Raw genomic sequence first — 41,238 nt, forward strand, 5'->3', positions numbered from 1 at the left:
GAAAGCTGGGGTTCAGTCTGGAGGATGAAGCCGCGGTGGTTTTCTGTGGTTCGAAGAAGAGCCTGGCATCTGGCTTGCCGATGGCCAAAGTGCTGTTCTCTGGCCATCCGGGGTTTGGCATGATCGTGTTGCCGATTATGTGCTACAACCAGATCCAGGTGATTGTCGGGGCCATTCTTGCGCAGAAGTATCGTGAGAAAATTCAAAAGGCAAAATCAGCCCCCGCCCATGCCTCCGAAAATGGTTGCCAGAATCGCTAAACCCACAATCCAGCCAATAACCGCCGGCCAGAAATTGACCATCTGTGGAGGCTGGTCGGCGGAATCGCTTTCCCCTTCCCCCATGCCTCGGCCAGATAGCATATCCGACTCCGGGTAAGTCCGTGGATCCGGTTCTTCAACAACATCTTTCAGGCTGAACCACTCGAACCAGTCCCCCAGAAAGCGCGCGACCGGAGCCGGAAGCGCGCCGTTTTCTGCCAGAGGGCGAACCTGGGGCTCCAACTGGCGACCAATCTCCCGGCGAACATCAACACGATCTGCCGGGGGTTCACACAGGATGGCCTTCCAGATAGCAACGTCCTGCTGGCGGTAATTATCGTTCATCAACGCCCTGATCTGGATAATGACTTCCCGGGTAACCTGGGCCTCTTCGGACGTCAGCGCCCGGGAATCAGCGTCTTCATAGCGGAGCTGTCCGGAATCATTGTCTGTCGGGCTTGATGACGGGACTCCGTCCGGCGCATTGGCCGTCGATTGGGGCTCCGCGCCACCGGTCGCTTCACGGTAGGCCCGCTCCAGGGCCTGGGCCTCATCGCCTGACGCAAACTTCAACTGACGCTCGTAGGCCTGGCGTATCCGATCCTGGTCGCCAGTCGGCTCGATTCCGAGAAGATCCCAACAGTTCATACAACAGCAACTCCGATAATGGAAAATCTGTATTCTTTATGGAGACAAACGGGGCTCTCTCACTTAGGATTAGTTGAGAACCATAACAATATTTTCATCTCGGCAAATTATAGAACGACACACATGGCCATTACGAATTACCGGTTTGCAAAGCAACGCTCTCTTCATCGCTTGCAAGGACGCATATGGCTGTCGGTTTCCCTCTCTGCAGCGCTGAGCGGGACGGCATTACCCGGCACCGCACAAACTCTCGATTCCGGTTTCGAGGACAGCATTCCCGGCTTGAACGCCACGATACCGGAAGTGCTGACCACCACCAGACTGCGGCAGCCCAAAACCCGAGTACCCGGCAGTACGACGGTGATTGCCGGAGACCTGATTCGGGATCTGGGTATCAGAAGCCTGTATGAAGTCTTCCGCCTGGTGCCAGGCATGGTGGTGAACTTTGTTGGCAGCCATCAACCCGTAGTTACCTACCACGGCACAGTCCACTACGAACAGCGGAGAATGCAGGTTCTGGTAGACGGCCGGACGGCTCACCGGGCCACTCTGTCCGACATGGACTGGGAAACCATGCCTGTGCCCCTCGAGCTGATCGAGCGCATTGAGGTAGCCAGAGGACCGAATTCGGCCGCCTATGGTATCAACGCATTTCTGGGCACCATCAACATCATTACTCGGGATCCTGCGGACAGCGCCAACCTGGAAACGACGGTCACCAGTGGCTCCAGAGGCTACCTGCGCACGTTTGCCTCCACCGGCAATGCGGATTCGAGTTACGACTGGCGCCTGAGTTTCGAGAGACGCAAGTTCGACGGATTTGATTATCAGGTCGATGACGATGAACGCTTCCCGTTCAATGATGGCCACGATATCAACTCTTTTATCTACGATTCTCGACTGACATTTACGCCGGGGACTAACCTGGAACTTCAGGGCGGCGTGGTCGATGGCACCAAATACCAGGACAAGGACAAAAGCGGCGAACTCAATCCGCTGGACCATCCGGACATCGACGTGCGGGACTACTATCTGCAAAGCAAGCTCAACCATAGTTTCTCAAGCGAGCATTTCATCCACTTGCAGGCCAGCGTTGAGAACTTTGACCGGCGCCAGGAATATGCCATCAGTTTCCCGGACAGCACGGTGGAATGCCTCCGAAACAACACTCCATTGTACGAGTACACGTACACGGCCGGCGGGCGGGAACGGCGCTGTTTCATATCCCAGGGCGGTCCCGACGCTTTTGCAGTAGTGGATGCAGATTCCGAAGATACCCGGATTGAACTGGAAGCTCAGGATACGCTGATTGTCAGCGACAGCCTGAAACTGGTTTCCGGCGCGGGTTTCCGTAAAGATATCTTCCGTTCAGAAACCTACTTCAACGGGCGCGGAAACAACTATCAGTCCCGCTTGTTCGGCAACCTGGAATACAGTCCCTGGCAATGGGTCACCTTTAATGCCGGCGGCAACTGGGAGCGAACCAGCACCACAGGCGACAGCTATTTCTCTCCCCGCGCAGCCGCAAACTTCGTGGTGAACAATAACCACGCCCTGAGGTTTGTGTTCTCCCAGGCTGTCAGAACTCCTGATGGCTTTGAACAAAGCCCTGACTGGGGATACACCCTGCGTAATGTCAGACCGGCAATCTATTCTGACCTTGATGGTCGCCGCGTCACGATTGAGGACGCCGCCCAGGAAACAGGTATCCTCACACTGGGTAACGATCTTGAGGAGGAGACCATAACCTCTCACGAAATCAGCTACTTCGGGCAGTTTCCTCTGGATCAAGCGTTGTTCTCGCTTGAAGTCAGAGGCTTTCGCGATGAGCTCAGAGACATGATCAGTGGCGTTATCCAGCTCAAGGAGTGGACGCTGGAAAACAACGTGGCCGTTGACCAGAAGGGCTTTGAGGTTGAAGCCAGCCTCGATTTTCCCGGCACCCTGCTTCGAGCAAGCTACGGTTATCTTGATCAGGAGACCTGGTATACCGGCGCGCCGATTCTGGAATCTGACGGCACGGTAAACGAAAACGAGCAGCGCTACATGACCGAACTGCTGGAGCGGATGTCTGTCCGGCACTCGGGTAGCCTGGCGATTATTCAGGATCTTCCCGCAGGCTTTAAGTGGTCTGGTGCATTTTACTGGGCCGACGAATTCAACACCCGGTTTGAACGCTTTGATACCCGGTTGGTGAAACAGATATTCCAGCCCCGTTATACGGCTGAAATCGCGCTATCCATGCAACATTACCTGAACCGGGAACCTGAGCTAAGCTCAGACAACAACATCGAAGATCATAACCAGTTTTTTGTTGAAGCCGGTATTCGCTTTTGACGGTGTGCAGGGCAGGAAACTAAACAGTCAATGGAATGGGCCAGCTGTCAGACGATGCTCAACCCTAACGGTAACGTTACAACGGGCCGTACACTCAAACTTGCCAGATTCACCTCTATGTTGGTCTGGCTGATGGCTTTGCTGTTCGTGAATTCTGGTCTCGCGCTAGGCCAGGAATCGGGGACCGGATCAGCCTATATTGCTGGATCTGGAAACGCGGCTCTGGATGACCACGTTGCTCGCCTGCTGACAGAACAGCTTGGCGACCAGGTCACACTGGAGCCACTGACTGAAAGCCAGCTCGCCGTTCTCGAGAATGAACCAGTGATCGCAATAGGGCCTGCCGCATTCTCACGGGTGCGCCAGGCCAACAGAGATCTTCCGGTTTTGGCATTACTGGTTGATAAGGATTTCATCGAGGGGTATACCACACGATTTTCCGGCCAGGTTTCTGCCGTCTATTACGATGCGCCCTTATTACGGCAAGCCTTGACCGGCAAGGTCATCCTGCCCCAGGCAACCCGCGTCGCCTTGCTTGCCACGACCGAAAGCGTAGAACTTTACGAACCCCTCATCGATCAACTGGCACCCTACGGCCTGGAGGCCAAGGTCTTTATTGCCGATACCGAGGATCAACTTATCCCAAGCCTGATTCGTGCCCTCAGCTTCGGTGATTTTCTGCTTGCCGGACAGGATGATGCCATTTACAACCCACGCAATATCAAACACATTCTGCTAACCGCCTATCGCAGGAACAAGATCCTGATCGGCCCGAGCCAGGCCTACGTCAAGGCCGGCGCCCTCGCCTCCAGCTACGCGCCGTTCATTGAGATGGCTGAGCTTGCAGCCGGTCACCTGATAGCCTATTTCGACTCCGGTACCTTCCCGGCGCCAACCTACCCGGACGAATACCGGGTTGAGGTAAACCAGCAGGTTGCGCGATCCCTGAACATCCCGATGCCAGAACGGGAGTGGATTGCCCAGGCGGTACAAAACATGATTAGCGAGAACAACCAGGAGGCCGGCCAATGAGCAACACAGCCAACACTCCCGGCATGTCGCTCTCGCGGCGCCTTCTCCTGCTTGGCGCCCTGCCCGCGGTCGTGATTTTTGTGGCGTTGATGGTTTTCTTTACCTCAGCCCGTCTCGAAGATGCCCGTCTGGATCTGGCCCAAAGCAGTCAGATGCTCGCAGACAGCCTCGCCCCAGCACTTGAGTATGCCGTGGTCTCCGGTAACTCAACGGCTCTGGAGCAGGTCCTCGGGCAGTCCCTGAAACGCAGCAAAGCAGACTGGATTCGCGTGACCGACGTCGTTGGCGAAGAGCTCGGTTTTGTCAGCCGAGGTATCGAATCGGAACATACAGCAGACGGAATCTTCGACATCTATGACGCCGAGATTCTGCAGGAACCACTGGAGATCGGTTCTGGTGGAGCGGGTGACTGGTTTACCGGCGGCTGGAACTTCAATTCCGGATCGCTTCGGGTGGGACTGGTGCAAGTCGGGGTGAACCCCGACGTTCTGGAAACCCGAAGGCAGGATATTCTCTGGAGCTCCCTGACCGTGGGCTTTGCCTTGCTGGTGTTCAGCCTGCTGCTGGCAAACCATTTCCTGAACAATATCCTTCAGCCCATGCGACAACTGTCCAGCCGCGTTGGCAAGCTGATTGTTGGTGACTACACCACGCAACCGGTCTCCAGCAAGGGCAGTGCCCGGGAAATTGCGGAGATACAGCAACAGTTGAACGAACTCGCAGTTCATCTGGAACAACTTCGGTCTGCCCGGGACCAGACACTGGCGATTTCTGAAAGTGCCCGGGAGAAAGCGGAACACGCCAGCCAGGCCAAGTCAGAGTTTCTTGCCACCATGAGCCACGAACTTCGGACTCCCCTGAACGGCGTGCTCGGCATGGTTGACCTGATTCATGAAGAGCCGTTGACCAAGCGCCAGAGCGACTACCTGACCACGGCCCGGCAATCCACGGAAGACCTGCTGACCGTGATCTCCGATATCCTGGACTACGCCAGAATGGACAATGGCAATCTGGTATTGGACCAACAGGCCTTCGATCTTCAGAGCCTGTTCACCAATTGCGTCGCCTCCTACCGTCACGCCGCAGAAAAGCAGGGGCTGAGCCTGGATCTCCAGTTCCTCGGTGAATGGCCACGGCATCCTGCCGTGCTTGGAGATGCGCCGCGGGTGAGGCAGATTCTTGCCGGGCTGATCGACAACTCACTGAAGTTCACCAGCGAAGGATTCGTCGGCATCCGGGTGAACTGGCTTGAGCTTGAAAACCACTGCGTACTCGTCCAATGCTCGGTTAAGGATTCAGGCTCTGGTATTCCTGCGGAACGACTGCAAAGTGTCTTCAACAGCTTTGAGCAGCTGGACGCCGGCGATAACCGGGCTCACGGTGGCACAGGGCTTGGGCTGTCGCTGGTTCAGCGCCTGGTCGAATTGATGGGTGGGCATGTGCAGGTGGAGTCCGACATCGGCCAGGGATCCTCATTCCGGTTCGAGCTGCCTTTCGAGCTAGCCTATCAGAATCCTCCAACCGATGAGCCACGGGAACAGGTGACCGGTACCGCCCGGGCCCTGGTGGTCGAGGATAACCTGGTGAACCAGAAAGTAACGGAAGCGCTGTTGCGGAAGTTCGGATTCCAGACCGAATGCGTGACCAATGGTACCGATGCTGTTAGACGAATCAAAAATGACCACGAAGGTTATGATGTCATTCTGATGGACTGCCAGATGCCAGTAATGGATGGCTATGATGCCACCCGTATGATCCGCGACTGGGAACAGGGAAATGGTCAGAGCGGCGTACCCATTATCGCACTGACCGCCGATGTGTCTGAGGATACTGAGAAAGCCTGCAAAGAAGCAGGTATGAACGACTATCTGACCAAGCCCGTGCGAAGGGATACGTTGCGGGAGGTACTCTCTCGCTGGATTCGCGTGTAATAACGAGCGCCGGAGCTGGCAGGCTTTGCACTCCGGCGCTATCCACCCTGTCAGGCCACCGGCTCTCGCATGGTGACAAACTCTTCAGCGGATGTCGGGTGAATGCCCATCGTAGCGTCAAACTGGGCCTTGGTGGCACCGGCTTTAATAGCCACCGCCAGTCCCTGGATGATTTCACCGGCATCCGGCCCAACCATATGGGCGCCCAGTACCTTGTCTGAACTATCATCCACAATCAGCTTCATCAGACAGCGCTCATCACGGCCGCTCAGGGTGTACTTCATGGGGCGAAACTCGGAACGGTAAATCCGCAGCGAATGCCCCGCGTCCCGCGCTTCTTTCTCGGTCAACCCGACCGTTCCGATATTAGGCTGACAGAAGACAGCGGTCGGTATTGCGCTGTAGTCCATATCACCCTGGCCATCACCAAACAGCCGCCGGGACAGCACCATGGCCTGCGCCAGCGCAACCGGCGTTAGCTGCGGCGTTCCGATGACATCACCAAGGGCGGAGATGGACGGTACCGCCGTCTGGAAATGATCGTTCACCTCAACATGACCCGAAGCATTGAGTTCCACTCCCAGATCGGTCAGCCCGAGTCCGTCTACGAGCGCGCGGCGACCTGTCGCAGCCATAACCAGCCCGGTCTCCATGCTGCTGCCATCGCTCAGATTCACCTGGTAGTGAGCATTCAACTGCTCGACAGATTCAATCGTGACATTGAACCGGAGATCCACGCCTTTCTTGCGCATCTCCTGTTCCGTGAACTTGCGGATATCCTCGTCAAACCCTCGCAGGAACAGCTCGCCCCGGTACAGCAGCGTGGTCTCCACACCAAGACCCGCGAGAATGCCGGCGAACTCGACGGCAATGTAACCACCGCCCCAGACCACGGCGTGGCGAGGTAACTGTGGCAGGTAAAACATCTCATTGGAGGTGAGCAGAAATTCCTTGCCGGGAACATCCGGAACCACTGGCCAGCTGCCCGTGGCAACTGTGATGTGCGCTGCCGAAAAAGCTCTATCACCAACGATCACCGTGTGAGGGTCGCGGAGACTGGCCGTACCCTCAATGATGGTGACGCCGGCATTCTCGAGCAATCGGCCATAAATGCCATTCAAGCGCTCTATCTCGGCATTCTTGTTGGCGACCAGCGTTGGCCAGTCAAACGAGACATCGTCTGTTGGCACAGACCAGCCATATCCATTTGCATCTTCGAGCTCTTCCCTGACGTGCGCTCCATAGACAAAGAGTTTTTTCGGAACACAACCCACGTTAACGCAGGTTCCTCCCAGATAACGGGATTCAACCACCGCCACCCGCGCACCGCGCTGGGCCGACATGCGGGCGAGCCGGACACCGCCGGAACCGGCCCCGATAACGATCAGATCAAAATCATGGCTCTCAGACACTGTTTCTCCTGTTTACTTCAAGATTGCTGCTGCCGGGGCTCACTCGACTGATCTTCGTCTGCGAGCACTTCCCGGAACAACACGTGGTCTTCAAAATCACCAAGCCGGATCTTGCCCAGGCTTCGGAACCCCTCGGATTCATAAAACGGCAGGTAACGGCTGTTCCCGGTATCGAGCACCAATCCACTGCCCCGGGGGGTTTCCTCACACAGGCGCTCCACTGCCTGCAGCAACATCCGACCATACCCCTTGTGCTGGTATTTTGGGTTGACTCCCATCAACGGCAACTGATGCGCCTGCCTCTGCGGCAAAAGGTCGCGAATCCTGCGATGATACTCCAGATACCGGCGCGTAGATGAAAAGCCCGCCGTCAGAACCATACGCACCCGCCAGCCAAGCTGGTCTGCCAGATTCAGCCTGAGTTCCGGCTCACCTACAAACGCAACCGCGACCAGTGTTTCGTCCACCATCACACCGATGGCATCCTGATTCAGCTCCAGATAAAGGTCGATCAGTTCCCGGATGGTCGCCCTCACCCTCTGGCTGTAACCGGGTTTCCGGTGATCGAACAGGTACTGGAATGTCGGCTCCTCCCGATAGGCATGAAAAAGCACCGACTGGGCCTCGTTTCGTGCCGTCTCGTCCAGGCGAACCAGAACAGCTTCAGCATTATTGTTGTTGTCTGCCATCGTGTTGCTCCCTCGCTAGTGTGGGGTCACGCTTGCCGGTCAGATCGCCAGCGTAAGCCTCACGGATACCTGCCCGGGCCCATTGCCCCGATCAAGTGCGGCCTGGTCAATCACCACGCCATGATTACTGTGCAAACGCTCAAGCCAGGCTGCCACATCCGCATAGGCGGCGTTTTCAAGCCAGACCCGGATGGCACCCTCACCGCTGGGCTCGAAGCGTTGCAAAGAAAGCCCCGCCTCTCCGGCTGAACGAGTCACCAGGGCCATCAATGCCCGCCCGTCTTCCGGCTTGTCAGCCCCTGCCGCAGTTGTCGCTGCGCCACCAGCCGAGCCCAGGCGCTGAATGGTCGTCTCGTTAGCCCGCATCCAGGCCAGGAGTTCTGCGGCATTCTCACGACTCGAGGCAGCCCGGTCATGAAACTGAGTCACCGGCTGCCAGATCAGCAGATAAATCAATGCCAGCAACAGGGCTATACCCAGAGCAGTCAATGCCTGACGGTCGCGGGTGGGTAACTGATCATAGCGAGCAATCAGTTTGCCCACGGCTGGTTGATCCTTGATGCGTGACCACATGGGCTTATCCTCCTGAGACCGTGAGGCGGCCTCGGGCGCCGCTGGATTCGTTGACCACGGAACCGATCTGGGCCTGCAGCCCTTCGCTGGCCAGTCCGTTACGCAGACGGCTTAACCGATCATAACTGTCGGCCCGGATATCCACCACGAGTTCGCCCCGGCTCCGGCTGTAGTTGATCGAGTTAAAGGTAACAGCTCCGGGATTCTGCAGCCGGCCGTACTGATCGCCGGTGTATTTCATCAGGGTGATAAAATCGACGTCAGAGCCCTGGGAGCCAGCAACCCGTAACTGGCCTTCGATCACACGTCGTACGTTTCCGGCATGGGTTCGGCGGTCCGAGGGAAAGGCATTCCGGTAAACTGCCATGGCCTGGCTTTCAAGCTGCTCCGCTTGCTGCTGCTGGTAGATTCCCATACCGATCTCCAGCCCCATCTGGATCACGAACCAGAGTGATGCTACGGCGATAAGCGGCTTCCAGGGTTTCAGGGGGCTGCTGCCCTCCGCCTTGAACGCGAACGCCCCCTGGCACAGATTAATGGGCTGGCTCAGGTGATGGTGGTACGACCACGCCAGGAACTCGGTTACTGAAAACTCCAACGGCTTCTTTTCGATACGAAGAAGCCCGGTGGTTCCCGAAAGCTCGCTCACCAGGGCCTGGCTCGCGTCCAGATCTGCCTCGGTGCCATATAGCTGCACCGGAATTTCGGCCACCACTTCGTCAGACGAAGGCGCAGCAAGTGTCACTGCAAGCAGCGGAAGATTATCTGCCTGCATGCGCAGCCACTCTCCCCGCTGGCTCTGCAGAAGTGCCGACTCTGCATCCAGGCAGATGACCCATCCGGATTCCGCCGCTGGCAACAGTGAAGCGTCTGGATAGACGGCCTCCAGACGGGCGTGGTACCAGCCAGAAAACAGTTGGCGCCAGCGAGCCATCTGCTCGCGATCGATGGCAGCAACCCGGTAGCCCTCAGGCGTGTGCGGCCCCAGCGCGAGATGAACCGAGTCAATGTCCTGGGCTATCTGCTCCTCAACGGCATACGGCAAGGCCTGCTGAATAAAACGGGTCTGTTTCGCCGGTATATCCGCCAGACAGAAAACTGCCTCATCACCGGGAATCAGTCCGATCAGCAGCACTTTCTCCAGCGCATTCTGTGCCAGCGTTTGCTCGATATGCTCCCGTGTATCAGCCGTGCCTCTGGCCTGAGCATCGCCACTGGCATCCTGGAGCACCCAGCTGAACAGCTGGGCATCGGGGCTCTGGTCCGGGTCCGCATACGGAGGCACCGGCCGGACAAAAAGGCGGTAAGACATGGTTATCCTTCTGAGAAAGTGTAAGGTTCCTTGGTAATGCGATTCTTCTGCCCGGTATCCCTGTGAACCGTCCGGACTTCGCCCTCCGGGTTTCTATACACGGTGCTGACCATATTGACGACACGATTATCGTAGGTAATCCGTGAGACAACTTCAAAAAAACGGGTCTGAAGCGTTAACCCGTTGGCTTTCAGCCCCATCCCCGAGAACTCCGGCAGTGCCAGGAAATCCTGAAGGTTTTCGAATCGTTCTTCTTCGCGCTTGGCAATAATCGATTCCGCCTGAGCCTCATTCATATCCTCGTGCAGACTCATCAGAACCTGGGCCGTCGCGGTATTCACGTTAATGCCGACGCCGGAGACTGGCAGCGCCACCAGATGAGGCCGCAGCGCAGCATAGATTTCCTCGGTCATGCCCTCAATCAGACGCAACTCGGTAATGGAAACAAAGGGCTGGTTGCCAGTGCGATACGGAGGGTCTGCCATCAGATACTGGCCGTCTTCGGCGCCATAAGCACTGATGGCCTGGTCGTCGGCGTCCATCCAGTCAATGAGCGGGTCTACGGTGAGGCCGGTGATACCCAGAGCACGAAATAACCGGGTGAGCCGGTCTTTGGTGATGGGGTCCACTTCTCCGCTCGCGGTAACCAGATTATTCAGGTTGATTCTTCCTCCAAGATCATCGATCTGGACCTCGGCAACACCACTGTCGTCCAGAGGCAGAATGGCAGCGTGCATGGCCCAGAACTCATCCGGGCTGTCGACCATCACACTGTTTTCCTTATCCTCTTCGTAGTCCCGAACCAGAATACGCTTGGCAAATTCCTCGGCACCCAGAGCAATACTCTGGCCTTGTTGCTGGGCCAGGTAATGGCCAGCCTTGAACACCCGCAGGCTTTGCTGGCGGGTCATGCCCGATGCCATCAATACCACCAGAGCCATCGCCAACAGCACCATGATCAGGGCGACGCCCTGCTGCCTGCTCCCGGCAAACTTAATCATTGCCGGTCACCCCGCCCGCGGCCTGGCCAGATCCGTCTTCAGTCGCGTCATCTTCCGACTCGGCCTGGGTCTCCTGTTGCTGATTGATCACCGCCTGAGCCTGCGACGGTTCAAAATCCGGCAAACTGAACGTGCGGACCAACTCACCAAAGCGTTCATGTTCCAGTGTAATCTCAATCCCGCGAGGCAATGAGATGTCGGGTCGGGTTCCCGGCGTCATCTGCGCCAGAGCATCATCTTCCGGCCATTGCTCCTGCCAGTTACCGTTCTCATCCAGAAACCGGATTTCAAACTCCAGAACCCCGTCCAGCATCAGAATGTCCAGGCTTTCGTCTTCCTGCCCCTGATCCACCACAGGCCAATACCGACGGCGCAGTTCAGTTCCGGTATATTCCCAGCCGACGCGCTGCAGACCGCTACGCCGGAGACCAAGCGGATTGCGCCAACCCTGGCGGGTCAGCATCAACGCAAACGCATCATCCCTTGAGGTTAAGGACGGTGAATAATCACCATAAACATCCCGGGCGGGCCGGTTGATGATCTGGGTGATGTCACGTTCCAGCAGCAACATGGTTTTCTGCAAACCGTCGAACGCCTGGGCAACCTCATCCACCCGGTCCCGGGAGTTCATTACACTGCTCACCACCTGCCAAACACCCAGCCCGATCACGGCTGTGATAGTGACGGCAATCAGCACCTCCATCAGCGTAAAACCGGACTCCCCGGCTAACCTGACCTGGCGCGCGGGCATGCTCATCAGGTTTCTCCCAGGAAGGCAGCCAGGGTATGGACGGCAAACGGTTCTGATTGCGCCCCGGAGTATTTGGCTACGGTTACCTCAATCCGCCGCATCGTGGGCTCTGCCGTAGCCTCAACAACGGTGGTGACCCGCCAGCGGAAATTTCCGAAGTCGGTATCTTCCGAATTCTCCGAAATCCCTGGCAGCTCATCCTGAAGCCGTAGTTCGTTAATCCGGTTTTCCGCCACCCAGCCTGCCAGCGTCTTGTCACGTATGCGCTCGAAACTGGTGATGTAATTCCCGCCCACTTCGGCGGCGGCCGTTGCAATCAGACCGAACACGAGCAATGCGACGAGGACTTCAATCAGGGTGAAACCACGCTGAGGCCGACTCATGACTCATCCCCGGAACCAGGTTTGCGCCATTCCAACGGCGAGACGCCAACTGAAGCAACCACGTGCATCAGGTCAGTGTCCCGGCCCAGGGTGAATTCGATTTCAAACGGTGTGGTTTCACCACTGGAGAAGAACACCACGTCTGGCCTGAGCCGATCCTCGGCCGAGGCCAGTCGCGGAGCGTCACTTTCGATATACTGGGTAACGGTCAACCATTCCGGGAGGGTTCGCTTGTGGAATATGCGCTCACCTGAGGATTTCCACTCGCCTGTCTTATCCTGAAACGCCACGAACCGATAACCGTCTTCTTCCAGCAGCAAGCCCATTTCCAGGTTATTGAGAACCGCCTGTTCCTGTGCCGTTTGCATCAGGAGGTAGAGCTCCCGAACCTGGCTTTCCAGCTCGCGCTGCTGGGAGCTGCCGGCCATATTGAACACCGCCAGTGCCGCCAGCAGTCCGACGATGATCAGGACTACCAGAATCTCGATCAGCGTAAAGCCGTTTTGGTCAGCCCTGCGGCCCACAATCAATCAGTTCCCGCTGTCCCAGACGCTGATATCAGCGGCATCGCCATCCCCGCCTTCCTGGCCGTCAGAACCATAGGAATACAGATCGTACGGCCCGTCTACACCAGGGCTGACATACTGGTAGTTGTTACCCCAGGGGTCTTCGGGAACATTTTTCAGGTAGCCATCCGGGTTCCAGTTCTTCGGCTCAGGGCTGCCGCTGGGCTTGTTGACCAGTGCTTCAAGGCCCTGCTGGGTAGAGGGATAATGGCTGTTGTCCAGGCGATACAGGTCCAGTGCGTTGGCGATGTTACTGATCTGGGTTTCGGCCACCGTTACTTTGGCCTGATCACTGCGCCCCATGATGTTGGGCGCCACAATTGCCACCAACAGGCCGAGAATGACCATCACTACCATGATTTCGATCAGGGTGAAGCCCTTGGTCCGGGCCAGCGCTTTCGGTTGGTTCATGCTCATAGTTTCACTCATCTTGGGTCCGTTGTTTCTCGTCGCTTTCAGAAAAGTTTTCTGGCTTCCTTGCTGGCCCGACGGCGGGCCATCATCCCACCAGGTTGCTCATGTTCAGAATCGGCAGCATGATCGCCAGAACAATAATCAGCACCACCGCCCCCATGAACAGCAGCATCATGGGTTCAAACAATCCCACAATAGCGGCGATCTTGGATTGCAGGGTGTTTTCCTGCATGCGGGCCGTGCGTTCAAGCATACTGTCCAGCTCGCCACTGGCCTCGCCACTGGCAATCATATGCAGCATCATTGGCGGGAAGTAACCGGTCTGGTCCAGTGAACGGTGCAACGATCCCCCTTCACTGACCTTCCGGGCAGCCTCCCGCAGTTCCTGCCGGAGATAATCGTTGGAAAGCACCTCCCCGGCAATGCGCATCGCTTCAACCAGTGGTACACCACTGGTGGTCAGAATGCTCAGGGTACTGGCGTAGCGGGCCGTATTCACGCCTCGTACCATGCCTGCAAACAGCGGCAGGTGAAGTAGCCGCTTGTGAAACTTCAGGCGCACCGCCGGTTTCGTCAACGCGAAACGGAAGCCGATGATCGCCACCACCAGCAAGACTAGAAGGTAGACTCCGAAACTGCCGAGAAATTCCGACACCGAGAGCATAGCCACCGTCAGCCCGGGCAGCTCCTGTCCCTGCTTGAGAAAGACCTCGATAATGTCGGGCACCACATAGGTGAGCAGGAACACCACAATGGCAATAGCTACGACACTCAGGATAATCGGGTAAATCGCAGCCAACTGAATCTTCTGGCGGGCTTCCTGGCGACTTTCCGTGTAGTCCGCCAGCCGGTTCAGCACCAGGTCCAGATGCCCGGCATGTTCACCGGCCGCGACCGTGGAGCGGTAGAGCCGGGGAAAGGCCTTGGGGAATTCACCGAAGCTGTCCGCCAGTGTGTAGCCTTCCATCACCTTGGCGCGGATAGCAATCAGCATGCTGCGAATCCGCGGCTTGGTGGATTGCTGGGCGGCCGCACTCAGTGCCTGCTCGACCGGAATCCCGGACTGGATGAGCGTGGCCAGCTGCCGGGTGACCAGGGCGAGATCGGCTGCGCTCAGAGAACCGCGGCTGCTCAGTGGGTTGCTACGGGCCTGTTTTTCTACGGCCGCTTCCACTGCCAGCGGGGTCAGCCCCTTTTCCCGGAGTTGCTGGCGCACCGCTCTGGGCGCGTCGGCTTCCAGCACGCCCTGTTTCTGCTTGCCTCTGGCATCCAGAGCTTTGTATTCGTAGGCCGGCATGGATTACTGGCTCCGGTGGGTCACACGCAGTACTTCTTCCACCGTGGTTACGCCATCCAGAATCTTCTGAACGCCATCGGCATGAATACTCGGGCTGTGCAGGCGGGCCTCCCGTTCCAGATCCAGCTCCCCTGCGCGTTTATGAATAAGGGTGCTGATTTCTTCCGTGATCTCGACCACCTCGTAGATACCAATCCGGCCTCGATAGCCCAACTGGTTACAATGCTCACAGCCTTTGGCGCGGAAGATGGTGGGCGGATTGGCCGGGTCCTGCTGCAGGAACTCACAATGCTCTTCGGTAGGCATATAGGGCTCGCGACAGTGGGTACAGAGCACCCGCACCAGCCGTTGCGCAACGATACCGACAAGACTGGAGGAGATCAGGAAAGGCTCGATGCCCATGTCCATCAAACGGGTAATGGCACCCACGGCGGTATTGGTGTGCAGGGTGGACAGCACCAGGTGCCCGGTCAGACTCGCCTGAACGGCAATCTCCGCAGTTTCCAGATCCCGGATTTCCCCGATCATCACCACATCCGGATCCTGGCGCAGAATGGCTCGCAGGCCCCGAGCAAAGGTCATATCCACTTTCGGGTTCACCTGGGTCTGACCAATGCCCGGCAGGTTGTACTCGATCGGATCCTCGACCGTCAGTATGTTGCGGCTGCGATCATTGATTTCCTGCAGCGAGGCGTAAAGCGTGGTGGATTTACCGGAACCTGTGGGACCGGTCACCAGCAGAATACCGTACGGACGATAGATCAGCTTGCGCAGGGTTTTCAGATCCTGCCCGGCCATGCCGAGTGACTCCAGCCGAATGGTGCCCGCCTGTTTGTCGAGCAGGCGCAGTACCACCCGTTCACCACTGGACGAAGGCATGGTCGACACCCGGATATCAACTTCCCGGCCGGCCACCCTCAAAGCAATGCGGCCGTCCTGGGGTACCCGCTTTTCTGCAATATCGAGTTTTGCCATAACCTTGATCCGCGAGACCAATAATGGTGCCAGCGCCCGCTTGGGCTGGACCACTTCCCGCAACACGCCGTCAATCCGGAACCGGACAATCAGCTGTTTCTCATAGGTTTCGATGTGAACGTCCGAGGCGTTGGTTTTGACCGCCTCGGTAAGAATGGCGTTAATGAGGCGGATAATGGGAGCGTCGTCCTCCTGCTCCAGCAGATCCTCCGTTTCCGGAACCGAATCGGCCAGAGAGGCCAGATCCATGTCGTCACCGATCCCCTCCACCATTTGCATGGCTTCCGCCGAATCGTTCTGATAGGCGGCATTCAGGGCCTGGTCGAAGCGGTCCGGCTCAACGGTAGAGAACTTCGCCCGGCCACCGCTCACGCGGTTTGCCTCGGCCAGTGCGGTGTGGGAAGCCCCCGGGCGCACGAGAATGACCGGCTCGCCCTCTTCGTTGCGGGTAAGGATGACTCCGTTACGCTTGGCGAAGGTAAAGGGAAGTCTGCCCAGCGGCGCATCCTGCGGCTGAATGTCGGTTTGGGTGGTCAAGCTCGTCCTCGTTAAATCCGTCTGGTCACTGATTGTTCTTATGGGGCCACCCGTTGCGACGGCCCTCCACGTTGTCAGCGTAAGCAAAAAGGCTACCACAGGAATGGGAACCACTGAACAACTCTATACACTATACTGCCACTAATTCATTGCAGTCTGATAACCTGTGAGCTTTTTACGATTTCCCAATGCATTCAGGAACGACAATGCTTGCAATTGATCGAAGGACTCCGCTGCTTCTGGCCATAGCAGCAGCAACGGCCATGCTGGCGCTGACCGGCTGGCAAGGCTATCAGTTCTGGCAGAATGAAACCCAACGTACCCTGCCGCAACCGACCCGGGAAGCTTCAACAGGTGCAGATCAGGCCAGAACCGTGCCTGATGTTCAGTTGTCGGATCTGGAAGTGTTCGGCTCGGCGACTGCCACCCCGCAAAATGAAGACACCAACACAGAGAACCTGCCGGAAACCAATCTTCGCCTGTCCCTGCGAGGTGTGCTGGCAGCAGACGGCGACTTCCCCGGCAGCGCCCTGATCGAAGATGACAAAGGCAAAACCGAGGCCTTTCTGGTAGGTGATGAACTGCCCGGAAATGCCAGGCTTCGGACTGTGTTTGCCAATCGGGTCATCATTGAACGATCCGGCAAACTGGAAAACCTCTACTTCCCGGAGACCGAAGATCGCTCCGGGGTCGATTTCGCAAGCAATGACGAGCCTGCTTACGAAGCTCCCCCACAGCAAGAGGTTCAGGTGCAGAGAGCACGCCCCCAGACCAGCGCCTCGTCGGCCGACCAGCAACAGCGGCGAGAGGAAATTCGTCAACGGCTGGAACAGTTACGCCAGCGGCTTCAGAACAACAACTGAGGCCCGCCATGGAAGCGGCAAGCAGACTCATACGTTGCCAGTCCCTGTTGCTTCCCCTCATCCTTACCGTGTCTGTTGTCAGCGCTCTTGAACTAAGCAGTCGCCTGATGACTTATGTGCTGGAAGAGTTCGGCGAAGCCGCGCACCAGCGGCTTGAGAACTGGCAACGCCTGCACGCAATGGCTGCCAACGCTCCGAGAGATCGCCAGCTTCGGCTGGTTAATTCCTTCTTCAACCGGGTGACGTTTGTCAGCGACATCCGCCACTGGGGCCAGGAAGATTACTGGGCTACCCCCGTTGAGTTGCTCACCACCAACGGCGGTGACTGTGAAGACTTCTCCATCGCCAAGTACCTCACCTTGAGGGCCATGGGCGTCCCGGATGACCAACTCCGGATTATCTACGTCAAAGCACTGGAGCTGAACCAGGCCCATATGGTCCTGGCCTGGTATGAAACGCCGGGCTCCGACCCGTTGATTCTCGACAACCTGATCAATGACATCAAACCGGCATCCCAGAGAAACGATCTGGAACCGGTTTACAGCTTCAACGGTGAAGGCCTGTGGCTGAACCGCACATCCGGCGACAATGCCAGAATTGGCGATGCCCGGAAGCTGGAGCATTGGCGGGATCTTAACGACAGGCTGACCGAAGCCCTCCGCCCTTAAAAAAAACGCGCTGTGAATACCGATTGTCGGTAAATGACAGCGAGCTTGTCGCTCTCTGACACTGGTAACGGCCGGCCAGCCGTTAGAATGCCCGCAATTCGATAAACGATGGAGCAGCACAGAATGCGACGCTGGAATGGATGGGGTGACGAACAGTTCTCACTGGAATTACCGGAGCAAGGTCAGGCCTTTCTCACAGATCGTGTGGGAGGCGGCTCCCCGCTGGCGGATATCACCCTGCATGCAGCCTGTGAGCAGGTTCCGGAATCCCGGTTGCCCTCAGACCCACAGGTTGATGACCTGATCGACCGAAGCCCGGAAACCCGGGTCCGACACGCCCGGGGCCAAAGCCTGCCAGACTGGCTGGCCATGCGCAGCGGTGATATTGGCGAGTTCCCGGACGGCGTGGCCTTCCCGAACACCAGTACCGATGTACGCGCCCTGCTCCATTACGCCAACGACAAGGATATCCAACTGATCCCCTACGGGGGTGGCACCAGCGTAGCTGGGCACATCAACCCGGTAGACCAGGGCAAACCGGTTCTGACCGTCAGCCTTGCGAATCTTAACCGCCTGATGGATCTGGATCGGGAGAGCCAGATCGCCACCTTCGGAGCAGGCACCCCCGGCCCGCTGGTGGAATCCCAGTTAAGAGCCCATGGCTATACCCTGGGACACTTCCCTCAGTCGTTCGAGCTCTCCACGATTGGCGGCTGGGTGGCATCCCGCTCCAGTGGCCAGCAGTCACTGCGGTACGGCCGTATAGAACAGCTGTTTGCCGGCGGCCGGATTGAAACCCTGCAAGGCACCCTGACAATCCCCACCATTCCGGCCTCCAGCGCCGGCCCGGATGTCAGGGAAATGATCCTCGGTTCCGAGGGCCGGCTGGGCCTGATTACCGAGGTCAAAGCCCGGATCAGCCGTCTGCCTGAACAGGAAAGCTTTCATGTGGTGTTCTTCCCGGACTGGGACAAGGCCCGAACCGCCGCTCGCAAGCTGGTTCAGAACCGGGTTCAGCTTTCCATGCTACGACTGAGCAACGCCATTGAAACCGAAACCCAGCTGGCACTGGCCGGGCATCCGAAACTGATCGGGCTACTGGAACGTTTTCTGGCGTTTCGCGGTGCGGAAGACGGCAAATGCATGATGACCTTTGGCGTAACCGGCAGCAAAGCCCAGTGCCGGGGAGCACTTGCGGAGGCCCGCAAACTCTGCAGTGACTACAAAGGGGTCTATACCGGCACAAAACTTGGCGCCAAGTGGGCGGAGAAACGCTTCACCATGCCCTACCTGCGCGAAGCCCTGTGGCAAATGGGCTACGCCGTGGACACCCTGGAAACCGCCACCGACTGGGACAACGTTGATACCCTGATGAACCGGATTGAAACCAACCTCAGGGAAGGTCTGACAGACAGGAACGAGCGAACCCACGTATTTACCCACCTGTCTCACTTTTACGGCCAGGGTTGTTCCATCTACACAACCTATGTTTTCCGGGTTGCGGATAGCTATAACGAGACCCTGAGCCGCTGGCAACATCTGAAAAACACCACCTCAGACCTGATCGTGCGGAACCGGGGCACCATCAGCCATCAGCATGGCGTAGGCAAGGACCATGCCCCCTTCCTCCCTGTCGAAAAGGGAGAGCTGGGTATGCGTGCAATTCGTTCGCTGACCCAGAGCTTTGATCCGGACCAGCGCCTGAATCCCAAAACTCTGCTGGATTGAAGTGATCATGGATCGACAACAGATACTGGAAAACCTGAAGGGCGAAACGCAGACCTTCGATGTGGTAGTGGTCGGCGGCGGCATTACCGGCGCCGGCGTTGCCCGCGAAGCCGCGGGCAGCGGCTTGAAGACGTTGCTGGTGGAGCAGAAAGATTTCGCCTGGGGCACCTCCAGCCGCTCTTCCAAGATGGTCCATGGCGGACTTCGCTATCTGGCCAGCGGACACATCGGGTTAACCCGCGATGCCGTCCGGGAACGCGAACGCATGTTGCAGGAAGCGCCTGGACTGGTCGATCCACTGCCTTTCCTGATGCCCCACTACAAAGGCAGCTTCCCGGGCCCCGGGCTGTTCCAGATGCTGCTGGCCATGTACGACCGCCTGGCCGGCACCCGCAGCCATCAGAAATATACGCCAGCGGAAACCCTGAACTGGGCCCCGGGGCTCGATACTACCAACCTGCGCGCCACCAGTCGTTTTACCGATGCGGTGACAGACGATGCCCGCCTGGTCCAAAGGCTGATTGCCGAAGCCTCCCACGACGGCGCCATGTGCCTGAACTACGTCGCCGCGACCGCCGTCGACCGGGATGATAACGGAACTGTCTGCGGATTAAGACTGACTGCCGAAGAGAATGCAGAGCAGAGCGCCATCACGGTCAATACCCGATGCGTTATTAACGCTACCGGCGCCTGGGCCGATCGGTTGCAGAAACAATCAGCGACGGATCACCCGCTCACCATCCGACCGCTGAGAGGCAGTCACCTGGTCATTCCGTGGCACAAGCTGCCGGTGACCTGCGCTGTATCCCTGATCCACCCGGATGACCGAAGGCCTGTATTTGCCTTCCCCTGGGCAGGTGCCACGGTTCTGGGAACAACCGATCTCGAACACGCCAAAGATCTGAACGAGGAGCCGGCCATCACCGGTGGGGAAGTAAATTATCTGCTGCAAATTGCCACCCGTTTATTCCCCGGTGCGACCATTGATCGGGCCGACGTGCTGTCCACCTGGGCGGGCGTTCGACCTGTGGTCACCGACGGCGGAGGTAAAGCTCCGTCCCGGGAGAATCGGGAACACGCCATTCGGCACGACAAGGGCCTGATCAGCATCGCCGGCGGGAAGCTCACCACCTTCCGCCAGATGGCACGACAGGCGTTGGCCATGGCCCTGGGTGATCAGCATGAAGACCGGCTTCGTAGCGACGAGCAACGGGTATTCACGGCCACGCCAAACGACCGTAAACCCGATGATATTACGGCGCTGGCCTGGCATCGACTGGGCGGCTATTACGGCCCGCACCGCCAGTCTATCCTGAACAACGGTGACGCCACCGAAATCCCGGACACCGGTGTGCTCTGGGCCGAACTGGAATGGGCCTGTCGCCATGAACAGGTTCAGCATCTGGATGATCTGATGCTGCGGCGTACCCGCCTGGGGCTGATCCTGCCTGACGGGGCGGCCAGTTTGCTTCCTGAAATCCGTAACCGATGCCAGAGCCTGCTTGGCTGGGATGATGCCCGCTGGCATCAGGAGCAAGAGCGATATCTGGCAACCTACCGTAAGGGCTATCAACTGCCGATGGGCGAGGATGCCCGGGATGCCTGAGACCCCACTGATACTGGCGATCGACAACGGCACCCAGAGCATCCGCGCCCTGCTGTTTGACACCCGGGGTAACTTGTTGGGCAAGGGCAAGCAGGAAATCGAGCCTTACTTTTCCGAGCAACCCGGCTGGGCAGAACAGCACCCGGAGTACTTCTGGGACAACCTTGGCATTGCTTGCCAGCAACTCTGGCAAACCACCAGCGCCCGCCCGCAGCAGGTGGTGGGCGTGACCGTTACCACGCAACGCGGCACGGTGGTCAACCTCGATCGTGAGGGCAAGCCCCTGCGGCCCGCCATCATTTGGCTGGATCAGCGCCATGCACGGGTAGACGGGGCGGTGAAAGGCCCCTGGGGCTGGCTGTTCAAGCTTGCCCGCCTGGAGGAGACCATTGGCCGCTTCCGGGAAAAAACCCAGGCGAACTGGATCGCGCAGAATCAGACGGACATCTGGGCGAAAACCCACAAGTACCTGCTGTTATCAGGCTATCTGAATTACCGATTGACCGGTGAATACCGCGATTCCACCGGCAGTCAGGTGGGCTACCTGCCCTTTGATTATAAACGCCAGCGTTGGGCGGGGCCCCGGGATTTCAAATGGCAGGTGATGCCGGTGACCCCGGGTATGCTGCCTGAACTGATACCGCCTGGTGAACAGATCGGAACCCTGCTGCCTGAGGCGGCGGCGCACCTTGGCCTGCCGGGTGGACTGCCCGTCATCGCCGCGGCATCAGACAAAGCCTGCGAAATTCTCGGCTCCGGCGGTCTGTCTCCGGAGACCGGCTGCATGAGCTATGGAACCACGGCCACCATCAACACCACCAATGCCCGCTATGTGGAACCCACCCGGTTCATGCCGCCGTATCCGTCTGCCCTGCCCGGCCACTACTCCACCGAAGTCATGATCTATCGGGGTTTCTGGATGGTGAGCTGGTTCAAGCGGGAATTCGGGCTGCGTGAGCAAAAGCTGGCAGAACAGAAAGGCATTGAACCCGAAGCCCTGTTTGACGAACTGGTGAATGCGGTGCCGCCAGGCTCCATGGGTTTGATGCTACAGCCCTACTGGAGCCCCGGCGTGCGCCAACCTGGCCCGGAAGCCAAGGGGTCCATTATCGGCTTTGGCGACGTGCACACACGAGCTCACGTCTATCGGGCCATACTGGAAGGGCTGGCCTACGCCTTGAAGGAAGGCAAGGAACGCATCGAGAAACGCAGCGGCCAGGCTATCAAGCGGCTTCGAGTGGCAGGCGGCGGGTCCCAGAGTGATGCGGCCATGCAATTGACGGCGGATATATTTGGCCTGCCGGCGGAACGCCCGCATACCTATGAAACCTCCGGACTGGGAGCGGCTATTGATGCCGCCGTGGGGCTGGGATTACACCCGGATTTCGACACGGCGGTCACGGCTATGACCAGAACCGGCCGGGTATTCGAGCCCAACCCCGAAGCGTCTGCGCTCTATCAACGCCTCTACCGGGAGGTATATCAGGATATGTACCCCCGCCTGCAGCCACTGTACAAAAAGATCAGGGAAATTACTGGCTATCCGCGCTAGCTCTATTGGTGACTTTTTATTCACCCGCGCCTATAATGATGAAAATTCATCAAAGGAGGCCAGAGCATGCCAGAAGCGGTTAGCGTAGCACCGGAAACCAGCGATAAAGCTCTGCTGTCCAAAGCCCTGCTGAACGCAGCGAAAGCCTTTGGTCTGCCACAAGCGGAAATCGCAGCCGTGGTTGGCCGAAACCGCACAGGTCTGACCCGCGACGGCATCGATCCGGCCAGCAAGTCCGGTGAACTGGCATTGTTGTTTATCCGGCTTTACCGCAGCGTCTATGCATTGACCGGCGGTGAAAGGGAGGCCATGACCCATTGGCTGAACACGCCCAACCACTATTTTGAGGATACACCCAGAGAGATGATCCAGAGTACGGAAGGCCTGGTTCGGGTGGTTCACTACCTGGACGCCATGCGGGGGCGGATTTGAATTATCGGGAACGGATTGCCCAGTCCATCGCACCGCTGCAAGGCAGCCTGTTCCGGGTAGTGGAAAGCCAGGAAGACATCGCGACGGCGCGCATTGTCGACAGTATGCAGGAACAGAATCGACTGGAGGAACTGCTGGAAAGCAACAAGCCACCGGTACCCGGCACGGCACGAAAACGCCATTACCTGCTGACCACACCGTTCCGCTACCCGCCCCTGAAATACGGCTCACGTTTTGGCCGCAATTTCGAGCCAAGCCTGTTCTACGGAGCCATGGCCATTCCCGCTGCCCTGGCGGAAACCGCGTTTTACCGGTTTGTGTTCATGAGCCACCTGAAAACCCCGTTCAAGCGCCCGTTAACCACCTTGCACACGGTGTTCAGCGCGCGATTCCGAACGGAACGAGGTGTTCGGCTGCAGTCTGAACGCTGGCAGGATCTTCATCATACGCTGACAGATCCAGTCAGCTACCGGGAAAGCCAGGCTGTGGGTACCGACATGCGTAGCCTGCAAGTGGGCGCCTTCCAGTTTCTCTCAGCCCGCGCCCTGCAAGCCGGCCTTTACGCTCTTCCGTACCATCCAGACAACGGCGTTGAGGGCGTCAATGTGGCCTTGTTTAACGTCAGCGTGTTCCGGGACGCCGCACCCAGGAGTTATCAAAAACTGATTGCCGTGACGTCGCCCAGCCAGGTGTCCATGAGCCTGTCGGAACCGGATGGCAGTAAACAGGTTTACGAATTCAGCCTGGATCAGTTTCTGATCGAAGGCGAACTGCCTCAGCCGGCGCCGTAGCTTCTGCCGTTTCTCTCTTCTGATGATCGGCCTGCCAGCCGCCTCCCAGCGCCTTGTACAGATCCACCGCTGCAATCAGCCGATTCAACCGCACCTGGCTCAGCTGCTGGCGAGCATCAAACACGGTCCGCTGGCTTTCCAGCAAGGTGAGCAAGTCATCTGCCCCTTCCCGGTAACGCACCTCGGTCAACCGCAAGGCCTCTTCCGCCTGAGTCAGAATACTCTGTAACCGCTGCTCCTGGTCCAGGTACAGCGCTTCTCTGTCGAGTGCATCCCCTACTTCCTGGAATGCCGAGAGCAGGCTGGCACGGTAACTCGCCAACAACGCCACCCGCCGAGATTCCGAAATGGCAACATTGTTGCGACGCTGGCCTCCATCAAACAGAGTCTGGCTGAGGGCAATCAGGCCATTGGCGGTTTGCAGTGGGTCCGCCAGGCTTACAAAACTATTGGTGGAGAAGCGAACCGCGCCGCTGAGCGACACCGATGGCATCAAGGCCGCCCTGGCCTGCTCGACGTCCGCACTGGCGGCCATCAGCCGAGCCTCCTCAGCCGCCAGGTCCGGTCTTCGGGTAACCAGGCTGGCCGGCGTTTCCGGGTTGATCTCCGGCACTTGAACCGCAAGTAGCCCAGCCTCCGGAATCTCTTCCGTAAACGGATAATCCCCGGTCAGTAGCCGCAAGGCCGCTAACCGTTGCCGGGCCTGATACTCCAGTGGCGGCACCGCATTCTTCAGGTTCAGTACGGAGGTTTGCTGGCGGGACAATTCCGAGCGATCGGCCACACCGTTACGATACCGGGCCTCGACGAGGGCCAGTGTTTTTTCACCCAGTTCCAGATTCCGACGCGCAATATCCACGCGCTGCTGCAACTCCTGCCATTCGAACCAGGTACTGGCTACCGAGGCCACCAGCGTCATTCGGGCGGCGTCATAGTCATACTCCGAGCCCTGGAAACCCGCGAGAGCCCCGGCTTCCGCGGCGGACAGGCGACCCCAGAGATCCAGCTCGTAGTCAACCGACAGCCCGAGGCTACTCGAACCACTGGTGACACGATCCTGGCCGGAGGCCTCGCTTGCCTGTTTACCCGTGCTTCCCGACGCACCAAGGGTCGGCAGCAAGGCAGCTCCGGCGTTGCGCAACTGCAAGTCTGCCTGAATCACTGCCTGAGCGGTGGCGGCCAGGTCCGGATTATTCGAGAGTGCCCGGTCGACCAAACGGTTGAGCTCTTCGTCACCGAAGGCATACCACCAACGCGAACCAACCGCTTCACCGGCGCCAGCCCCGATGTGCCAATGGGCTGGCGGATTCAACGGCAGCTCAATGGGTTGTGGCGGAAAGCTCGCGCACCCGGTCAACAACACCGACAACAGTGCAATATGGCGAAGGCTCATAACATTACTCCGAGGCCAGGGCATGAACAGGGTCCAGATGGGCGGCCTTACGGGCGGGCAGAAACCCGAACAGCAGGCCTGTGGCAAAAGCGCAACCAAAGGCCAGAGCCATGGGTAGCAGCGTCATGTGAATGGGTGTGCCCAGAGAGCCAATAATCCGGGTTGCGGCAATGCCGATGACAACACCAATCAACCCGCCTATGGCCGATACCAGCCAGGCCTCGGTCAGAAACTGCTGCAGGATATTCCACGCCCGGGCACCGGTGGCCATGCGAATACCGATTTCGCGGGTACGTTCAGTGACGCTCACCAGCATGATATTCATCACCCCGATGCCACCCACAAGGAGGGAAATTGCTGCAATAGAGCCCAGCAGCCAGGTGAGTGTATTCTGGGTTTCCGAAATGGTTTCAATCAATGAAGCCATGTTGCGGATAGTAAAGTCCTCAATGCCATGGCGGGCCATCAGAGTGTCGTGAATGAGGGCTTCGATCTCATCCATACGGTCGATGTCGGCCACAGCCACGGTGATGTTGCGCAGGTGCGTTTGCCCGAAAATGCGCAGGCTGCCCGTGGTGTAGGGAACAAACACCACATCGTCCTGGTCCTGTCCCATGGGAGAGGCGCCTTTTTCATCCATCACGCCAATCACCTGAAACAGCACGTTGTTAACCATCAGGTGTTTACCAAGGGGGCTTTCGTCAGGAAACAGAGCGTTGGCGGTGGTTTTGCCCAATACTGCTACGGCTGCGTAACTGGCTTCATCCTGGGCGCTGAAGAAGGTGCCCTCAACAACAGGCCACTGGCGGGCCACCGGGAACCGGAAGGAGGTGGCATTGATCTCAGCCGAGTGATCCCGGTTGGAATAGCGCAGCGTCTGGCCGCCAGTAAGCTCAGGTATTGCTGCAAGAACACCCTCTATCTCATTGATTGCTTTGAAGTCAGATGGCACCAGTGTGGTCACGCTCCAGCGCCCACCCCGCTGATCGGGACCACCCGGGCGCACCAGCAGCAGATCACTGCCCATGGTGCTGATTCGGTCGACGACATCCTTTCGGGCCCCCTCCCCGATCGCCAGCATGGTGATCACCGAGGCAACCCCGATCACGATGCCAAGCAGTGTCAACGCCGTCCGAAACAGGTTGCTGTGCAGGGAACGCACAGCGCTTTTCAGGGCCTCCTGCCAATCCCCAAGACGAGAGTGGCGACGGCCATTCTGGTCAGTTTCTGGTATTTGCGCGGATGGCATTTCGGCGCCGGTGTCCTCAACAAGCTCACCATCGGCAATGCGGATTTGACGGCGGGCCACTTTTGCCACGTCGGGATCGTGGGTAATCAAGATGATGGTATGGCCTTGTCTGGAAAGATCGGTTAACAGCCGGATCACTTCCTGGCTGCTTTTGCTGTCCAAAGCACCAGTCGGTTCGTCTGCGAAGATTAACTGGCCGCCGTTCATCAGGGCCCGGGCAATTGACACTCGCTGTTGCTGACCACCCGATAACTGTGCCGGCCTGTGCGACAGACGCTCGCCCAGCCCAAGCCCGGTGAGTAACCGTTCTGCCCTTGCGTGCCGCTCGGCCGGCGCCATTCCGGCGTAAATGGCGGGGATCTCCACATTCTCACGGGCAGTCATCCCGCGCAGCAGGTTGTAACTCTGGAATACAAAACCAAAGGCGTCACGCCGAAGCAGTGCCAGTTCGTCCCGGTTCAGGGCGGATACGTCCCTGCCATTGAATCGGTACTGGCCAGCGCTGGGCTGATCCAGACAGCCGAGGATGTTCATCAGGGTAGACTTGCCGGAGCCCGATGGCCCCATGATGGCCACAAACTCACCGGGCCAGACCTTCAGATCAATGCCCTTGAGTACCGGAACCGCCAGTTCACCCTCACCAAAGGAACGGGTAATGCCTTGAAGCTCAATCAACGGCCGCGGACTCATCTCAGCATACCCCGAAAGGCAGATCTGCCCTCACCCTGAGCGGCCCGTGGATCACGGTTTGCGAGCACCACCTGATCGCCCTCGCTCACCCCGGACCGCACCTCCACGTATACCCGGTTGCTGATGCCGGTTTCGATGTCCCGAATCTGTGGCTGCCCCTTTGCATCCAGGACCTTGACCTGGTTTCTCGCCACCGCACTGACTGGCACCCGCAATACATTCAGTGCCTCCTCCTGAATAAAGAACACCTGGGCGGTCATCTGGGGCAGCAACCGCCCCTCCTGGTTATCGACCGTAAACAGGGCGTTGTAGAGCACCACGTTGTTGGTTACTTCGGGAGTTGGCTCAATGTACTGCAACTCTCCATAGAGCTTATGCTCGGCATCACCGAGTGTGGTGAAGTACACCCGCATGCCCGGTTGCAGCTTGCCGACGTCGGCCTCGGACACCTGGGCACGCACCCGCATGGTGCTCAGGTTGGCAATGCGCATAAGCAACGGCGCGGTCTGACTGGCGTTCAGGGTTTGTCCCTGGCGGGCTTCAATGGACACCACGGTCCCGTCCATCGGCGCATAGATTCGCGCATAACCCAGGTTGGCTTCTTCGGCCCGCAGTGTGGAGGAGGTCTGTTCAATCTGGGCTTCAAGCATGGCCAACTGCGCCCGGGCGGACGCTAACGATGCTTCGGCAGTCTGCAGGGATTCCCGTGTGGTCGCGTCTTCGCGCCACAGGTTCTGCTGGCGCTGGAACTGGGTCTCCGCCAGCCGCAGCTGGGCCTTGCGATCGGCTAACTGGGCCTGCTGGTTCTTCAGCTGGGCGCGGGTGGCATCCACTTTCGCCACATAGACGGTAGGGTCGATTTCCGCCAGCAGATCGCCGGTGCTAACGGGTTGGCCTACTCGTACGTGAATCAGCTCCAGCTGGCCGGAAACCTGTGCACCCACATCGACATAATTGCTCGGTTCAAGCACGCCGGTGGCCGAAACCAGATTCTGGATGTCGCCTCGGCTCACCGCCACGGTATTCAACGCCGGCTCATTGCCGTTACCGTTGCGGGCGTACCAAAAGGCAGCGAAAGCCAAAGCGCACAGTACAATCAGAAATCCAACCCACTTCAGCCAGCGATGCCCGGCACGGGTAGCAGAGGCCATTCAGATATCTCCATGAGTTCAAATCAGACCGAACCATAGAGAACTGATACGTGAAAAAGAAGTCGGGGATCAGGGTTTTGCGAAACCTTTACACGAACGATCTCAGGCGCAAAGAGGATATAGGGTTACAGCCCTCCTGCAGCGAGCTGAATAGCAATCGCAGCCATCATCAGGCCGATAACACCGTCAATCACACGCCACGCCGCAGGCCTGGCTAGCCATGGCGCCAGTCGGGAACCGGCCCAGGCCAGCGCACCAAACCAAAGCACGGACGCGCTGCTGGCACCTGCCACAAACGTGGCCGGATCCTGCTGCTGAGCACCCACGGCCGGAATCAGCAGTAACGTGTCCAGATAAACCTGGGGGTTCAGCAAGGTGACAGCCAATGTTGTAAGGATCACACCTTTGACGGTGCTGCGCCGAGCTTCCCCGGCCTCCAGCGACGCGCGCCCCCTCAAAACCCGATAGAACGCCTGGCCTGCGAGCAGCCCCAGGAACGCCACGCCCAACCACCTGAGCACATCCAGCGCCTCGGGCATGGCCATCAGTGCTGCACTCACGCCAAACATGCCCAGGGTGAACAGCAGGATATCCGAAGTCATACACAAACCTGCTGACCACCAATGGTGTTCACGACGAATGGCCTGGCTGAGAACGTAGGCATTCTGGGCACCAATAGCCACGATGATACCGCCACACACAACCAGGCCTGTCAGATAACTCTCAAACACCACTGCACTCCTTATGATTAATGACGAAAGCCTACCCCGTTACCGCTATACTTGAAATTCATCCTGTTAATACCTGATAAGTTTTTCTTATGCTTGACTACAAATTGCTGGAAGCCCTTGCGGCCGTGGTCGACGCCGGCGGTTTTGACAAAGCCGGCGACATGCTGGGCATTAGCCAGTCCGCCATTTCTCAGCGAATTCGTACACTTGAAGTCAGGCTTGGCCAACCTGTGCTGGTGCGAAGCCAGACTCCGAGAGCAACGCCCGCAGGCCAGAGATTACTCAATCATGTTCATCAGGTGCGCCTGCTGGAACGCGACCTGACCAGTTCCATTCCCTCCCTGGCCGAACCAGCCACTCGATTTCGCGTCGCGCTCAATGCCGACAGCCTCGCAACCTGGTGGGCCTCTGCCGTCGGCGACTTCTGTACCGAAGAAGGAATACTTCTGGACATGGTGGTAGAAGACCAGGACGTAGGACTGCGGCGCATGCGCGAGGGCGACGTAGCCGCCTGCCTTTGCAGCAGCCCTCAGCCGGTTGCCGGCGCCCGGTGCATACCGCTGGGAGTGATGACGTATCTGCCATTGGCCACACCGGAGTATACCCGCCGCTATTTTCCAGACGGGCTGAACAACGGGAGCCTGCAATCCGCGCCCGCCATTGTGTTTGGCCCCAACGACCAACTCCAGCATCGATTTCTGGCCCAGGTAGGCTATCAGGGCAAATTTCCGCACCACCTGTGCCCCTCATCCGAAGGCTTCGTAAAGCTCGCGCTGGCCGGCATGGGCTATGGAATGATTCCGGAAATTCAGGCCCGGGAGCATATCCAGGCAAATCAACTGGTTAATATCGCCCCTGGCAGCGGCCTGGAAGTACCGCTTTACTGGCACTTCTGGCGGCACGGTGGGGAGTTGATGTCTCGGTTGACCCGGAAACTTCAGGATTCTAACGGGCTGGTTTAAGTGGTTTCTGGTGATCAGGGTATCTGCCTAGAAAAAATAGCTATGCAAACCATCCAGACAGGAGTACAGTGGCGGTCGTTGGAAAGATTTAGCAAAGCATTCATCAATAAGACGCATCCCTGTTGTTATAAGTAGTGTTCGTCCTGTTTTTGATCACGCCAGTTTTTATGTTTCCGCACACCGCTGACCTGCCCTCACAACGAGATCAGGCGGCACATTAAATGATTGAATTCAGGATAGTAAAATATGTCTACTGTTACCGGTACTGTTAAGTTCTTCAACGAATCCAAAGGCTTCGGCTTTATCACTCGTGAAGGCGGCCCGGACGTTTTCGTTCACTACAGCGCCATTCAGGGCGGCGGCTTCAAGACTCTGGCAGAAGGCCAGCAGGTTGAATTCACCGTGACTCAGGGCCAGAAAGGTCCTCAGGCGGAAAACGTAGTTGGTCTGTAATTAACAGCCCAGTACGATCAAAAAGGCAGCTTCGGCTGCCTTTTTTGTTGCCTGAAATTCCGTGTTAGTCCGTATTCATCCTTATTAGTACCATGGTCGGGCTCACCTTGAGCCACGCTAAGGCCTATAATGCCTGCTCGGGTGAATTCACTCCCCAGGCCCTCGAGGCTCAGCAAACCAGAAAAGGCCCACCATGTTTTCTGAACAGTTCTATTCCGTCCAGGACGGACGTATTGTGATTTCCGCACCCCAGGCCAGCTACTTTGCCAAAGAGATCGCCGGGGACTTCAATCCGATCCACGATCCGGACGCCCGTCGTTTTTGCGTGCCCGGCGACCTTCTGTTCACCATTGTGGTGTCCCGTTTCGGGCTCTCAGAAAATATGACCTTCAAGTTCCGTAACCTGCTTGGTGCCGAGGTTCCGCTTGAGTTCCGCGAAAGCGAAAATGGCGAAGCCATCAACGTTGTCGACGAAGCCGGTAAGGTCTACCTGGAAGTTACCCGTAAAGGCGCGGTAACCCGGGATGAAAAAGTGATTGAAGAGTTCAGTCGGTGCTATGTTGCGGCGTCCGGGAAAAACTTTCCGCACACGCTCAAGCCCTTGATGGAATCACACGGGGTGATGTTCAATCCCGACCGGCCAATGGTGATGTATGAGAGCATGAGCCTGGCTCTCACGCAGCTGGAGAACCCTCAGCCAGACCTTGAGTTGAATAATGCGGATCTGGAAGTTGCGGGGAAACGCGGCAACGTAACGCTCGAATACAATTTGCAGTCTTCTGGAAAAACCGTTGGCGAGGTTTCCAAGCGCCTGGTGCTGGCTGGCCTTCGGGAATACTGCCCTGAAGCCATGGCCGGCATCGTCGAAGAATTCTACCGGCTCAAGGCAAGGGGTACCCGCTGGGGGATAGAGAGCGAGGATCAACCTGCCGGATTGTAACGTTCAAACGTTTGCAGGCAGACATCCACGGTTACCGATAACGTTTTCAGCGCCGCAGCCCGTGCCCTGCCTTCCGCACTCGCCCGGTAGAGGTGCGGGGTCATTGCCAATAAATCGGCAATAGGATCGGCGCCCTCGAGATGCAGTGTAAAGCGTAAATCCTGGGTGCCAATTCGCCGAAATCCTTCTGGTACCAGAGCCACTTTACGAGAGTCTGCGCGAACTTCCGGATAGACAATCTCCCGCAACTCCCTCAGATGATCCTGGCCGGCGTCTACTTGCACCAGTCGCCCACCCGGCCGCATAACCCGGGCAAACTCCGGATACACCGGAAATCCGAAAAGGCAAAGAAGACGGTCCACTGAAGCCGACAACACCGGCAGATTAGCATTGCTGCCAACCACCCAACATGCGCGCTTTTCCCTGCGCGCCGCCGCCAGCACCGCCCACTTGGAAATGTCCAGTCCGAGCAACGATAGTGAGATTTCGTCCTCCTGGGACGCTAGTTGGCGCAGATAATAGCCCTCACCACAGCCGGCATCCAGACAACTGAGTTCGCTGCCCGTCGCAGCGTCGTTCAGGATTGCAGCCGACACGGCATCCGCAATCGGGCGATAGTACCCCGCCTCAAGAAAGCGCTGGCGCGCCGCCACCATGGTTTTACTGTCGCCGGGATCTTTCGAGCGCTTTTTCTGAACCGGCAGCAAATGTACGTAACCCTGCCGCGCAATGTCGAAGCTATGGCCCTGCGGACATCGCCAGGCTTTATCTACCCGCTGCAGCGGGTTGCCGTCGAGTGGGCAGGCGAGGGATTCGAAGGAAGTGATGTTCACTGAGCGTCCAAACGTTGGAAATGCCGGGCCATTCTAACAAGGAATACCCCATCAGGCTCGCAAACTGCGGAATGGCTTCCTATTCTTGTTGTGAATGACTCGAAAACGCTTAGATGCGTTCTCACCCACCGGGAGGAGTCTCGTCCGTCATGGAGAGGAATAAGGACAGATCGTCGTTACCGTCACAATCGGAGCAAAGTGAACAAAAGTTCCATGAGTTGATTGAGAGCCTGCCGATGGTTGCCGTTCAGGGTTACGACCGGAATCGGAGGGTCATCTATTGGAATGAAGCCAGCACACGATTGTATGGGTACTCCAGAACTGAGGCTCAGGGAGAGCTGCTGGAGGACCTGATTATTCCGGAGCCCATGCGCGCAGCCGTCATTGAGGCCCATACTAACTGGCTTGATCACAACATCAGCATTCCCTCGGAAGAACTGGAACTGAAACATAAGGCGGGCCATCTGGTGCCGGTTTATTCCAGTCACGTCATGATCAAACAGGACACTGGCGAGTGCGAGATGTTCTGTATCGACATCAGCCTGGAAGAGCAGAAGCAAACCAGGGAAGAGCTGGTCCACCGCGCCAGTTTTGATGACCTTACCGGGCTGCCCAACCGCCGTTTGATGGAATCTGAGCTTGAAAGCCGTTTGGCGGAGGCAGAACGCCAGGATCGTGAAGTTGCCGTGATCTTTCTGGATCTGGACAACTTCAAACTGATCAACGATACCCTCGGCCACCATCACGGCGACACCCTCCTTAAATCGGTAGCCGACATTCTAAAGCAGGAACTAAGGCACAGCGATCTGCTCAGCCGTTTCGGAGGCGACGAGTTCGTGCTTCTTCTGTTTGATTTTGACGGCCCAGAGGGAATTCATGAATTGCTCCAGCGTCTGATCAAGGCGCTGGAAAACAAAGTGCAGCTTCAAGGTGATTGCTATCAGGTATCGGCAAGTTTTGGCGTCAGCCTTTACCCACACAATGGCGGCACCGTAGCAGAACTCATGGGCAACGCAGACGCGGCCATGTACCGCGCAAAGGAGATCGGAAAAAATACGGTCTGCTTCTACACCTCTGATATCAACGACCGGCTGGTCGAATACCAACAGATAACCGCCCTGCTGCGCCAGGCCCTGACAAATGGTGGCCTGGAGCTTTACTACCAGCCACAAATAGACCTGAGAACTGGTGGGACGACCTCCTGCGAGGCGCTTTTACGATGTTTCGATAAAGCATCAAACCTTGTCTCTCCGGCGACATTTATCCCGGTCGCTGAAAAATCCGGACTTATAAACCGTATCGGTGACTGGGTCATCGATGCCGCATGCAAACAGCTCAAAGCCTGGCAGGGAACTGAGCTCGCGGGCGTGCGTATTGATGTCAATCTGTCCGGTCGCCAACTGACCAATCCACACCTGGCTGACCAGATCCTGGAAACCATCCAACACTATGGCTTGAAACCTGAGCAACTCGGGGTGGAGCTCACGGAGAACGAGGTGTTTGGCAGTGAAGAAAGCCAAACCAGGCAACTGGAGCGCCTCAAGGCTGCGGGGCTCCATATATCCATTGACGACTTCGGCACTGGTTACTCTTCCCTGGTTTATCTTCGGAAGCTGCCGGTATGCAGCATCAAGATCGATCGAAGCTTCCTTCACTATGCTATGGAAAACGAAAGCGACATGTCCATCATGAAAGCCATGGTTACGGTCGGCCAGAGTCTCGGGTTGAGCATTCTTGTAGAAGGTGTAGAGACGGAGCAACAGGCAAAGCTGATACGTGATCTCGGTTGCGATTTCGCTCAGGGCTTTCTTTACGCCAAACCGATGCCGGCGAAAGCGGCAGAGGCGTTTATGAAGCTCCGGACTTCGCGCAATTTATAAGCAACGAACGAAGCCTGATTTCATTCGGATTAGCCTTGCTGAAGGGGTACGCCAGGGGGCCCCCAGAATCGGACTCCCTCGATTTCAACACCGCTGTCTTCCAAATAGATGGCTTCGGTTAATGCCTGCCGCGCGAGTTCCGGAGTTTCCTGAAAAGCCCAGTCATGGTTACCGGCAACAACAATCTTGTGCCTGTGAGGCAAAGTCCCAAGCCAGTCGTTGAAGTCTATGACGTTTTCTAACGTACCCTGCCCCAGGCAGTCCCCGGCATGAATCAGCACATCACCGTCCGGGATGCCTGGAATGCACCTATGCAGGCTGTGGGTGTCGGAAATACAGACCAATTTCATTTCATTCAATCTGTGTTTAATGGGTTAGAGATTTCGCTCCACTGTATACAAGATAACAGCAAGCTGTTGGCAATTTCGGTAACCCTTTTTCGACAATCAGGGGTAGAAGCCCTCGCTGCTACATAGGCTTGATGTCTTCATTTACCAGGATTCGATATGCCTGTTCCAGCGCATCGAAGATCTCTTCTGGAACCTTGTACTGATATTGCTTGCGTCGGTGATTCGAAATGCGGCCGTTCTGGTCCAGGCAGAACATCACCAGCCTGGAGAGATCGGTGTTGGGTATATCGAAGGACTGGTCTATGCGGCGGTAGATTTCGTCGTACCGCGTGAGGAACACGGTCTCTTCTTTCAGGTGTTGTTCAATAGCCTGTTTGGTTGCACGGGCCATAAATTCTGCGCAGTGGGTGCCATCCCAGTACCGGTAAAGGGCTTCATGGCCCTTAAATTCGAACTGAAACTGGTTTTCGTCGATGTAAGTAACATCCCAGTACTGCCTCGCTTGTTCCGAAAACGCTTGCAGCACACCTAGATATTCGGATTCATTCTGGCGTAACACTATGGATACAGGAAGCACCAGGCCATTCTGAAGGGCTCCACGCTGGCACAGTACCTGGTGAAACAAAAACCGGGACAGGCGGCCATTGCCGTCCATAAAGGGATGAACAAAAACAAAACCAAAAGATACGATGCTGGCCAATACCAGTGGGTCCGTATCTTCCGGCTGCTGGTTTGCCAGCACCATCAGATGTTCCATCAAGGAACGCGAGAGTTCCGGGGCCGGCGGCACATAGCTAACACCCAGCGCACCGCGCAGGCCGTTACTGAGATAGTTCTGTTCCGTTCGGAAAGACACCGCCTGGGAGAACACGTTGCTGATAACGGCGTTTTGCAGGTCTACCAGGTAGTCTTCATCCAGTTTTCGGGGGCTGTGGGCCTGTTTCAGCAGGTTCACAAAGCGGGTGGCTTTATCTTCCGACGGTGCTTCGTTTTCAATGGCGTAGGAATCCCTAGTTTCGTGCAGGTAGGCCCAGGCCAGCGTGCGGTTAAGAATGTCTTTCGGCAGCGACTCGGTAAACTCGGTTGCTTTTTGCAGCAAGTGTTCATCAAGCAACGCCTGAAGCTCTCTGGTTCGCCGCACTGTGATGCAGTAATCCAGTGTGCCCAGGCCATTGAATATCACTCGCCAACGGGGATTCTTCTGTCCCTGGCCGGTAATGTAGGCTTTGGGGTTAAACAACGGCACGTAAGCCTGCTGGATGCTCTCCGTGGCGCGTCGAATCGTCTCACCGGTAAAGTGTTCCCACAGGAAGCAGGCCTTGCGCAGGTATTGGCTGTTTGGGGAGGCATCAAAGGCCTGCCGGATCTCAGGCTCTGGGATGGCCGGCAGTGCCTGGGCCAATACTTGCAAGTTGATACCTTCGTGTTTGATGGCAAACAGAACGTGCCCCAGGCGATCGTCCGGGGCCGGGGCCAGCTTTGCGGGCACAGCAATAGTCTGGCCGATGGTTTCCTTGCGGGTGACCGAGCGCACTTCCGCAGATATCGCCGGCGCTATGGCCGAGATACTGTCCTGATTAATAAGATGTGCGTAACCTGCGTACTGCATGTTTTCCCTTTCATCCCCTCGCCAAAACTTTATTTACACGAAACTCCCTTTTTTTACACTTTTGATAATATAGGCAACATTTTTTACACGCAAGGTCCGGGTGCTCACATTGACTGTACCTGCTGCGAGGCACTAAAAGCGAGAGCAGGAAATCATCTCGCCGTTATAGTCAAAATCGACGCTGAAATCGCTGAGAGAGATGGAAAAAATTAGGAAAACGTTCGCGGGAAAGACGCCGGTTATTTTCCGAAATCGTAAGCAACTGAAAAGCAAGGGTAAAATGGAGGCGCGGGTCGGAATCGAACCGGCGTACACGGAGTTGCAGTCCGCTGCATAACCACTCTGCCACCGCGCCGGGGAAGCCTGGATTCTGGCTTTTGCTCTCAGGAGGCATTGAGAGACTTGGAGAAATTGGAGCGGGAAACGAGATTCGAACTCGCGACCCCAACCTTGGCAAGGTTGTGCTCTACCAACTGAGCTATTCCCGCTCTAATGTTTCAGAGGCATTGCCTCGTCAACGGCTGCGTATTCTACGGATTCCGCCTTCGCCGTCAACACCTTTTTTTCAACTTTCTGTTTTTACTGAAAATCTGCACAAAGTTTAGCCAGCAACGATTCAGGATCGATCCCCAGCCACCGCTGTGGCATTACGCGCGCCGGCCAGCTGCCCGGCGGAATCGCAGTTCAGGTAACTGGAGGACTGGAGCCATTCCTGATCGGGATAGTATTTAAACACCAGCTGTCCGCCCTTGAGCTCGTCTACCACGGTTTTGATGATTTGATTGTCTACCGCCGGGCAGCCATGACTACGGCCGATTCTGCCGTACTTTGTTACCCAGCTGTCCTGAACGTAGTCTGCACCATGGATAACAATCGCCCGCTGACGAGCAAGATCGTTGAAACCCGGTTCCAGTCCGTCAAGGCGTAACGAATAGCCATGGGAACCCCGATAGGATTCGGCGGCTTTGAACAGGCCGATACTGGACTGGTGACTGCCCTCGATATTGGAAAATGCGGTTGCCTCAGCATTACCGGAGTTTTTACCGTGAGCCACGAGGTCACGAAGGATTAATTCTCCTTCGTTCAGATCAAACAGCCACAGCCTTTCTTTCGAGGACGGCAAAGAGAAGTCGATCACAGCCAGCCGCTCCGGCATGGCTGTGCCATTGCTGATGGCGCAACGGGTTGCCTTAAGTGCGGCTTCGAGAACCTGCGGGCTGAGCTTGGGAGCCGCGGAAGCCAAACGTCCAAACATATCATCGTTCGCGGTTTGGGCGTGGCCTGCGGCCGACAACCCGAGGGTAAAAAGCGCGCCTGCAACCAGAGCAGAAATTCCTCGTCGTTTGTGATGCTTGGGCATCAAACTTACCTCTCAACCAGATAGAAGCTGCATAAATCCGCAGATCAAAAAATGCCCTATTCTACCAATAAAAAATGAGACACCCGTCATCGCCGTACAAAAAATAAACAAGCAGTAATCAAACATACGAATTCCGGGGTGTGGCTCCGGCGTGATAGCATTGACTCAACTCAACGGGGTGCCTGGAAGGGCTGAGACCATACCCGCGGAACCTGACCCGGTTAATACCGGCGTAGGGATTGAGTCACCACCTTTCGTGGTGTTCGCGGCATGGCACCCCCGCTACTGAACAAGGTGCCAATGTATGATTTCACGCTTGATTCCCGCGTTGTTCGCCGTGTCGCTGCCGCTGATGGTTGCCGCCGATGAACCGACCGCCCTGAATGTGTATACCCATCCCTCCTTTGCCGCCGAATGGGGCCCAGGGCCCGCAGTTAAAGAGGCGTTTGAAGCCCAATGCGGCTGCTCCCTGAACTACACCGTATTGGACAGCGGCGGAGACATTCTGCAAAGGCTCCGGCTGGAAGGAAGCTCCACCCCGGCAGACGTGGTTCTGGGGCTGGATACCGGCACCATGCAGACCGCTCGGCAAACCGGCCTTCTGGGCCGCCACGGCCAATCACTGGAACGCCTGGCATTGCCTGTTAACTGGGACGACGACACTTTCGTGCCCTACGACTGGGGCTATTTTGCCTTTGTCTACGATACCGAGCAGTTGTCGGAGCCGCCCTCAAGCCTTGAAGAACTGGTCAACGCGCCAGACGATCTCAAGATCATTATTCAGGATCCGCGCACCAGCACACCGGGACTCGGCCTGTTGCTCTGGATGCATGCCGTCTATGGTGATGAAGCGCCAGCAAAGTGGCAGCAGCTCAGCGACAAGATTCTCGCAACCACCCAAAGCTGGAGTGACGGTTATTTCTCGCTATTCATGAATGGCGAAGCGCCTATGATCCTCTCTTACAGCACCTCTCCTGCGTATCACATGGCTATCGACAAAACTGACCGTTATCAGGCGGCCCGTTTCAATGAAGGACATTACCTGCAGGTGGAAGTCGCCGCCCTGGTGGAAAGCTCCGATAACAAGACACTTGCCAGAGAGTTTCTGGACTTCATGCTGACCGCGGACTTCCAGCGTCATATTCCACTGAAGAATGTGATGTATCCGGCCGTTGATCTTGGGGATGAATTGCCAGAGGTTTTCGACAAGCTGATTACACCATCCGAAGCCCTGTATATAGACCCCGCGAAAGTTGCCACCATTCGCCGACAGTTGGTGAACGACTGGCTTGATGCACTGACCGACTGAAGTGATGCCAACTCACGCGAGAGCCGCCCCCTTCAGCCATCCTGGCTGGCAAATCTGGCCTGGCCTGTTACTCGGCACCGGGCTATTGCTGCTCGTGGCACTTGGCTTGTTGAGCATACTACAGGAGGCCGGAGAGCTGGATCCGGGGCGCACGCTAGCAAGCTCCTATTTCCAGAGCGTGGTCCAATTTACCCTTTGGCAGGCCTTTTTATCTGTCCTGTTAAGCCTGGCGCTGGCGCTCCCGGTAGCGACCGCCCTCGCCCGCTACAGAAGCTTCCCTGGTCGCACATTGATTCTGCGGCTGATGGAGTTGAGTCTGGTCTTACCCACTATCGTGGCAGTCTCAGGCATCATAGCGGTGTTTGGTCGGCAGGGCTGGTTCACCGGCCTGCTCAATATCTGGGTTCCTGGAAATGGATGGAATCTTTATGGGCTGAACGGCATTCTGCTCGCCCACGTGTTCTTCAATGCGCCACTGGCGGCCCGAATCCTGTTGCAGGCTCTGGATTCCATACCCGCGCCACGAATGAGAACCGCCTCTCAGCTTGGGCTCGGCGGCTGGTGGCTGTGGCGTGCGGTACACTGGCCCGCCATCAAACCGGTCCTGCCCGGCGTGGCGGCACTGGTGTTCACGCTCTGCTTCACCAGTTTTGCCATCATCATGACGCTGGGCGGAGGGCCAGGAACAACCACCCTGGAAGTCGCCATCTACCAGGCACTGCGCTTTGAATTCGATTTCGCCCGTGCCGCACTGTTTGCCATTCTGCAGCTGTTGATCTGTGGCAGCCTCTGGTGGCTGGTTTTCCGGAAGCGCCTAGACACCGCGGTACTGCCAAACCGACGGCTATCGCGTCAGGTCCCTCTGTTCGCACGGCGCTGGCAAGGGTTTTCAGCAAGTCTGCTCCTGGCGATTTTCACGGCCTTTCTGGTCGCGCCACTACTGGCTATTATTCTGCGCGGTTTACCGGCCTTGTGGCCAACGGCGGATGCTACTTCTATTTATCAACAGCTATTGCCGGCCACCGCTCGCAGCCTGTTCATCGCCCTTCCAGCCGGGCTCGGTTCGGTGGTCGTTGCCTTGCTATCCCTGGCGGCAACCAACCGGGCTCGTCTGCGCTGGCTGGCCATAGTGCCGGCCGTCACTGGCTATCTCCCATTGATCGTACCGCCTCTGGTACTGGGGACCGGGCTTTTTATTCTGTTAAGGCCGCAATTGGGGAATACCATGCAGGGCTGGTTCCTGGTGGCACTGATCAACGGGCTGATGGCCGTGCCGTTTGTGCTACAGATACTGCGCGGACCTCTCGCAAGCCTGGACGCCGGATCACTCAAACAGGCAGACCAACTGGGCCTCCTGGGCTGGTATCGATGGCGATGGCTGTATTGGCCGCATCTGCGCCGTCCAGTTGCTCTGGCCCTGGCGTATGGTGTGGCATTATCTCTGGGTGACTTCGGTGTTATCGCCCTGTTCGGCAGCCCGGGCAAACCCACGCTCCCGGTTTTGCTTTATCAGCAACTGGGCAGTTACCGGTTGGCGGAAGCTGCAGGTACCGGGCTCTGGCTGTTGGCGCTACTGGTACTGATCTTTGTATCGCTCTCCCGTGTTCCCGGCGTTAAGTCCAGAACAACTTCCGCTGCGAGCCAACCACTGCCGGAGCCTGAACATGCTTGAGATCAAAGATCTGGCCTTCGAGTATGGGCCTGACGGCCGTCTCTGGCGATTCGATTTTTTCGTGCCTGCCGGCGAATGTCTGGCCATCCAGGGCCCCAGCGGTTCCGGCAAATCAACCCTGCTCAGTCTGGTTGCAGGTTTTCTCCCGCCAGCCAGCGGCCGGATTCTCTGGCAGGACAAGCCGATCCACTTGCTAAAGCCCTGGCAGCGCCCGGTCACGAGCGTGTTCCAGGAACACAACCTGTTCGAGCACCTGGATGTCTTCACCAATATTGGCCTTGGCATTCACCCCGGTCTCAAGCTGGATGAATCTCAACGCCACGCCATTGAAACCGGGCTGGAACGCACCGGGTTAGCAGGTTTCGGTCCCAGAATGCCTGGCGAGCTTTCCGGTGGCCAACGCCAGCGCGTTGCCTTGCTGCGAGCCATCCTGCGGCGCCAACCATTGCTCTTGCTGGATGAGCCGATGACTGGCCTGGACACCGAGACCCGGAAGATTCTGTACGCCATGCTGCTGGAAGAGAAAGCCCGGGGCATCACCATGCTACTGGCCAGTCACGATGAAGAAGAACGCAGAATACTGGCAGACAGCCACTGGAATCTTTAAGCTTTCAGAGAACTCAAACAGGGACTCCGTGACTCCGTGGCAAATGAACCAGGCCTATCTCAGCCACTTGGCGCCCACACTCCTGGTAACGCCGAATTCGGTGGCCATACGCTGAAGTTTTCCGGCGACTGGACTCTGTCCCACTATTCCGTCCTGAATCGGCAAACAACTGCCCTGAAACCTCGCGCAGCCGCCTGCAACCCGGATTTTTCCGGCCTGGGCCGCCTGGACACCGCCGGCGCCTCGTTGATGGTCAAATTGCTTGGCAGCGACGCTCTGATCAGCGCTCTG

The 41,238-nt window shown here is 57.3% G+C and carries 38 protein-coding genes, 2 tRNA genes, 1 pseudogene and 1 riboswitch; of the genes and pseudogenes, 19 read left to right on the forward strand and 22 right to left on the reverse strand.

The features are described from left to right. The coding region (locus tag B3Y70_RS03820; protein WP_288589219.1) for a bile acid:sodium symporter at nucleotides 1-260 on the forward strand (260 nt) is incomplete at its 5' end. Here B3Y70_RS03820 and B3Y70_RS03825 read toward each other — a convergent pair. Then, nucleotides 216-908: a J domain-containing protein gene (locus B3Y70_RS03825; RefSeq protein ID WP_014421636.1), complete on the reverse strand. Its 693-nt coding sequence runs from the start codon at nucleotides 906-908 to the stop codon at nucleotides 216-218. The two genes, B3Y70_RS03820 and B3Y70_RS03825, sit on opposite strands and share 45 nt — an antisense overlap. Before the next feature lie 123 nt (nucleotides 909-1,031). Here B3Y70_RS03825 and B3Y70_RS03830 point away from each other — a divergent pair, with 123 nt between their 5' ends. The 3 genes from B3Y70_RS03830 to B3Y70_RS03840 all read left to right on the forward strand — a co-directional run bounded on the left by B3Y70_RS03830 (nucleotide 1,032) and on the right by B3Y70_RS03840 (nucleotide 6,208). Then, a complete protein-coding gene (locus B3Y70_RS03830; RefSeq protein ID WP_288589221.1) occupies nucleotides 1,032-3,245 on the forward strand; it encodes a TonB-dependent receptor plug domain-containing protein in 2,214 nt (737 codons plus the stop codon). A 117-nt stretch (nucleotides 3,246-3,362) separates the two neighbouring features. After that, nucleotides 3,363-4,277 carry an ABC transporter substrate-binding protein gene (locus B3Y70_RS03835; RefSeq protein WP_041656790.1) on the forward strand — a complete coding sequence of 305 codons (915 nt, stop codon included), beginning with the start codon at nucleotides 3,363-3,365 and terminating at the stop codon, nucleotides 4,275-4,277. Further along, on the forward strand, nucleotides 4,274-6,208 hold the full coding sequence (locus B3Y70_RS03840) for an ATP-binding protein (protein WP_011784852.1): 1,935 nt from the start codon (nucleotides 4,274-4,276) through the stop codon (nucleotides 6,206-6,208). The genes B3Y70_RS03835 and B3Y70_RS03840 overlap by 4 nt, the downstream gene beginning before the upstream one ends. 50 nt (nucleotides 6,209-6,258) lie before the next feature. Here B3Y70_RS03840 and gorA read toward each other — a convergent pair whose 3' ends face one another. The 11 genes from gorA to gspE all read right to left on the reverse strand — a co-directional run bounded on the left by gorA (nucleotide 6,259) and on the right by gspE (nucleotide 16,118). Beyond that, nucleotides 6,259-7,620 carry a glutathione-disulfide reductase gene (gorA, locus tag B3Y70_RS03845; RefSeq protein ID WP_011784851.1) on the reverse strand — a complete coding sequence of 454 codons (1,362 nt, stop codon included), beginning with the start codon at nucleotides 7,618-7,620 and terminating at the stop codon, nucleotides 6,259-6,261. A 17-nt stretch (nucleotides 7,621-7,637) separates the two neighbouring features. After that, nucleotides 7,638-8,309, reverse strand: a complete 672-nt coding sequence (locus B3Y70_RS03850; protein WP_011784850.1) for a GNAT family N-acetyltransferase — start codon at nucleotides 8,307-8,309, stop codon at nucleotides 7,638-7,640. Nucleotides 8,310-8,348: 39 nt separating this feature from the next. Next, nucleotides 8,349-8,882 (reverse strand): type II secretion system protein GspM, encoded by a 534-nt coding sequence (gene gspM, locus B3Y70_RS03855; protein WP_011784849.1) that lies wholly within the window; start codon nucleotides 8,880-8,882, stop codon nucleotides 8,349-8,351. Nucleotides 8,883-8,886: 4 nt separating this feature from the next. Then, on the reverse strand, nucleotides 8,887-10,194 hold the full coding sequence (gspL, locus tag B3Y70_RS03860; protein WP_011784848.1) for a type II secretion system protein GspL: 1,308 nt from the start codon (nucleotides 10,192-10,194) through the stop codon (nucleotides 8,887-8,889). Nucleotides 10,195-10,196: 2 nt separating this feature from the next. After that, nucleotides 10,197-11,195, reverse strand: a complete 999-nt coding sequence (gene gspK / locus B3Y70_RS03865; protein WP_011784847.1) for a type II secretion system minor pseudopilin GspK — start codon at nucleotides 11,193-11,195, stop codon at nucleotides 10,197-10,199. Further along, nucleotides 11,188-11,952, reverse strand: a complete 765-nt coding sequence (gene gspJ, locus B3Y70_RS03870; protein WP_286715394.1) for a type II secretion system minor pseudopilin GspJ — start codon at nucleotides 11,950-11,952, stop codon at nucleotides 11,188-11,190. Before gspJ ends, gspK begins: the two co-directional genes overlap by 8 nt. Next, nucleotides 11,952-12,329: a type II secretion system minor pseudopilin GspI gene (gene gspI, locus B3Y70_RS03875; protein ID WP_011784845.1), complete on the reverse strand. Its 378-nt coding sequence runs from the start codon at nucleotides 12,327-12,329 to the stop codon at nucleotides 11,952-11,954. The genes gspJ and gspI overlap by 1 nt, the downstream gene beginning before the upstream one ends. Next, entirely contained in the window at nucleotides 12,326-12,853 is a 528-nt protein-coding gene (gspH, locus tag B3Y70_RS03880) for a type II secretion system minor pseudopilin GspH (protein ID WP_286894287.1), read from the reverse strand. Before gspH ends, gspI begins: the two co-directional genes overlap by 4 nt. A gap of 6 nt (nucleotides 12,854-12,859) precedes the next feature. Beyond that, nucleotides 12,860-13,306 (reverse strand): type II secretion system major pseudopilin GspG, encoded by a 447-nt coding sequence (gene gspG / locus B3Y70_RS03885; RefSeq protein WP_031210904.1) that lies wholly within the window; start codon nucleotides 13,304-13,306, stop codon nucleotides 12,860-12,862. A gap of 88 nt (nucleotides 13,307-13,394) precedes the next feature. Continuing rightward, nucleotides 13,395-14,606: a type II secretion system inner membrane protein GspF gene (gene gspF, locus B3Y70_RS03890; protein WP_011784842.1), complete on the reverse strand. Its 1,212-nt coding sequence runs from the start codon at nucleotides 14,604-14,606 to the stop codon at nucleotides 13,395-13,397. Nucleotides 14,607-14,609: 3 nt separating this feature from the next. Then, entirely contained in the window at nucleotides 14,610-16,118 is a 1,509-nt protein-coding gene (gene gspE, locus B3Y70_RS03895; RefSeq protein WP_022992398.1) for a type II secretion system ATPase GspE, read from the reverse strand. A gap of 206 nt (nucleotides 16,119-16,324) precedes the next feature. Between gspE and B3Y70_RS03900 the strand changes: the two genes are divergently transcribed. The 7 genes from B3Y70_RS03900 to B3Y70_RS03930 all read left to right on the forward strand — a co-directional run bounded on the left by B3Y70_RS03900 (nucleotide 16,325) and on the right by B3Y70_RS03930 (nucleotide 23,758). Continuing rightward, nucleotides 16,325-16,981, forward strand: a complete 657-nt coding sequence (locus B3Y70_RS03900) for a type II secretion system protein N (RefSeq protein ID WP_014421650.1) — start codon at nucleotides 16,325-16,327, stop codon at nucleotides 16,979-16,981. An 8-nt stretch (nucleotides 16,982-16,989) separates the two neighbouring features. After that, nucleotides 16,990-17,649 carry a transglutaminase-like cysteine peptidase gene (locus B3Y70_RS03905; protein WP_011784839.1) on the forward strand — a complete coding sequence of 220 codons (660 nt, stop codon included), beginning with the start codon at nucleotides 16,990-16,992 and terminating at the stop codon, nucleotides 17,647-17,649. 123 nt (nucleotides 17,650-17,772) lie between these two features. Continuing rightward, on the forward strand, nucleotides 17,773-19,377 hold the full coding sequence (locus B3Y70_RS03910) for an FAD-binding oxidoreductase (protein ID WP_011784838.1): 1,605 nt from the start codon (nucleotides 17,773-17,775) through the stop codon (nucleotides 19,375-19,377). Between the two features lie 7 nt (nucleotides 19,378-19,384). Further along, nucleotides 19,385-20,983 (forward strand): glycerol-3-phosphate dehydrogenase/oxidase, encoded by a 1,599-nt coding sequence (locus B3Y70_RS03915; RefSeq protein WP_288589223.1) that lies wholly within the window; start codon nucleotides 19,385-19,387, stop codon nucleotides 20,981-20,983. Further along, nucleotides 20,976-22,535, forward strand: a complete 1,560-nt coding sequence (locus B3Y70_RS03920; RefSeq protein ID WP_011784836.1) for an FGGY-family carbohydrate kinase — start codon at nucleotides 20,976-20,978, stop codon at nucleotides 22,533-22,535. Before B3Y70_RS03915 ends, B3Y70_RS03920 begins: the two co-directional genes overlap by 8 nt. A gap of 66 nt (nucleotides 22,536-22,601) precedes the next feature. Next, entirely contained in the window at nucleotides 22,602-22,967 is a 366-nt protein-coding gene (locus B3Y70_RS03925; protein WP_278349981.1) for an MbcA/ParS/Xre antitoxin family protein, read from the forward strand. After that, complete coding sequence (locus B3Y70_RS03930) at nucleotides 22,964-23,758, forward strand: RES family NAD+ phosphorylase (RefSeq protein ID WP_278349982.1); 795 nt, start codon at nucleotides 22,964-22,966, stop codon at nucleotides 23,756-23,758. Before B3Y70_RS03925 ends, B3Y70_RS03930 begins: the two co-directional genes overlap by 4 nt. Here the strand turns inward: B3Y70_RS03930 and B3Y70_RS03935 are convergent. From B3Y70_RS03935 to B3Y70_RS03950, 4 genes are all read right to left on the reverse strand, one after another. Continuing rightward, a complete protein-coding gene (locus B3Y70_RS03935; RefSeq protein ID WP_278349983.1) occupies nucleotides 23,706-25,151 on the reverse strand; it encodes an efflux transporter outer membrane subunit in 1,446 nt (481 codons plus the stop codon). The two genes, B3Y70_RS03930 and B3Y70_RS03935, sit on opposite strands and share 53 nt — an antisense overlap. Nucleotides 25,152-25,155: 4 nt before the next feature. Beyond that, complete coding sequence (locus tag B3Y70_RS03940; protein WP_278349984.1) at nucleotides 25,156-27,090, reverse strand: MacB family efflux pump subunit; 1,935 nt, start codon at nucleotides 27,088-27,090, stop codon at nucleotides 25,156-25,158. Next, a complete protein-coding gene (locus B3Y70_RS03945) occupies nucleotides 27,087-28,241 on the reverse strand; it encodes an efflux RND transporter periplasmic adaptor subunit (protein WP_286715381.1) in 1,155 nt (384 codons plus the stop codon). Before B3Y70_RS03945 ends, B3Y70_RS03940 begins: the two co-directional genes overlap by 4 nt. A 125-nt stretch (nucleotides 28,242-28,366) precedes the next feature. Further along, nucleotides 28,367-28,972 (reverse strand): LysE/ArgO family amino acid transporter, encoded by a 606-nt coding sequence (locus B3Y70_RS03950; RefSeq protein WP_278349986.1) that lies wholly within the window; start codon nucleotides 28,970-28,972, stop codon nucleotides 28,367-28,369. A gap of 89 nt (nucleotides 28,973-29,061) precedes the next feature. On the opposite strand from B3Y70_RS03950, the gene B3Y70_RS03955 reads away from it, so the two are divergent. From B3Y70_RS03955 to B3Y70_RS03965, 3 genes are all read left to right on the forward strand, one after another. Beyond that, a complete protein-coding gene (locus B3Y70_RS03955) occupies nucleotides 29,062-29,934 on the forward strand; it encodes a LysR family transcriptional regulator ArgP (RefSeq protein ID WP_278349987.1) in 873 nt (290 codons plus the stop codon). 246 nt (nucleotides 29,935-30,180) lie between these two features. Continuing rightward, a complete protein-coding gene (locus tag B3Y70_RS03960; protein WP_011784828.1) occupies nucleotides 30,181-30,387 on the forward strand; it encodes a cold-shock protein in 207 nt (68 codons plus the stop codon). 193 nt (nucleotides 30,388-30,580) lie between these two features. Then, nucleotides 30,581-31,327: a DUF3581 family protein gene (locus B3Y70_RS03965; protein ID WP_278349988.1), complete on the forward strand. Its 747-nt coding sequence runs from the start codon at nucleotides 30,581-30,583 to the stop codon at nucleotides 31,325-31,327. Here the strand turns inward: B3Y70_RS03965 and B3Y70_RS03970 are convergent. Further along, a complete protein-coding gene (locus B3Y70_RS03970; RefSeq protein ID WP_278349989.1) occupies nucleotides 31,309-32,160 on the reverse strand; it encodes a putative RNA methyltransferase in 852 nt (283 codons plus the stop codon). The two genes, B3Y70_RS03965 and B3Y70_RS03970, sit on opposite strands and share 19 nt — an antisense overlap. 236 nt (nucleotides 32,161-32,396) lie before the next feature. Between B3Y70_RS03970 and B3Y70_RS03975 the strand changes: the two genes are divergently transcribed. Continuing rightward, nucleotides 32,397-34,040, forward strand: a complete 1,644-nt coding sequence (locus tag B3Y70_RS03975; protein ID WP_278350004.1) for a putative bifunctional diguanylate cyclase/phosphodiesterase — start codon at nucleotides 32,397-32,399, stop codon at nucleotides 34,038-34,040. 29 nt (nucleotides 34,041-34,069) lie between these two features. Here B3Y70_RS03975 and B3Y70_RS03980 read toward each other — a convergent pair whose 3' ends face one another. From B3Y70_RS03980 to B3Y70_RS04000, 5 genes are all read right to left on the reverse strand, one after another. Beyond that, nucleotides 34,070-34,390 (reverse strand): metallophosphoesterase, encoded by a 321-nt coding sequence (locus B3Y70_RS03980; RefSeq protein ID WP_379944482.1) that lies wholly within the window; start codon nucleotides 34,388-34,390, stop codon nucleotides 34,070-34,072. A gap of 118 nt (nucleotides 34,391-34,508) precedes the next feature. Next, a complete protein-coding gene (locus B3Y70_RS03985; RefSeq protein WP_199452636.1) occupies nucleotides 34,509-35,999 on the reverse strand; it encodes a Fic family protein in 1,491 nt (496 codons plus the stop codon). Nucleotides 36,000-36,280: 281 nt separating this feature from the next. Further along, nucleotides 36,281-36,354 (reverse strand) — tRNA-Cys (locus B3Y70_RS03990). 57 nt (nucleotides 36,355-36,411) lie between these two features. Next, nucleotides 36,412-36,487: transfer RNA gene (locus tag B3Y70_RS03995), tRNA-Gly, on the reverse strand. 128 nt (nucleotides 36,488-36,615) lie between these two features. Continuing rightward, on the reverse strand, nucleotides 36,616-37,359 hold the full coding sequence (locus B3Y70_RS04000) for a murein L,D-transpeptidase catalytic domain family protein (RefSeq protein WP_121206394.1): 744 nt from the start codon (nucleotides 37,357-37,359) through the stop codon (nucleotides 36,616-36,618). A 164-nt stretch (nucleotides 37,360-37,523) separates the two neighbouring features. After that, nucleotides 37,524-37,615: riboswitch (TPP riboswitch) on the forward strand. Nucleotides 37,616-37,663: 48 nt separating this feature from the next. On the opposite strand from B3Y70_RS04000, the gene thiB reads away from it, so the two are divergent. From thiB to B3Y70_RS04020, 4 genes and pseudogenes are all read left to right on the forward strand, one after another. Next, nucleotides 37,664-38,668 (forward strand): thiamine ABC transporter substrate binding subunit, encoded by a 1,005-nt coding sequence (gene thiB / locus B3Y70_RS04005; RefSeq protein ID WP_288589225.1) that lies wholly within the window; start codon nucleotides 37,664-37,666, stop codon nucleotides 38,666-38,668. 4 nt (nucleotides 38,669-38,672) lie between these two features. Beyond that, nucleotides 38,673-40,340: a thiamine/thiamine pyrophosphate ABC transporter permease gene (gene thiP, locus B3Y70_RS04010; protein WP_288589226.1), complete on the forward strand. Its 1,668-nt coding sequence runs from the start codon at nucleotides 38,673-38,675 to the stop codon at nucleotides 40,338-40,340. Beyond that, complete coding sequence (locus B3Y70_RS04015; RefSeq protein ID WP_288589227.1) at nucleotides 40,333-40,947, forward strand: ATP-binding cassette domain-containing protein; 615 nt, start codon at nucleotides 40,333-40,335, stop codon at nucleotides 40,945-40,947. Before thiP ends, B3Y70_RS04015 begins: the two co-directional genes overlap by 8 nt. A 36-nt stretch (nucleotides 40,948-40,983) precedes the next feature. Beyond that, nucleotides 40,984-41,238 (forward strand): annotated as a pseudogene (locus B3Y70_RS04020) (ABC transporter permease); the annotation flags it as partial.

This window comes from Marinobacter sp. UBA5687, from assembly GCF_002420325.1.
GTDB lineage: Bacteria > Pseudomonadota > Gammaproteobacteria > Pseudomonadales > Oleiphilaceae > Marinobacter > Marinobacter nauticus.

Coding starts and splice junctions, on each gene's coding strand:
- gspI (WP_011784845.1), bottom strand. CDS start 12,329: ATGAGTCGGCCTCAGCGTGGTTTCACCCTGATTGAAGTCCTCGTCGCA.
- gspM (WP_011784849.1), bottom strand. CDS start 8,882: ATGTGGTCACGCATCAAGGATCAACCAGCCGTGGGCAAACTGATTGCT.
- B3Y70_RS03835 (WP_041656790.1), top strand. CDS start 3,363: ATGTTGGTCTGGCTGATGGCTTTGCTGTTCGTGAATTCTGGTCTCGCG.
- B3Y70_RS03910 (WP_011784838.1), top strand. CDS start 17,773: ATGCGACGCTGGAATGGATGGGGTGACGAACAGTTCTCACTGGAATTA.
- B3Y70_RS03965 (WP_278349988.1), top strand. CDS start 30,581: ATGTTTTCTGAACAGTTCTATTCCGTCCAGGACGGACGTATTGTGATT.
- B3Y70_RS03825 (WP_014421636.1), bottom strand. CDS start 908: ATGAACTGTTGGGATCTTCTCGGAATCGAGCCGACTGGCGACCAGGAT.
- B3Y70_RS03850 (WP_011784850.1), bottom strand. CDS start 8,309: ATGGCAGACAACAACAATAATGCTGAAGCTGTTCTGGTTCGCCTGGAC.
- B3Y70_RS03975 (WP_278350004.1), top strand. CDS start 32,397: ATGGTTGCCGTTCAGGGTTACGACCGGAATCGGAGGGTCATCTATTGG.
- B3Y70_RS04015 (WP_288589227.1), top strand. CDS start 40,333: ATGCTTGAGATCAAAGATCTGGCCTTCGAGTATGGGCCTGACGGCCGT.
- gspL (WP_011784848.1), bottom strand. CDS start 10,194: ATGTCTTACCGCCTTTTTGTCCGGCCGGTGCCTCCGTATGCGGACCCG.
- B3Y70_RS03940 (WP_278349984.1), bottom strand. CDS start 27,090: ATGAGTCCGCGGCCGTTGATTGAGCTTCAAGGCATTACCCGTTCCTTT.
- gspG (WP_031210904.1), bottom strand. CDS start 13,306: ATGAACCAACCGAAAGCGCTGGCCCGGACCAAGGGCTTCACCCTGATC.
- gspK (WP_011784847.1), bottom strand. CDS start 11,195: ATGATTAAGTTTGCCGGGAGCAGGCAGCAGGGCGTCGCCCTGATCATG.
- B3Y70_RS03960 (WP_011784828.1), top strand. CDS start 30,181: ATGTCTACTGTTACCGGTACTGTTAAGTTCTTCAACGAATCCAAAGGC.
- B3Y70_RS03955 (WP_278349987.1), top strand. CDS start 29,062: ATGCTTGACTACAAATTGCTGGAAGCCCTTGCGGCCGTGGTCGACGCC.
- thiP (WP_288589226.1), top strand. CDS start 38,673: ATGCCAACTCACGCGAGAGCCGCCCCCTTCAGCCATCCTGGCTGGCAA.
- B3Y70_RS04000 (WP_121206394.1), bottom strand. CDS start 37,359: ATGCCCAAGCATCACAAACGACGAGGAATTTCTGCTCTGGTTGCAGGC.
- gspF (WP_011784842.1), bottom strand. CDS start 14,606: ATGCCGGCCTACGAATACAAAGCTCTGGATGCCAGAGGCAAGCAGAAA.
- B3Y70_RS03905 (WP_011784839.1), top strand. CDS start 16,990: ATGGAAGCGGCAAGCAGACTCATACGTTGCCAGTCCCTGTTGCTTCCC.
- B3Y70_RS03935 (WP_278349983.1), bottom strand. CDS start 25,151: ATGAGCCTTCGCCATATTGCACTGTTGTCGGTGTTGTTGACCGGGTGC.
- B3Y70_RS03925 (WP_278349981.1), top strand. CDS start 22,602: ATGCCAGAAGCGGTTAGCGTAGCACCGGAAACCAGCGATAAAGCTCTG.
- B3Y70_RS03830 (WP_288589221.1), top strand. CDS start 1,032: ATGGCCATTACGAATTACCGGTTTGCAAAGCAACGCTCTCTTCATCGC.
- B3Y70_RS03900 (WP_014421650.1), top strand. CDS start 16,325: ATGCTTGCAATTGATCGAAGGACTCCGCTGCTTCTGGCCATAGCAGCA.
- gspJ (WP_286715394.1), bottom strand. CDS start 11,952: ATGAGCATGCCCGCGCGCCAGGTCAGGTTAGCCGGGGAGTCCGGTTTT.
- B3Y70_RS03980 (WP_379944482.1), bottom strand. CDS start 34,390: ATGAAATTGGTCTGTATTTCCGACACCCACAGCCTGCATAGGTGCATT.
- thiB (WP_288589225.1), top strand. CDS start 37,664: ATGATTTCACGCTTGATTCCCGCGTTGTTCGCCGTGTCGCTGCCGCTG.
- B3Y70_RS03840 (WP_011784852.1), top strand. CDS start 4,274: ATGAGCAACACAGCCAACACTCCCGGCATGTCGCTCTCGCGGCGCCTT.
- B3Y70_RS03985 (WP_199452636.1), bottom strand. CDS start 35,999: ATGCAGTACGCAGGTTACGCACATCTTATTAATCAGGACAGTATCTCG.
- B3Y70_RS03915 (WP_288589223.1), top strand. CDS start 19,385: ATGGATCGACAACAGATACTGGAAAACCTGAAGGGCGAAACGCAGACC.
- B3Y70_RS03920 (WP_011784836.1), top strand. CDS start 20,976: ATGCCTGAGACCCCACTGATACTGGCGATCGACAACGGCACCCAGAGC.
- B3Y70_RS03945 (WP_286715381.1), bottom strand. CDS start 28,241: ATGGCCTCTGCTACCCGTGCCGGGCATCGCTGGCTGAAGTGGGTTGGA.